This is a genomic window from Geitlerinema calcuttense NRMC-F 0142, assembly GCF_030285425.1.
In genome coordinates this window covers 1-55,304 of sequence record NZ_JASVEJ010000015.1, presented here as the reverse complement: position 1 = coordinate 55,304, position 55,304 = coordinate 1, and the positions used below count along the sequence as shown (strand labels likewise).

Annotated in this window: 56 protein-coding genes, 2 tRNA genes and 3 pseudogenes; 27 read left to right on the top strand and 34 right to left on the bottom strand. The window is 53.4% G+C overall.

Annotation, left to right across the window (positions count from 1 at the left end):
- The 5 genes from QQ055_RS04040 to QQ055_RS04020 form a co-directional block, all read left to right on the top strand.
- A partial coding sequence (locus QQ055_RS04040) for a thiamine phosphate synthase (RefSeq protein WP_286004262.1) occupies nt 1-273 on the top strand: 273 nt, incomplete at its 5' end.
- Nucleotides 274-416: 143 nt separating this feature from the next.
- Entirely contained in the window at nt 417-1,187 is a 771-nt protein-coding gene (locus QQ055_RS04035) for a PfkB family carbohydrate kinase (RefSeq protein WP_286004261.1), read from the top strand.
- A gap of 106 nt (nt 1,188-1,293) precedes the next feature.
- On the top strand, nt 1,294-1,983 hold the full coding sequence (locus tag QQ055_RS04030; protein WP_285964918.1) for a hypothetical protein: 690 nt from the start codon (nt 1,294-1,296) through the stop codon (nt 1,981-1,983).
- Nucleotides 1,984-2,179: 196 nt separating this feature from the next.
- On the top strand, nt 2,180-2,653 hold the full coding sequence (nrdR, locus tag QQ055_RS04025) for a transcriptional regulator NrdR (RefSeq protein ID WP_284474948.1): 474 nt from the start codon (nt 2,180-2,182) through the stop codon (nt 2,651-2,653).
- Nucleotides 2,650-3,213 carry a hypothetical protein gene (locus QQ055_RS04020; protein WP_284474947.1) on the top strand — a complete coding sequence of 188 codons (564 nt, stop codon included), beginning with the start codon at nt 2,650-2,652 and terminating at the stop codon, nt 3,211-3,213. Before nrdR ends, QQ055_RS04020 begins: the two co-directional genes overlap by 4 nt.
- Here QQ055_RS04020 and QQ055_RS04015 read toward each other — a convergent pair.
- Complete coding sequence (locus QQ055_RS04015; RefSeq protein WP_284474946.1) at nt 3,210-5,573, bottom strand: glycoside hydrolase family 31 protein; 2,364 nt, start codon at nt 5,571-5,573, stop codon at nt 3,210-3,212. The genes QQ055_RS04020 and QQ055_RS04015 overlap by 4 nt on opposite strands.
- A 118-nt stretch (nt 5,574-5,691) precedes the next feature.
- On the opposite strand from QQ055_RS04015, the gene QQ055_RS04010 reads away from it, so the two are divergent.
- From QQ055_RS04010 to QQ055_RS04000, 3 genes are read left to right on the top strand one after another with little or no spacing between them, the layout of a single operon-like run.
- Entirely contained in the window at nt 5,692-6,039 is a 348-nt protein-coding gene (locus QQ055_RS04010; protein ID WP_284474945.1) for a histidine triad nucleotide-binding protein, read from the top strand.
- 3 nt (nt 6,040-6,042) lie between these two features.
- Nucleotides 6,043-6,288 carry a MoaD/ThiS family protein gene (locus QQ055_RS04005; RefSeq protein ID WP_284474944.1) on the top strand — a complete coding sequence of 82 codons (246 nt, stop codon included), beginning with the start codon at nt 6,043-6,045 and terminating at the stop codon, nt 6,286-6,288.
- Between the two features lie 8 nt (nt 6,289-6,296).
- A complete protein-coding gene (locus tag QQ055_RS04000; RefSeq protein WP_284474943.1) occupies nt 6,297-6,695 on the top strand; it encodes a molybdenum cofactor biosynthesis protein MoaE in 399 nt (132 codons plus the stop codon).
- Here QQ055_RS04000 and QQ055_RS03995 read toward each other — a convergent pair.
- The 4 genes from QQ055_RS03995 to QQ055_RS03980 form a co-directional block, all read right to left on the bottom strand.
- The gene (locus QQ055_RS03995; RefSeq protein WP_284474942.1) at nt 6,689-6,961 is read right to left on the bottom strand and encodes a hypothetical protein; all 273 of its coding nucleotides are present in this window, start codon (nt 6,959-6,961) and stop codon (nt 6,689-6,691) included. The two genes, QQ055_RS04000 and QQ055_RS03995, sit on opposite strands and share 7 nt — an antisense overlap.
- A gap of 20 nt (nt 6,962-6,981) precedes the next feature.
- A complete protein-coding gene (locus QQ055_RS03990) occupies nt 6,982-8,016 on the bottom strand; it encodes a phosphate acyltransferase (RefSeq protein ID WP_284474941.1) in 1,035 nt (344 codons plus the stop codon).
- 66 nt (nt 8,017-8,082) lie between these two features.
- A complete protein-coding gene (locus QQ055_RS03985; RefSeq protein ID WP_285963622.1) occupies nt 8,083-8,412 on the bottom strand; it encodes a rhodanese-like domain-containing protein in 330 nt (109 codons plus the stop codon).
- Between the two features lie 66 nt (nt 8,413-8,478).
- Nucleotides 8,479-8,985 (bottom strand): type II secretion system protein, encoded by a 507-nt coding sequence (locus tag QQ055_RS03980; protein WP_284474940.1) that lies wholly within the window; start codon nt 8,983-8,985, stop codon nt 8,479-8,481.
- A 157-nt stretch (nt 8,986-9,142) separates the two neighbouring features.
- Here QQ055_RS03980 and priA point away from each other — a divergent pair, with 157 nt between their 5' ends.
- From priA to QQ055_RS03960, 4 genes are all read left to right on the top strand, one after another.
- A complete protein-coding gene (priA, locus tag QQ055_RS03975) occupies nt 9,143-11,365 on the top strand; it encodes a replication restart helicase PriA (protein WP_286004260.1) in 2,223 nt (740 codons plus the stop codon).
- A 520-nt stretch (nt 11,366-11,885) separates the two neighbouring features.
- Complete coding sequence (mpl, locus tag QQ055_RS03970; RefSeq protein ID WP_284474938.1) at nt 11,886-13,277, top strand: UDP-N-acetylmuramate:L-alanyl-gamma-D-glutamyl-meso-diaminopimelate ligase; 1,392 nt, start codon at nt 11,886-11,888, stop codon at nt 13,275-13,277.
- A gap of 45 nt (nt 13,278-13,322) precedes the next feature.
- Nucleotides 13,323-13,553, top strand: a complete 231-nt coding sequence (locus QQ055_RS03965) for a type II toxin-antitoxin system Phd/YefM family antitoxin (protein ID WP_284474937.1) — start codon at nt 13,323-13,325, stop codon at nt 13,551-13,553.
- Between the two features lie 25 nt (nt 13,554-13,578).
- Nucleotides 13,579-13,965, top strand: coding sequence for a type II toxin-antitoxin system VapC family toxin (locus QQ055_RS03960; RefSeq protein WP_284474936.1), 387 nt, complete (start codon nt 13,579-13,581; stop codon nt 13,963-13,965).
- A gap of 51 nt (nt 13,966-14,016) precedes the next feature.
- Here QQ055_RS03960 and bioD read toward each other — a convergent pair whose 3' ends face one another.
- Nucleotides 14,017-14,676 carry a dethiobiotin synthase gene (gene bioD / locus QQ055_RS03955; protein WP_284474935.1) on the bottom strand — a complete coding sequence of 220 codons (660 nt, stop codon included), beginning with the start codon at nt 14,674-14,676 and terminating at the stop codon, nt 14,017-14,019.
- Nucleotides 14,677-14,774: 98 nt separating this feature from the next.
- Here bioD and QQ055_RS03950 point away from each other — a divergent pair, with 98 nt between their 5' ends.
- On the top strand, nt 14,775-15,638 hold the full coding sequence (locus QQ055_RS03950) for a carotenoid biosynthesis protein (RefSeq protein WP_285963621.1): 864 nt from the start codon (nt 14,775-14,777) through the stop codon (nt 15,636-15,638).
- Here the strand turns inward: QQ055_RS03950 and QQ055_RS03945 are convergent.
- The 7 genes and pseudogenes from QQ055_RS03945 to gltB all read right to left on the bottom strand — a co-directional run bounded on the left by QQ055_RS03945 (nt 15,573) and on the right by gltB (nt 24,847).
- On the bottom strand, nt 15,573-16,748 hold the full coding sequence (locus QQ055_RS03945) for a glycosyltransferase (RefSeq protein ID WP_284474933.1): 1,176 nt from the start codon (nt 16,746-16,748) through the stop codon (nt 15,573-15,575). The two genes, QQ055_RS03950 and QQ055_RS03945, sit on opposite strands and share 66 nt — an antisense overlap.
- Nucleotides 16,745-17,065 carry a hypothetical protein gene (locus tag QQ055_RS03940; RefSeq protein WP_286004259.1) on the bottom strand — a complete coding sequence of 107 codons (321 nt, stop codon included), beginning with the start codon at nt 17,063-17,065 and terminating at the stop codon, nt 16,745-16,747. Before QQ055_RS03940 ends, QQ055_RS03945 begins: the two co-directional genes overlap by 4 nt.
- A gap of 46 nt (nt 17,066-17,111) precedes the next feature.
- Nucleotides 17,112-17,420 carry a hypothetical protein gene (locus QQ055_RS03935; protein ID WP_286004258.1) on the bottom strand — a complete coding sequence of 103 codons (309 nt, stop codon included), beginning with the start codon at nt 17,418-17,420 and terminating at the stop codon, nt 17,112-17,114.
- A 19-nt stretch (nt 17,421-17,439) separates the two neighbouring features.
- Nucleotides 17,440-18,378 carry a phytoene/squalene synthase family protein gene (locus QQ055_RS03930; RefSeq protein ID WP_284474931.1) on the bottom strand — a complete coding sequence of 313 codons (939 nt, stop codon included), beginning with the start codon at nt 18,376-18,378 and terminating at the stop codon, nt 17,440-17,442.
- Between the two features lie 14 nt (nt 18,379-18,392).
- Entirely contained in the window at nt 18,393-20,243 is a 1,851-nt protein-coding gene (locus QQ055_RS03925) for an ArnT family glycosyltransferase (protein ID WP_285963620.1), read from the bottom strand.
- 104 nt (nt 20,244-20,347) lie between these two features.
- Entirely contained in the window at nt 20,348-21,079 is a 732-nt protein-coding gene (locus QQ055_RS03920) for a GltB/FmdC/FwdC-like GXGXG domain-containing protein (RefSeq protein WP_490722104.1), read from the bottom strand.
- Between the two features lie 29 nt (nt 21,080-21,108).
- Nucleotides 21,109-24,847 (bottom strand): annotated as a pseudogene (gltB, locus tag QQ055_RS03915) (glutamate synthase large subunit).
- A gap of 102 nt (nt 24,848-24,949) precedes the next feature.
- Here gltB and QQ055_RS03910 point away from each other — a divergent pair.
- Nucleotides 24,950-25,750 carry a tetratricopeptide repeat protein gene (locus tag QQ055_RS03910; protein ID WP_284474927.1) on the top strand — a complete coding sequence of 267 codons (801 nt, stop codon included), beginning with the start codon at nt 24,950-24,952 and terminating at the stop codon, nt 25,748-25,750.
- Between the two features lie 109 nt (nt 25,751-25,859).
- On the opposite strand, the gene aroF is transcribed toward QQ055_RS03910, so the two are convergent.
- The 8 genes and pseudogenes from aroF to galE all read right to left on the bottom strand — a co-directional run bounded on the left by aroF (nt 25,860) and on the right by galE (nt 31,698).
- Nucleotides 25,860-26,882, bottom strand: coding sequence for a 3-deoxy-7-phosphoheptulonate synthase (aroF, locus tag QQ055_RS03905; RefSeq protein ID WP_285963617.1), 1,023 nt, complete (start codon nt 26,880-26,882; stop codon nt 25,860-25,862).
- Nucleotides 26,883-26,968: 86 nt separating this feature from the next.
- Nucleotides 26,969-27,403: an SET domain-containing protein gene (locus tag QQ055_RS03900; protein ID WP_284474926.1), complete on the bottom strand. Its 435-nt coding sequence runs from the start codon at nt 27,401-27,403 to the stop codon at nt 26,969-26,971.
- Nucleotides 27,404-27,451: 48 nt separating this feature from the next.
- The gene (locus tag QQ055_RS03895) at nt 27,452-28,084 is read right to left on the bottom strand and encodes an HAD family hydrolase (RefSeq protein WP_284474925.1); all 633 of its coding nucleotides are present in this window, start codon (nt 28,082-28,084) and stop codon (nt 27,452-27,454) included.
- A 49-nt stretch (nt 28,085-28,133) separates the two neighbouring features.
- Entirely contained in the window at nt 28,134-28,667 is a 534-nt protein-coding gene (locus tag QQ055_RS03890) for a D-glycero-alpha-D-manno-heptose-1,7-bisphosphate 7-phosphatase (protein ID WP_284474924.1), read from the bottom strand.
- Nucleotides 28,660-29,727: a bifunctional heptose 7-phosphate kinase/heptose 1-phosphate adenyltransferase gene (locus QQ055_RS03885; protein ID WP_286004257.1), complete on the bottom strand. Its 1,068-nt coding sequence runs from the start codon at nt 29,725-29,727 to the stop codon at nt 28,660-28,662. Before QQ055_RS03885 ends, QQ055_RS03890 begins: the two co-directional genes overlap by 8 nt.
- A 43-nt stretch (nt 29,728-29,770) precedes the next feature.
- The gene (locus QQ055_RS03880; RefSeq protein WP_284474922.1) at nt 29,771-30,451 is read right to left on the bottom strand and encodes a site-2 protease family protein; all 681 of its coding nucleotides are present in this window, start codon (nt 30,449-30,451) and stop codon (nt 29,771-29,773) included.
- A 45-nt stretch (nt 30,452-30,496) separates the two neighbouring features.
- Nucleotides 30,497-30,586, bottom strand: a tRNA-Ser gene (locus tag QQ055_RS03875).
- A gap of 138 nt (nt 30,587-30,724) precedes the next feature.
- Nucleotides 30,725-31,698, bottom strand: a pseudogene (galE, locus tag QQ055_RS03870) (UDP-glucose 4-epimerase GalE).
- Nucleotides 31,699-31,874: 176 nt separating this feature from the next.
- Between galE and QQ055_RS03865 the strand changes: the two are divergent.
- The 4 genes and pseudogenes from QQ055_RS03865 to QQ055_RS03850 all read left to right on the top strand — a co-directional run bounded on the left by QQ055_RS03865 (nt 31,875) and on the right by QQ055_RS03850 (nt 33,748).
- Nucleotides 31,875-32,120, top strand: a complete 246-nt coding sequence (locus QQ055_RS03865; protein WP_286004256.1) for a hypothetical protein — start codon at nt 31,875-31,877, stop codon at nt 32,118-32,120.
- Entirely contained in the window at nt 32,107-32,502 is a 396-nt protein-coding gene (locus tag QQ055_RS03860; protein WP_284474920.1) for a PIN domain-containing protein, read from the top strand. The genes QQ055_RS03865 and QQ055_RS03860 overlap by 14 nt, the downstream gene beginning before the upstream one ends.
- Before the next feature lie 99 nt (nt 32,503-32,601).
- Entirely contained in the window at nt 32,602-33,012 is a 411-nt protein-coding gene (locus QQ055_RS03855) for a M20/M25/M40 family metallo-hydrolase (RefSeq protein ID WP_286004255.1), read from the top strand.
- A gap of 26 nt (nt 33,013-33,038) precedes the next feature.
- Nucleotides 33,039-33,748, top strand: a pseudogene (locus QQ055_RS03850) (M20 family metallopeptidase).
- Between the two features lie 2 nt (nt 33,749-33,750).
- Here the strand turns inward: QQ055_RS03850 and QQ055_RS03845 are convergent.
- Nucleotides 33,751-36,081 carry a glycosyl hydrolase family 95 catalytic domain-containing protein gene (locus QQ055_RS03845; protein WP_286004254.1) on the bottom strand — a complete coding sequence of 777 codons (2,331 nt, stop codon included), beginning with the start codon at nt 36,079-36,081 and terminating at the stop codon, nt 33,751-33,753.
- 67 nt (nt 36,082-36,148) lie between these two features.
- Nucleotides 36,149-37,276, bottom strand: coding sequence for a GntR family transcriptional regulator (locus tag QQ055_RS03840; protein ID WP_284474916.1), 1,128 nt, complete (start codon nt 37,274-37,276; stop codon nt 36,149-36,151).
- A gap of 157 nt (nt 37,277-37,433) precedes the next feature.
- Here QQ055_RS03840 and QQ055_RS03835 point away from each other — a divergent pair, with 157 nt between their 5' ends.
- Nucleotides 37,434-39,473, top strand: coding sequence for a hypothetical protein (locus QQ055_RS03835; protein ID WP_286004253.1), 2,040 nt, complete (start codon nt 37,434-37,436; stop codon nt 39,471-39,473).
- 22 nt (nt 39,474-39,495) lie between these two features.
- Here the strand turns inward: QQ055_RS03835 and QQ055_RS03830 are convergent.
- Together QQ055_RS03830 and QQ055_RS03825 are read right to left on the bottom strand one after the other, a co-directional pair.
- Nucleotides 39,496-39,571: transfer RNA gene (locus QQ055_RS03830), tRNA-Phe, on the bottom strand.
- A gap of 230 nt (nt 39,572-39,801) precedes the next feature.
- Entirely contained in the window at nt 39,802-40,557 is a 756-nt protein-coding gene (locus tag QQ055_RS03825; protein ID WP_284474913.1) for a phytanoyl-CoA dioxygenase family protein, read from the bottom strand.
- A 121-nt stretch (nt 40,558-40,678) separates the two neighbouring features.
- Here QQ055_RS03825 and QQ055_RS03820 point away from each other — a divergent pair, with 121 nt between their 5' ends.
- The gene (locus tag QQ055_RS03820; RefSeq protein ID WP_285963613.1) at nt 40,679-41,557 is read left to right on the top strand and encodes a helix-turn-helix transcriptional regulator; all 879 of its coding nucleotides are present in this window, start codon (nt 40,679-40,681) and stop codon (nt 41,555-41,557) included.
- Here QQ055_RS03820 and QQ055_RS03815 read toward each other — a convergent pair.
- Nucleotides 41,554-42,069 carry a protease inhibitor I42 family protein gene (locus QQ055_RS03815; RefSeq protein WP_286004252.1) on the bottom strand — a complete coding sequence of 172 codons (516 nt, stop codon included), beginning with the start codon at nt 42,067-42,069 and terminating at the stop codon, nt 41,554-41,556. The two genes, QQ055_RS03820 and QQ055_RS03815, sit on opposite strands and share 4 nt — an antisense overlap.
- An 18-nt stretch (nt 42,070-42,087) precedes the next feature.
- Nucleotides 42,088-42,540 carry a protease inhibitor I42 family protein gene (locus QQ055_RS03810; protein ID WP_284474909.1) on the bottom strand — a complete coding sequence of 151 codons (453 nt, stop codon included), beginning with the start codon at nt 42,538-42,540 and terminating at the stop codon, nt 42,088-42,090.
- A gap of 133 nt (nt 42,541-42,673) precedes the next feature.
- On the opposite strand from QQ055_RS03810, the gene QQ055_RS03805 reads away from it, so the two are divergent.
- On the top strand, nt 42,674-43,018 hold the full coding sequence (locus tag QQ055_RS03805) for a DMT family protein (protein ID WP_284474908.1): 345 nt from the start codon (nt 42,674-42,676) through the stop codon (nt 43,016-43,018).
- On the opposite strand, the gene QQ055_RS03800 is transcribed toward QQ055_RS03805, so the two are convergent.
- The 3 genes from QQ055_RS03800 to QQ055_RS03790 are packed head-to-tail and all read right to left on the bottom strand — an operon-like array spanning nt 42,994 to nt 45,843.
- A complete protein-coding gene (locus QQ055_RS03800; protein WP_284474907.1) occupies nt 42,994-44,259 on the bottom strand; it encodes a glycosyltransferase family 87 protein in 1,266 nt (421 codons plus the stop codon). The genes QQ055_RS03805 and QQ055_RS03800 overlap by 25 nt on opposite strands.
- Nucleotides 44,256-45,044, bottom strand: a complete 789-nt coding sequence (locus QQ055_RS03795) for a polysaccharide deacetylase family protein (RefSeq protein WP_284474906.1) — start codon at nt 45,042-45,044, stop codon at nt 44,256-44,258. Before QQ055_RS03795 ends, QQ055_RS03800 begins: the two co-directional genes overlap by 4 nt.
- 16 nt (nt 45,045-45,060) lie before the next feature.
- Nucleotides 45,061-45,843 carry a glycosyltransferase gene (locus QQ055_RS03790; RefSeq protein ID WP_284474905.1) on the bottom strand — a complete coding sequence of 261 codons (783 nt, stop codon included), beginning with the start codon at nt 45,841-45,843 and terminating at the stop codon, nt 45,061-45,063.
- Between the two features lie 176 nt (nt 45,844-46,019).
- Between QQ055_RS03790 and QQ055_RS03785 the strand changes: the two genes are divergently transcribed.
- Nucleotides 46,020-46,241 carry a rhodanese-like domain-containing protein gene (locus QQ055_RS03785; protein ID WP_286004251.1) on the top strand — a complete coding sequence of 74 codons (222 nt, stop codon included), beginning with the start codon at nt 46,020-46,022 and terminating at the stop codon, nt 46,239-46,241.
- 32 nt (nt 46,242-46,273) lie between these two features.
- Here QQ055_RS03785 and QQ055_RS03780 read toward each other — a convergent pair whose 3' ends face one another.
- The 3 genes from QQ055_RS03780 to QQ055_RS03770 form a co-directional block, all read right to left on the bottom strand.
- On the bottom strand, nt 46,274-47,125 hold the full coding sequence (locus QQ055_RS03780) for a GIY-YIG nuclease family protein (protein WP_284474903.1): 852 nt from the start codon (nt 47,123-47,125) through the stop codon (nt 46,274-46,276).
- Nucleotides 47,126-47,545: 420 nt separating this feature from the next.
- The gene (locus QQ055_RS03775; protein ID WP_284474902.1) at nt 47,546-48,436 is read right to left on the bottom strand and encodes a carbon-nitrogen hydrolase; all 891 of its coding nucleotides are present in this window, start codon (nt 48,434-48,436) and stop codon (nt 47,546-47,548) included.
- A 50-nt stretch (nt 48,437-48,486) separates the two neighbouring features.
- Nucleotides 48,487-49,521 carry a cyclic nucleotide-binding domain-containing protein gene (locus tag QQ055_RS03770; protein ID WP_286004250.1) on the bottom strand — a complete coding sequence of 345 codons (1,035 nt, stop codon included), beginning with the start codon at nt 49,519-49,521 and terminating at the stop codon, nt 48,487-48,489.
- Between the two features lie 59 nt (nt 49,522-49,580).
- Between QQ055_RS03770 and QQ055_RS03765 the strand changes: the two genes are divergently transcribed.
- Entirely contained in the window at nt 49,581-51,314 is a 1,734-nt protein-coding gene (locus QQ055_RS03765; protein ID WP_285963611.1) for a putative ABC transporter permease subunit, read from the top strand.
- Nucleotides 51,315-51,492: 178 nt separating this feature from the next.
- Here the strand turns inward: QQ055_RS03765 and QQ055_RS03760 are convergent, their stop codons facing one another.
- On the bottom strand, nt 51,493-51,816 hold the full coding sequence (locus tag QQ055_RS03760) for a HesB/IscA family protein (RefSeq protein WP_284474899.1): 324 nt from the start codon (nt 51,814-51,816) through the stop codon (nt 51,493-51,495).
- 110 nt (nt 51,817-51,926) lie between these two features.
- Here QQ055_RS03760 and hpnD point away from each other — a divergent pair, with 110 nt between their 5' ends.
- The 4 genes from hpnD (at nt 51,927) to QQ055_RS03740 (ending at nt 55,220) form a co-directional block, all read left to right on the top strand.
- Nucleotides 51,927-52,772, top strand: coding sequence for a presqualene diphosphate synthase HpnD (gene hpnD / locus QQ055_RS03755; RefSeq protein WP_284474898.1), 846 nt, complete (start codon nt 51,927-51,929; stop codon nt 52,770-52,772).
- A 66-nt stretch (nt 52,773-52,838) separates the two neighbouring features.
- Nucleotides 52,839-54,179: a S41 family peptidase gene (locus tag QQ055_RS03750; RefSeq protein ID WP_284474897.1), complete on the top strand. Its 1,341-nt coding sequence runs from the start codon at nt 52,839-52,841 to the stop codon at nt 54,177-54,179.
- A 26-nt stretch (nt 54,180-54,205) separates the two neighbouring features.
- Nucleotides 54,206-54,742: a tRNA (adenosine(37)-N6)-threonylcarbamoyltransferase complex transferase subunit TsaD gene (locus QQ055_RS03745; protein WP_286004249.1), complete on the top strand. Its 537-nt coding sequence runs from the start codon at nt 54,206-54,208 to the stop codon at nt 54,740-54,742.
- Nucleotides 54,690-55,220: a tRNA (adenosine(37)-N6)-threonylcarbamoyltransferase complex transferase subunit TsaD gene (locus QQ055_RS03740; protein ID WP_286004248.1), complete on the top strand. Its 531-nt coding sequence runs from the start codon at nt 54,690-54,692 to the stop codon at nt 55,218-55,220. Before QQ055_RS03745 ends, QQ055_RS03740 begins: the two co-directional genes overlap by 53 nt.
- Nucleotides 55,221-55,304 lie beyond the last annotated feature (84 nt).

The window sequence follows — 55,304 nt, the reverse complement described above, 5'->3', positions numbered from 1 at the left end:
CCCGATTATATCGGGTTCGGCCCTCTCTTTGCCACACCGACAAAACCCGATTACATCCCCATCGGCCTCGCGCAAATTGCGCAGGTGCGCCAGGAGGCAACGCTTCCATTCTTCTGCATCGGCGGAATCAAGCGCGACAATGTGGACACCGTCATCGCCCATGGCGCGGTCGGTGTCGTGGTCGTCTCGGAGATTTTGCAGGCTCCCGACATTCGCGCAATTTGCGCGTGGTATCGTGAAAAACTGCTGGCGGCCAATCCTGTTTCACACTAAAAGCTTGTCATTATGTCATCCGTCCTTGTTGTTGGTTCCGTCGCGCTCGACAATATTAAAACCCCCAAAGAAGAGCATAAAAACCTGCTCGGTGGCTCGGCCTCCTACGCCTCTGTCGCCGCCGGTTTTTTGCCCCCGCGAAAATGGTCGGGGTCGTCGGGGAGGATTTTCCGAAAGAATATGTGGAGCTTTTCCGCTCCAAAAATGTCGATGTCGAGGGCTTGAAAACCGAGGCGGGGAAAACATTTGCCTGGCACGGGGAGTATGAGCTGAATATGAACAACCGCCGCACGTTGTCGGTGGAACTCAACGTTTTCGAGACTTTCCAGCCCGAGCTTCCCGCTTCCTACCGTTCGACCCCCTACGTTCTTCTGGCCAATATCGCTCCATCCCTCCAGAGTCATGTGCTCTCGCAGATTGAATCACCCCGCTTCATCATCGCCGACACGATGGATCTCTGGATTCAAATCGCCAATGAAGATCTGCGCAAATTGATCAAGCAGGTGGACATGCTCATTCTCAATGACAGCGAGGCAAGGGATTTTACCGGACAGGACAATGTGATCCGGGCCGGACATGAGATTTTGAAGATGGGCCCCCGTTACGTTGTCATCAAAAAAGGGGAACATGGAGCCATCCTCTTCGGACAGGAAGGTTATTTTCTTGCCCCGGCATTTCCGCTGGATGATGTGAAAGACCCGACGGGCGCGGGAGACTGTTTCGCCGGAGGCTTGATCGGAACACTTGCAGCGGAAAATCGCCATGATTTCGACACGCTCAAAAAAGCCGTGATCCACGGCACCGTGGTGGCCTCATTTAATGTGGAGGCCTTTAGCATGGGAAAATTGAAGGCAATTAATTCTGAGCAAATTGCCGGGCGCACCGGCAAAATGCGCGAATATGCCTCATTTTAAAAATTGAATATTCTCGAATAACTGACCGTCTATCCCTTTAAAGAAATCATTTTTTAAGGATTTTTGATTGCCAAACCACACAAATGCATCATAGGTTATGAACATTATGAATTCAAAACTGCATATATTCAAATTGATCACCTGCCTTGCTTGTCTCAATTTTGCTGCGTTGACAGCTCAAGCCAAAGACACTCCTTTGACATATCTGGAACCCGCTGAAGTCGAATGGGGTTCATTTGAGCATGACGCATCCGTTGCACGCACGGGGCAAAAACTGCCCAATCATGTTTATGAGTGGGGTTGGGGATCGAATTATCCTTGGCCTGAGGGACGGAAAATCGTCAAAAAAATTCCAGACGGATACACACTTCCCGAGGGGCAAAGTTATAATGTCGGCATTTTGGACGTATTTGTCGTTGGTGGTGATTTCCAGACCGGGGTCGGACTTTTGACCCGGCATTTTAATATGTATCACCAGATTGATTACGACATTCCCGCCGGCTCCAAAACCTTCTCAGCCAAAATCATGATCGGTGATGACGCCCATTTTGTTGATTGGCGTGATAATAACACCAACCAGCAGGGTGAATTCGTCATTTTTATCGATGAAAAGGAAGTCTATCGACAAGCAATCGGACGTTTGGGTATTCCCCGTGGCTCCGGGGAAACCTTGGATGAGGTCTCCATCAAAATTCCCGATGGCGCAAAAAAAATTCGCTTCACTCTTGAAAGTTCGGCTTGGGGCGATCAGGGTGCCACCGAAATTATTATCAACGACGGAAAATTCTCGGAATAGTCAGACAGCACCCAAACAATCTCTTTTGAAAAATGGCTCTTCCTCCACGAAGAGCCATTTTTTTGTCTTAACCACACTGTTCTGTTGATCCACATCCTCATATTTTCTTTGCAACCCAAATTCCAAGATCATCATTGACAATCCTATCCCTTGTGCTATTCGTCATCTCGTAACCCTAAATATTGTAGGTTCTTAAATGAAGTGCCCGAAATGCGGTTGCCAAGACGATAAAGTCATTGATTCAAGAACATCCCGGGAAGGTGATGTCATTCGGCGTCGGCGGGAATGTCTCAACTGCGCTCACCGTTACACCACTTACGAACAAGTCGAAAAGGACGCCCTTTTTGTCATGAAACGTGATGGCCGCCGGGAAAAATTCGACCGGAGCAAATTGCTCAAGGGGATCGAAATCGCCTGCCAGAAACGTCCGGTGTCCACCGACCAGATCGAGCGTCTCGTCGATGAGATTCACGACGTGATCAATAACGAGCACGAACGGGAGGTTCCCTCGACGGAGGTGGGTGAACTCCTCATGGCCAAGCTGCGGGAGATCGACGAGGTGGCCTACGTGCGTTTTGCCAGTGTCTATCGGAGTTTCCGCGACATCAATGAATTTATCAGTGAGGTCAACAACCTCTCTCAGCCCGCCACGGGCGCATCCCGATCATGAGAGTCATCGACGAATCCAGCATCATTATCGAGTTCCCGGACACCGGGCACAAGGCGCTGGTCAATTACGGGTCGCTGGTGGTTTCCCTGCGCCAAGCCTCCGAGACGGCCACGGGCGAAAACTGGATTCATGCCGAGAGTTTTGCCCGTGCGCTCTTGGAGCATTTCATCTCGAATGTGCAGGAGAATATGATGACGCTGGAGACATTCGAGGAGATCATCCGTTTCGTCCTGAGAAAGCTCAACCTTGAAAAAGTCGCCGACCATTTCCATTACATCCCGGCCCAGTCGATCATCGACCTCGACTCATTGACCGCCAAAAGCGGGGTTCCCATGGAGATCGAATTCTACGACAAATTGCGCCGCCAAGTCGCCGAAGCTTTGGCCACCCACCCGCAGGCGCTGCACATTCGCAATATCCGCAAATGCGTGAAAACCCTCCGTGGCGCAAAACGCTGGCGCAAAAAATGCCACCGCCAGCATGATGAACTGGTGGAATTCATCCGCCAAGCCATCGCCGCCTACTGCGAGGAGAAAAAACTCGCCGTTCTGATCAATTAAAACCTCAACGGCGCTGTCGTCCACACGGGCAATTTGCTCCCGGCAAATTCATGGACGCCTTTTTTGAGTGTGAGGGGGTGAACCTGCGGATCAACTCCATTAACCACGATTGTTTTGAATCCGTCATACAGGACAAAGGACACCTCCAACGCCCCGCAATTTGCGCGGAGTTTGTCCACCTTGACCTGCAATTTTCCGCTGGAAACTTTTGCTTCGATGAAATATTCGGACTCACCGCCCTTGCGGTATTGAAAGCTTTCCCCGTCGTCAAAAATGTAACGGCATGTGGCGGTGCCCTTTGAATCTTTTCGCAGGAAAATGTGGAGTTCGATTTTGCCCAAATCATTCTTTTGATCTTTTCTCGCTCCGACCTGCATCGGAACGATTCCCCCCTCCCGGAAATACAGCGGCGTGGTTCGGGCCTTTTGCTTCACACGCAATTTGCGCCCGCCCCGGATCCATTTTGCGTCCAGGCAGGAGAACCAGTGAGCTTCGGGCAGAGTCACCTCGCGCGCGTCGGAGGAACTGGACAGCACAGGCGCCTGCATGATGGCGGGGCCGGCCATGAATTGGTCGCCGACATGACCGAGGGGCAGTTTTCCCGTGTCCTCGAAATCATAGATCAAGGGCCGCAGAATCGCCTCGCCGGTTTGCTCATGCCGGATGTAGAGATTATAGAGATACGGGAGCAATTTGTATCGGAGCCTGATGTATTCCCGCAAAATGCCGAGGGTTTTTGTGCCAAACGCCCAGGGTTCCTGGGCCCGGCATCCCTGATGGGTGTGATTGCGGAAAAAGGGAAAGAGGAACTGCATTTTAAACCACGCGATCATCAGCTCCGCTGTGGTGTGACCGCCAAAGCCCCCAGCGTCCGGCCCATTGAAGGGAATCCCCGACAATGCGAGATTCAATGACATGGGAACAGCATTTTTGAGGTGATGATCGTTGGAGAAATTGTCGCCGGTCCAAATCGCCGCATATTTGGACATGCCCGTGAATCCGCTGCGACTCAGGAGAAAGGGACGCTTGTCGGGATGCGCCTTGAGGAATCCCTCACGGCTCGCCATGGCCATGCCGAGGGCGTATTGATTATGGTAGGAGGAATGATCCCATTTGCCGCCGTTGAAAAGCATAGGGTCCAATTCTGAAGCGCCCACAGCGGGATCATTCATGTCGAGCCAAGCGCCTTGGATGCCGGAGCCTGAAGCAAATTGCGCGACTTGTCCCACCCACCAAGCCCGCGCTTTGGGCGAGGCGAAATCGGGAAAAACCGTCGCCCCCGGCCAGACGAATCCGACAAAATCCTTGCCCGCCGGGGTTTTGCAATAGGCTTTGGATTTCAGGCCTGAATCATACACATGATAGCCGGGGTCGATTTTCACGCCGGGGTCAATAATCGGCACCACCTTGCGCCCGCGTTTTTGAATCCGCGCAATTTGCGCGGAAGGGGCGGAGAAATGCTTTTGCTCAAAAGTGAACACCCGGTAGCCGCGCATGTAATCGATGTCCAACCACAATCCGTCGCAGGGAATCCCGTGCTTTGAGAAATTTTTGTCGAGATTGTCCAGACATTGATAGCTCTGGTAACCCCAGCGGCATTGTTGATACCCCAGCGACCACAGCGGCGGGCGCGGCGTGACACCGACGAGCCGCTGGAATTTGCAGGTCAGATCGTGCAGTGTCGGCCCGACAATGACATACATCCTCGCGGTTCCGTCACTCGACCCGATGAAAAATGGCTGGCGCAACTCGGTCTTGAGTTGTTCCCCTCCGATGCTCACCTGCGGTGAGATTCCCATATAAACCGCGTGGGGATTGTCCACCAGGAGCCCGAGATAGGTGTTCCCTTTTTTAATAATCAAGTAAGGCACCGACAGATACATCGGGTCGGTCGTGCCATTGATAAAGGCGTCGGCATGAAAATCCGCCCACACATCGGTATTCCAGAATTTTGTGCGAACCCCGCTTTTCTCGAATCCATTGTTCTTCTCGCCCATGCCGTAGAATTGTTGGCCGGACTCCGGAGCAAATTGCACCATCCAGCTTTGTCCGCAAACTCCAAAAGCTTCCTGCGGCAGAGTCGCGAGCAAATTGCTCCGCCCGGAGCGGATCGCAAACCCTCCATGCGGCGCAATTTGCAATTCCGCCCGGCTGGGTGACTTGAATGCGTTCAAGTCCAGTCCGCTGTGACTGCGATATTCCCACGCGGGGGACTCATACGAAATTTCAAAAACGTCCTCGCCCAGGTCGGCGGTTCGCAGGACGATCTTGTGGCCGGGGAGCGTGGCCCTGTTTTTTTTGAGTCCGTGGGGAGGGATGAATGCAAAATTCGGCGGGTTCTGAATTTTATTAAAATACATGGCTGTGAATTCCGATTGTGGGGTTTGTGCCTGATGAAAGCCAAAATCAGTGCCGGTGCAAGCGCATCTTTGTTTTCATTGCAGGAATCCGGACATCTCTGATATTCTCCCCACAACCATGACCGACTCCATTTTCACCAAAATCATCAAACGCGAAATCCCCGCCGACATCCTGCACGAGGACGGGCATTGCGTCGCCATCCGCGACATTCATCCGCAGGCGAAAGCGCATTTCCTCGTGATCCCCAAAAAGCAAATTGCGCGGCTGGCGGCGGCGGGAGACGAGGATCACACCCTGCTCGGGCATTTGCTCCAGACAGCGCGGCGTGTTGCGGAAAAACAAGGCTTGAGCGCGGACGGCTACCGCGTCGTGATCAATTCTGGCGCAAATGCCGGGGAAACGGTTCCCCATCTGCATCTCCATGTGCTGGGCGGGGAACGTCTCAAAGATCAATTCGGGGCGTAACCCATGACCGTCACACTCCGTTTCTGGGCCAATCTCAAGGACATCACCGGGGAGGCTGAGCTCACCCGCAGTTATCCCGAGGGTTCGAATGTGCAATTTGCACTGGATGAGATTTACCAGACTTATCCCCGGCTTAAGGAATGGGACAGGTCTTTGCTCCTGTCCATCGGCCATGAATACACCTCCCGCAGCCAAATCCTCCAGGACGGAGACGAACTCTCACTGATGCCACCCGTGCAGGGAGGTTAATCCAAGCCATGCCTGAATCCCCCACCCTTCCCGCAAATTGCTCGCTGGTCATCTCGGAGAAACCCATCACTCGGGAGGTGTCCCAATTCCGCGAAGATCAAGGCGCGGTGGTGGAGTTCCACGGTGTGGTGCGCTCCGGTGAAGCCGGAAAAATCATCGAAGGAATCGAATACGAGGCGTTTGAGGGCATGGCCCGCGCACAATTTGCGCGGCTGATGCGGGAGGCTTTTTCAAAATGGCCGATTCATCAGATCCACATTCATCACCGAATCGGTCGGGTCAAAGCGGCTGAACCCTCCCTGTATCTGCGGGTCTGCGCCGGACATCGGGCGGAAGCCTTTGCCGCCGCGCAATGGATCATCGACGAGATGAAACGTGTCGTGCCGATCTGGAAAAAGCCCTACTGAGCCGCCCGTTGCTCGGCTCGCAATTTTGCAATCATGCCTTTGACGTGGGCCAGCTCCATGTCAGTGGCTTGTTTGCGGGAGTAACGGCGCTCCAGCGCATCGAGCAAATTCTCCCAGTCATGAAGTTCGGGCACACGCTCGTAGTCCCACTGGTTCCCGCCTTTTTCGCGGAATTGGAATTTTAATTCCTTCCCCCAGCGCGCCACACGCACCTCGTAAGAGCTTCGATCCGGGCGGCGGGTTCGCCAGTTAATTTCTTGTCGCATGACCTTGCGCCTCCGTTCCCTTAGTAGAGGTCTTCGTAGAGCTTGTGATATTCGACAGCCCGGAGGCCCACCAATGCGGCCAATCCCAGAATGTCCTCTGAGGTCGAACCCCGTGTGATGTCGGCGGCGGGACGATCCAGCCCGAGAATCAAGTGGCCGTAGCAATCCGCACCGGAAACAATTTTGAGAAGTTTCGAGGCGATATTGCCGGCATTCAAATCAGGGAAAATCAGGACATTGGCTTGGCCAGCCACAGAACTGTCCGGCGCTTTTTCCTGACCAGTTTCCCAATCCAAGGCGGCGTCAATCTGGAGCTCCCCATCGACTTCGATCTTGAATGCAAGCTCATCGGCCTTTTTGCGGCATAGCGCGGCGGCGGCGGCCATTTTTTCGGTAATCTTGTGTTTGGCGCTGCCTTTCGTGCCGAATCCCAGATAAGCCACACGCGGCACCAGCCCGGACATCTGACGCGCCAGCTTGGCGGTTTCCAACCCAATGTCGGCGAGTTCCTCGACGGTGGGTTCAGGAATGATTCCACAGTCAGCAAAATACATCACGCCATTGTCCCCGATTTTTTTGTCCGATGTGGCGAAGATCATGCAGCTGGACAGGATTTTGACCTCGGGAAGCGGTTTAATGAGCGCCATCAACGGGCGCAGGAATGAGGCTGTCGTGCAGGCATTTCCTCCGACGATTCCGTCGGCGTGGGAATACTGCACCATCATCGCGGCAAAATAATTTGGATTCACGATGAGTTTCTCGACTTCCTCGGTTTTCATCGCCTGATAACGGGTCGTCTTTTTCATCCGTTCAGTGAAAAGGGGCAATTCCGTCGATGTGGCCGGGTCGATGATGCGAACATGATTCAAGGCCAGTCCGAGTTCGGCGGCCTTGGCTCTGATGACCTCGCGGTTGCCCAAAAGAATCGGGGCACCGAGCTTGAGGCGCGCAAACTCCTCCGCCGCCTTCATGACGACAGGGTCGTCCCCTTCTGGAAACACAATCCGTTTCGGATGTCTTTTGAGCAAATCGTATATTTTTTCAATAAAAGTCATGGGTGTGAGAACAGGATATTGCCAAAGCCCCCTAAAAAGGGAAGCATTGAATTTCCTCCGTCAGTCTCAATAACGGGGAACCTTTGGATCAATTTCCATTGCCCATTGCTCGATGCCGCCCGCCACATTCGTCAGGTCGTTGTAGCCCTGTTTTGACAACCATAGGCAAGCCTGCATGGAGCGGCCCCCATGATGGCAATGAATGACGATTTTCTCGTCGGGTTTTAACTCCTGCAAGGCGCGCTTGGCAAAGGCGCTCAAAGGAATCAGTTCCGCGCCCGGAATCCGGGCAAGGGCGTATTCATCCTCCTCGCGAACATCGATCAAACGGATGGGAGACTGGGAGTCCAGCAGTGACTTCAGTTCCCCGACAGACATGGATTTCACAGATGACATAATCCCCACAACCTGATGATCCCCCGCGCAATTTGCAAGGATGAATCTGACTTTTCCCCCAGACTCTCAATGCCTTTCCAAGACATAAATGAAACCGGTATTGTTGTTGCGCCGGATAAATTTGCCGGTGGCGAAATCACCGTCATCAAACTTCCGGTCGATTTCAAGCAACGTCTGACGCCCGGAGCCGGATGTCACAGGAGGGCTGTGCACGGTGATGCCCGTCACACGCGTCCCTCCAGGGCCAAAGGCTTGGTTATTATCCCAGTCCCAGAATCCGCCAATGGGGGTTTGTTCTGTCCATTTGACACGGCTCAGATAGGTGCGCATTCCATTGAGATTATTCCATGAACGCGGCAACCCATCGGGTGGATATCCGCCATAATCGGCGGCATACATGTCAAAAGCGTCTCCTATGATGCGCAGGTTGTTAATGAATCGATTCTCATTGCTGACTTCCCTTGCCCGAATGAAATTCGGAAGAGCCAATACTGCCAATAACGCGATAATCGCCACTACGACCATAATTTCGATGAGGGTAAAACCCTCGTCGGAGTCTCTTAAGGTTTTCATTTTTTATCCTTATGTATGGGTTATTTATGACTATCATTATGAAAAATATAATAATATTACACTTATCTAACATCAAGATTTAAATGTTAAATTTATCCATTTTTTTCTTTTCTTCTTTCTCACAAATATAATCCACGTTACCTTTCTCACCCACATCATGGCGCAATTTGCAAAAGTCGTTCTGGAACGGAATCTCGACAAGGAATTCGACTACCTCATTCCTGACTCATTGCTGGGAGTCGTTCAAGTCGGCAGCAAAGTGCGGGTTCCTTTCGGTCGCCAAATTCTGATGGGGTTTGTCTCCTCGGTGATGTCGCACCCCGATTACCCGGATTGCAAACCCATCACGGAGGTCATCGGCAAAAAACCATTCCTCGACCATCACCTGCTGGAGCTGGCCCGCTGGATGGCCGGATACTACTCTTGCCCCTACGAAACCGCCCTGCGCAGCGTGATGCCGGAAGCGGTTCGCAAAGCCGATGCGGCGCACAAGGAAAAGCTATTTGTCACACTCAAAAAACCGCTCACCCCGGAGGCGGCAGAGGCTTTTCCAAAACGCTCCCGCAAACAATTGATGGTTCTCCAATATCTGCAATCACACGGGGGCCGATTTCTCCGTGATCTCATGGAGGAAACCTCGACAGGGCGATCCTCTCTGGATGCGCTGGAGGATGCGGGGTGGATCATCATCTCTCCTGAAGCGGTGGACCGTGACCCTTTTGAGAATGAAACCTTCCTGCCCTCCTCCCCTCTTCTGCTCAATGACGAACAAAAACAGGCATTTTTGACCATTACCCAAGCAATCACGGCCAGCTCGCCGGGGGTGATCCTCCTGCACGGGGTCACGGGCAGCGGAAAAACCGAGGTCTATCTGCAGGCGATGGATTATTGCCTGCGTCCACGGCAAAGGCGCGATTGTCATGGTTCCGGAAATTCGCCCTTGACCCCGCAGACGGTGGAACGCTTCAAATCACGCTTTGCCGAGAGCGGCACGCAGGTGGCAGTGCTTCACAGTCATCTCTCCGCCGGGGAACGTCACGATCAATGGCATAAAATTCACGAGGGCCGCGCCCGGATCGTCATCGGGGCGCGTTCGGCGGTTTTTGCTCCGGTGCGTGAACTGGGCCTGATCATCGTCGATGAGGAGCATGAGAGCACCTACAAGCAGGAGGAGGCTCCGCGTTACAATGCCCGCGACGTGGCGGTGATGCGGGGCAAATTGCTCGGGGCGGCGGTGGTGCTGGGGTCGGCGACTCCGAGTCTGGAGTCATTCCACAATGCAGCGAAAGGCAAATACACCCTCCGCTCGATGCCCAAAAGAATCGATGACAAAAAAATGCCCCTGATGCGAATCATCGACATGCGGCAAGAGGCGCTCAGACAAAAAGGCGTTCACATCTTTTCAGGGCGTTTGCGCGATGCGATTCAGGAGCGACTGGACAAATCCGAGCAAACGATTCTTTTCCTCAACCGCCGGGGATTCGCCACGTCCATGGTGTGCCCGAAATGCGGGCATGTCGAGATGTGCCCGCATTGCAGTGTCGCGCTGACTTATCACCGGGGCAAAAACCTGCTCGCCTGCCATGTCTGCGGGCACAAGGCGGCTCCGCCGCAGGATTGCCCGGCCTGTCATGCGCCGGACATTCGTTACACGGGGCTGGGAACGGAAAAAGTCGAGGACACTTTGGCCAAGCTTTTTCCAAAGGCGCGCATTCGGCGCATGGACTCGGACACCATGACGCGCAAGGATTCATACCGCGAAACTCTGGGCGCTTTCCGCACGGGCAAAATCGACATTCTTCTGGGCACGCAAATGATCGCCAAGGGGCTGGACTTTCCAAATGTGACATTGGTGGGAATTCTCAATGCCGACCTGGGCCTGCACCTGCCGGATTTCCGGGCGGGGGAACGCACCTTTCAACTGCTCACACAGGTCGCGGGCCGGGCGGGACGCGGCGAGGTCGAGGGCGAGGTCATTGTGCAGACTTTCACACCTTTCCATCCGGCGGTGCAATTTGCGCGGCATCATGACTATCAGGGGTTTTACGAACAGGAGATCGGATTCCGGCAGGAACTCAAGTATCCCCCGCTGAGTCATGTCATCCTGATCACCATTCGGGGAACCAATGACGACAAAGCCGCATTTGTCGCGCAATCTTTGCGCAAATTGCTCGCGCAAAATGCCCCGGCGGGCGCGATTCTGGGCGATGCCGCGCCCGCGCCCATGGCCAAGATGAAAACCTATTTCCGTTACCAGATCATGCTCCGCGCCTCCTCCGTTCTCAAGCTCATCGGCCACGTCGAGGCGGTTCTCAAAAGCTTCACCCCCCCGGAGGATGTCCTCCTCACCGTCGATGTCGATCCCCTTTTCCTGATGTGAATGCACCTCAGCTTGTCCCGGTTCAGGGTAAAGATCACGATAATGAGAAAAGAACATTTTCAGAGAAAAACCGCAGATCAACGCAGATTTACACAGATCGGTTTTTCAAGCGGAGATTCCGTATATATTTAAGAAATACTCGATTGCCTAGATCGTGCACTTACAGCGTGTTTATATCCTATGGCTGTCAAAACGATTACGATCGATATGGATTCGTATAACCTACTTTCTTCAATGAAAGCTGAGAATGAATCGTTGAGCACACTGATTAAGGGGAGGTTGAAACCATATTCTACGGCCAGTTTGCTTTTGTCAAAATTGCCAGAGTTAACATTGGAATCCTCTTCACTGGACGGAATAGAGCAAATTGTTTCCTCCCGGCGTTAATTCCTTGTCCGTGACGCTCCAGAACGGATATCGATCATAATTTTTTCAATCCTCTATCCTTTATTCGCCATTCAATAGATAGCAGCCCTCTTCTCTGCTTGCCTTCACGGCTGAAGGGATTAGATAACGATTCATGCAAAATCCTTTTCGTTCGATCCATTTCATCGGCATTTGCGGAACCGCCATGGGGGCTGTCGCCGCCGCGCTGAAAGACGCGGGTTACGAGGTGACGGGTTCCGATGAGAATGTCTATCCGCCGATGTCCACATTCCTGGAGTCCAAAGGAATTCGCATCATGCAGGGGTTCAAGCCCGAAAATCTCGCTCACAAGCCCGATCTGATCGTGGTGGGCAATGCCATCAAACGCGGCACCGAGGAACTCGAAGCGGTGCTGGAACAGAAACTTTATTATCTCTCGCTTCCCGAGGTGTTGAAACAGTTTTTCCTGCGCGGTCGGCATAACCTCGTTGTCACGGGCACTCACGGAAAAACCACGACCACCTCGATTCTCGCGTGGATTTTCGAATACGCCGGGAAAGCCCCCAGCTACATGATCGGTGGAATCCCGAAAAACCTTTCCCAAGGTTGCGTGATTCGCGACAGCAAACATTTCATCCTTGAAGGGGACGAATACGACACGGCCTTTTTCGACAAACGCTCGAAATTCCTTCATTACCTGCCCGAGCTGGTGATTATGAATAATGTGGAGTTCGACCATGCGGACATTTTCGCCTCACTCGATGATGTGAAAACCACTTTCAAGCGACTGGTCAATATCGTGCCGCGCAACGGGATGATCATCTACAATGAGGACGATGCGAATATCCGTGAGATCATTGGAGGCGCTTTATCTCATCTCGTGAGCGTGGGAACCTCCGATAATTCCGCGCTCCAGATTCAGAACACAAAATACTTTAATGACCGGTCTGAATGGACTCTCAAAGGGCTTGGAGACTTCAAATTCCACATGATCGGCGAGATCAATGTCCGCAATGCCTCCATGGCCATTGCCGCAGCCCATTTCTATCAGATTCCCCTCGAAACCATCCGTGAAGCGGTGGCGCAATTTGCGGGGATTAAACGCCGCCAGGAGGTTCGCGGCGAGGTCAACGGCATCACGGTCATCGATGATTTCGGACATCACCCCACCGCGATGAAACAAACCTTTTTTGCCCTGCACCACCGTTACCCCGGTCGCAAGGTGTGGGCGATTTTCGAGCCGCGGTCAAATACCACCCGCCGGAATATCTTTCAGAAGGAACTCCCCGAAGCCCTCGGCATGGCCGATGGCGTCTTTGTCGCCCAAGTGCATCTTCTCGAAAAAATCCCGCCTGCGGAACGTCTCAATCCCGAAAAGGTCATGGCAGACATTCGTGCCATGGGCAAACCCGCCTTTTATGAACCAGACGCAGACACCATCGTCGCCAAGGCCAAAGACCATGTCAAACCCGGCGACGTGGTCGTCGTTTTCTCCAACGGCGGATTCGGCGGCATCCATCAGAAATTGCTTGATGCGCTGAAATAGTTTTTATTAAGTTGACTAAATAACTTAGTCCATTATCTTATTTTGATGTCCACACTCAGTGTTCATGAGGCAAAAACTCACTTTTCAAAACTGATCAACCGCGCTTTGGCCGGGGAGGAAATCATTGTGGCAAAAGGCAAAAAGCCTGTCGTCAGAATTGTTCCCATGGAAGGAGCAAAAACATCTAGGATTCCCGGTCGCTCCAAAGGGTTGGTCAAATGGATTTCAAAGGATTTCGACAAACCATTGTCTGAATTTGAGGATTTTATGAAATAGCCCGGTTATCGCCATAATCATAAAGATGAAATACCTTCTCGATACGCACACCTTCCTTTGGTTTGTTCAAGAGCCTTCCTTGCTGAGCAAAAAAGCGTTGGAAACAATGACAAACACCGAAAACATCATTTATTGGAGCGCGGCAAGTTTTTGGGAATTAACAGTGAAAATTTCCCTTGGAAAAATCAAAATGCATGACGAATGGCAAGCCTCCTTGAAAGAAGAGAAACGCATCAACAGAATTTTGGATCTTCCCATCACTTCGGAACATTGTGAACCGAACTTGACTCTTCCTTGGCATCATCGCGATCCCTTTGACAGACTGCTGATTAATCAAGCGATCACCGAAAATTTCACCATTATTACAAAGGACTCTTTTATCAAAAAGTATAAAGTCAAAACCCTTTGGTGACACATGCCTTCGTGTTTTTCGCGCGCTTCGTGGCGCTGTCATTCCTCTTTCTTAACCCAAGCACGCATCGAGCAATTTGCTTAAGTTCGGCTCGGTTTCCCCGTGGGCGATGCGGGCGAGGATGGGCAATTTGCTCAGCTCCTCCAGCATGGGGGGATTTGTGTGGGCGGAGATCATGTCCACCTCGGGGGAGGATTGATTGATGACCAACCCCGCGAGGGGCAATTTGCCCCGTGCCCGGATGGATTCCACCGTCAGCAATGTGTGATTGAGCGTGCCGAGATTCGGACGGGTCACCAGGATGACAGGCAGTGCAAATTGCTCCGCGAGATCACTGACAAAATAATCCGACCGCACCGGCACACGCCAGCCCCCCGCCCCTTCGACCAGAACACAATCATAAATCCCGCGCAATTTGTCGAACCGCTCAAACACCGCATCCAGATCAATGACCCGTTCCTCGATCACACTGGCGGTGTAAGGCGCCGCCGGAGGCCGCAACCAGACGGGGTTGACATCATCGATCGTCACATCAGCGTGGGGTGAACTGGCATTGAACAGCGCCACCGCGTCGGTGCGTTCCCCGCAAAGGAGCGGTTTATAGCCACAGGCATTCACTCCCCTTTTGCGGAGAGCGTGAAGAATTCGGCATGTCACGAATGTTTTTCCGACATCCGTGTCTGTGCCTGTGATGAAGAATCCTGTTTTCATATGAGGCCGGGCATTTTGCACGAAAAAGGGGAAGTGAGGCAATCCCGCACTTTGAAGAAAAGCGGGCGATGCTTGATGATTAAAAAAAACGGGGTAGTATGCAATGCGTGCAAAAACAAACCCCTCTCATCCAAAAAATCACCACTTTTTTTTGGCTCTTTTTCATTGTCTGGATTTCTGTCGGCATCGCGGCGGCTTTGGCGGGACAAACCATGCCGCGCTGGATGCATTGGGCTGACGCATGGACCATGATTCTGGCCACGATCATCACCTACCTTTGGATGATTGACCTTCATGGGGTGCGAAAAACCCGGATCTGTTTTGCCATCATTCTGATCGCCTCCGGCCTAATTGAATTCATCGGCACAAATACCGGGTTCCCCTTTGGCCACTTCAAATACACGGAACGCTTCAGCGCGACCATCAACCTGCCCTTTGCCCCGAACGGTCTGGCCATCATCATTCCTTTCGCATGGGCGGTGCTGTGCCTGAATGCCTGGTTCCTCGCCGGTCAAATCCTCAAATGGCGAAACCGCTGGGCCATTTGTGCGCTCGCCGGGGTCATCACGATGTTGACCGATGTCAATCTCGAGGCGGTGGCATGGTATATGCGCGGATTCGACGAGGCTTACTGGCGCTGGTATGCCGACGGCACATTCACGCAAATTGCGCAGACGGTTCCGGTTCAAAATTACATCGCGTGGTTTGTGCTGACCGTGATTTTTCTGGCCCTGTGCCCGTTGCAAATGGCCGCCCCCGCAAAAACGAACTGGAAACCGCTGGTCATTCTGGCCGCCTTCAATCTCCTCTTCCTCGCGCACCGCATTCACTACACTTGGCTCATGGAAGATGATCCGGTTCCCACGGAGATTGAATTCTCAGGACGGGCAATGCCCTCAGACCTCCGGCTTGTAAATGCGGCCCTTCCATTTGACTCCGCCGGTGGCCGTTTGAACCCATGAATTCAGCGCAATGACCAAGGCCAGCGTTTGCCCGATCGGATGCGCAAATGCCCACAGAACCGATTGCTTGAACCTGACGGCAAAGACCACGCGCATCAGCCAGATGAGCGCAATTTGCGCAAGCAAAAGAATGCCCGGCAGCGTCAAAAGCCATTCCCCGCCCTTGATGATCAGCAGAATCGGCACGAGATAAAACGCCCCAAGCAACACCGTTGCCTGCAAAACTCCGAAAAAGACAAATGCCCCGGCATTTTTTTCGAAGGCCGCCCGGAGATTTTTGGTGAATCCCTCCCACAAATCGGCAAACCGGTGATACATGCGGCAGGAAACCAGTTCTGTGCCGTCCACATTGAGCAATTTGCGTCCGGCAGCCAAGGTGGCACGGGCCAGAGCGACATCCTCAACGAGATGATTCCTCACAGCCTCATGCCCGCCGAGCGCATCGTAGTCGCTTCGCCGGAAAAGGACAAATTGCCCATTGGCCGCGCCCAGCCCGGCGTGAGAAATTCGATTCACCAGCGCGTGCGGCAGAAAAACCAACAGAAGCTGATAAACAAAGGGAATGATGAGTTTTTCACTCCAAGTCCCGGCCACTTGCCGCGGCCACAGACTCGTCAGGGCGGCATCATGCGCTTGCGCAAATTGCACCGCCGAGGAGAGGCATTGCGGATGGAGAATGGTGTCCGCATCAGTAAAAAGGATGTAATGCCCCCTCGCCTCTCTGGACAACTGATGGCAGGCCCAGCATTTGCCGACCCAGCCACGAGGAAGCGATTCCCCGGCCATCACCCTCATCCGGGGAATGTCATTTTGCCAAGCCTGCAAAACCGCCGTTGTGTCATCCTCGGAACGGTCATTAAGAATGATCACCTCGAAATCCGGGTAATCCTGCGCCGCCAAAGACCGAAGCAAATTGCCGATGCGCAAAGCCTCATTGCGCGCGGGCACACACACCGACACCAAGGGCGCGGGAGAACCCAGCACTGACGCGGAAACCACGGGCGGGCGGCGGAAAATGAAAAGATTCACAAGCAAATTGCCCCAGAGCATAAGCAAGGCCGCCATGGTGACTCCGGCATAAACAATCAAAATCCAGTCAGTCGTGCTCATGTGTTTTTCGGGGTGAAAGGTTTTCCGGTGAGCAAACAGACAAAGCGTTCCCACTTTTTATTGATCGAAAGCCCTGACTCCATCAGGGTTTCATAGGAGGAAAAATTTTGTGTCTGAATATCCCGATCAATTTGCCCCATCAGAATCTCCAATCTCGCCCGCGCATCCTCCGCCGTTGAGCCAGCGGGCAAAAGGGCCGCATTGAGAAAAATCTGCGGGCGACTCTCCCAGAGCTGTTCATAGCGCACCGCCAGACAACACACACGGGTGCCGGGCGATTTGTGCAAGACCCATTCGAGACCGGGTTTGAACTCCACCGGACGAACCCCAAATGCACATGCCGACCTTGGGGAAACAGAAAGATCACCGCGCCGCCAGCGAGCAAATCAAGAGTCGCCGCAGTCCGCCCGCCGCACTGCGGGGCGAGGACAAATCAATGCCATAAACTCCGACATGGCGCAAAAAGGACGCGGTGCGGAGGTTTTGTCCTCCATCATCCCATAGGCCGGCAGAGCAAATGTCCTTTTCAAAAAAACACAGGTGAATGTGTCCCACCACCCGGAGTGATTTGCGCAAATGACCGTTCCTCCGGGCAAATGGCGCAGGGCTTCCGCCCCGCGCATGTGAATCGAGAAAAAGTTTTTCCTCATCGCGCGGGCGATCCAGAACCACAGGAAATCCTCAATCATCTTCATGCCCGGCCTTTCCGTTGCCGCCGCCAACTCCACCACGCCTTCACCAGCAAGAGCAGTTTGCGCGGGGTGGACACATGGACTCGGCCCTGGAAACAATTTGCCCCGCGTTTGTCGAGTTCATCCAGAATCCCGGCATAAACCGTGGACATGATCCAGACGGTCAGTTGCGAGCCGTCATCGGCGAGCTTGGCGATTCCCGGCACGGCGCGGGCGTAATACTCCCGCGCACGGGCGATTTGAAACTCCATTAACCGCCGGAAATTCGCGTCAAACCGCCCCTGCGCAATTTGCCCCTCGGTGCAGCTGTATTCCGCCAGTTCCGTCGCGGGTAGGTAAATGCGGTTATTGGCATAATCCTCTTTGACATCGCGGAGGATATTGGTCAGTTGCATCGCCACACCCATCTCAATGGCCTGCTCTTGGGCCGCCGGGTCGGAGAGTTCAAAAATTTTCGACATCATCAGCCCCACCACGGAGGCGACATGGTAACAGTAACGATGGAGCCCCTCCCAATCGGCAATTCGCACCGGCCCGCGATCCATGAGCACACCCCGGATCAAATCGGTGAAATAATCACGAGGAATGGCAAATTGCTCCACCGTAAGCCAGAAAGCCGGAGACCAAGGCTGGCGGGCATCTCCCGCATAGAGTTCGTCGAGCAATTTGCCCAGTTGCTCCTCGGCATGAGTCAGGTCGCGCCCCTCCGCCACCGCCCGGTCGATCAGGTCGTCCGCATAACGGCAGAATGCATAAATCGCGTAAGCCGCCCGTTTCTTGTATTCGGGCAGGGCAATGGAGGAAAAATAAAAACTCTTTGCATGATGGCGCGTGATCGTCCGCGCCTCCGCGAATGAGGCGGAAAATTCATCCGGCTCCTTGGCGGCTTGAATCCGCGCGGCGGCGATGAGTCGATTTTCCCGGTCGGTCAAGGACATGGTCCGGCTCACTCTCAAAGTCTTTCGGGTTTTGTCTCAATGACATGGGGGGCGGCGACAAATTTGGCTGATTCATTCATCAGCGCGACGCGGGTGCCACTGCGGCTGTAGATTTTAATCGAGTCGAGCCCGAGTTTCTCCTGCCACGAAGGAAGGTTGGACTCCTCGGTGATCAGGATGACCGGACGGTCGGAATTCCAAAGCTTGGCGAGTTTTTCCTCAGAAATAAAATCCCTGTCGGCGATCTTCAGTTCACGGGCGACGAACTCATCTTTCAGGGGGGAATTCACCCAATGAATTTTTCGGTCACAATAGAAGAAAAGACTCGCGGCGACATGATGTCGTCCCTCACAGACCACAAACAAATCCTGCCGCGGGTGGTGATTAATGTCGATGGCGACTTGTTTCAGGGTGAAATATTGTTCAATCAGGGCCATGCTCCACATGGCCATAAAAATATTCACAATGACCATGCAGGCGATGGCGTTAAAGGCCGTGTGAATCCGGTGACGGAAAACCCAGTAACCGGCCAGAATGCCCCCCACCAAAAAGCTGAAGCTGGCGATTTGAATGACGGTGATCTGGCTCTGCCAGAAATCCGCGCTCAGTCCGCTCAATGTGCTGAATATCCGGTCACGTTCCTCCGTGGGAATGGTTCTGCCCCCGGTTCCAGCGGCGGCATGAATCAGGGGCAATGTGCAAAAACCCGCGACACCAGCCAGAGCAATCAGGACACAGGGAACCATGAACCAGACACGTTTGACCCGCTCTGGATGCCACCACGGCAGAGCCAGAAAAATCGCAACCACACCCCAAGCCGTCATGGTGTAATAATCCTGACGGCTCGAAAAAACCACGGACAGAAAAGTCACCCCGGCCCACGCCCCCAAAATCGTCAGAATCACAGGGTCGAATTTTACTTTCGCACGGTTGGTTCTCCACCACACAATCGCCGCCGGGATAAAAAGACTCCACGGCAACCAAAGCACAAGATGTTGGGGCCAGAAAATCGTGTGTGGAACCTGATTGGCGCTCGGAGGCCAGCGTTTATGGAACATGTGTCCGATTTGCTCATTGACGATGTGATTCCACAAGAAACCATGAAAGCGATACTCCACATAGGCATACCACGGAACGACAATCAGCAGAAACAAAGCGGCTCCTTGGAGAGAAAAAAGCCCCTTCCAGAAGCTCCGCGAGCCGGGCTTCAGCCACGCCACCACCCCCGCCACCGCCAAAGGATACAACATCGCATGCAGTCCCTTGCACATGGTTCCCAACCCCATCGCAGCCCAGGCCAGCAGGAACCATTTGTGGGATTGCCCTGGGGTTTTCCAACCTCGAATGAATGCGTAAAACGTCACCGCCAGAAAAAATCCGAGCATGGGTTCTGGCATGACAATATGCGTAAAAATGAAAAATCCGGTCATGGTGGACAAAAGCGCCGCCGCTTTCAGCGCCAGACGACTCCCGGCCAATTCCCGAATGATCAAATACATCATGAGCACCCAACCAATGGTCGCCAAGTCCAACGGAAGCCGGGCCGCGAATTCATTGATGCCAAAAACCCGCATCGAGGCAATTTGTGTCCAGTAAACCAGAGGAGGCTTGTGCAGGCGGGGAACCTGATTATTTGTCGGGATCAACCAATCGCCGCTTTGAATCATTTCCTTGGCCGCGCCGGAATACTGGCTGTCGGTCTCGTCATAAAGCGCCGGGAAAAAACTCGTTACGATAAAGGCGGCAAAGGCGAGTGAAAGAATGGCCCAGAGCGCACCCAGCCGGGTCAGCAACACAGAGCGGGAAAGCGTCTGTCCGAGTGGCTCTTTTTGAGAGGAATCAATGATGGCCGTTGATGGGTCCATAGGGGCAATTTGCCCATCAAACTAAATCAAAAAAAAGGGGTGGCAAGAGCGAATTGCCCCGCCACCCCATTCAAGGAACAAGAAATGATTGACTCTTTTTCTTCTTATACCTTGGCCGGCTCCGCGCTTGTTTTCTGCGCAATTTGCCCAGTCACCAGTGGGATAACCGGAGCGGGCGCGTGAGGAACAACCTTTTTGAATTTCGGGGCGAAAGCCGCCCAATCGGCCAGAATCGTCTGGGCCTTGAAACTTGTCGTTTTCTCAAAATGCTGGGTGATGAGCGATTTCAAAAACTCCAGATCGCCGGCATCAGTGACATTCTGAATGGTGACCATCTCCTGATTGACCCGGGTCTCGAAAAGCCCGTCCTCGTCCAGCACATAAGCAAATCCACCGCTCATGCCCGCCGCGAAATTTTTACCCGTGAGGCCAAGCACCAACACAATTCCATTGGTCATGTACTCACAGCAGTGATCCCCCGTGCCTTCGACCACGGCGGTCGCTCCACTATTCCGAACAGCGAAACGTTCCCCCGCCCGGCCCAGTGCATGGAGAGTTCCTCCGGTCGCCCCGTAAAGAACCGTGTTTCCAATGATCACATTTTGATTCACAACGTAACGGGCATTCGGCGGAGGAGTCACAATAATTTCCCCACCACACATGCCTTTGCCGACATAGTCATTGGCCTCGCCGCTGAGAATGATTTTGACCCCCTGGGCCAAAAATGCGCCGAGACTTTGCCCCGCGCTGCCTTTGAGCCGAAGCTCGATCAATCCCGCGGGCAAACCGTAATCGCCAAAACGGTATCCAATCTCTCCGGACAAACGTGTGCCCACGGAGCGGTTGGTGTTCTTGACCTTGTAACTCAGGACAATGTGGTTTTGTCGCGAAGCGCGTCCTTGGCGTCCTGGAGAATCACCTCGTCGAGCGGACGATCCGGGCGGTCATTGCTCTCCAGCACATGATGCCGGGGAGAACCCTCCTCATACGGCGGCATAAAAAGCAATTTGCCCAGATCAAGCTTGTCGGCTTTCGGATGATCGGGACAGGACAGACGTTCGATCAGGTCCGTGCGTCCGATGATGTCATTAATGCTCCGCGCTCCCAAGGAGGCGAGAATCTCACGGACTTCCTGGGAAACCCCATTGAAAAAGTTAATGACCATCTCGGGGGAACCCTTGAATTTTGAACGATACTTCTCATCCTGGGTCGCCACGCCGACAGGACAATTATTCAAATGACACTGCCGCACATAGACGCACCCCATGGCGATCATGGCCGCCGTGCCAAAGTTGTATTCCTCCGCCCCGAGCAGGGCCGCCATCACGATGTCACGCCCGGTTTTCATTCCGCCATCCGTGCGCAGGACGATTCTTCCGCGCAATCCATTCATCACGAGCACCTGTTGGGTCTCGGCCACGCCGAGCTCCCACGGGCCACCCGCATTTTTGATGGAGCTCAAAGGCGATGCGCCCGTGCCCCCGTCATGTCCGCTGATGAGAATCACGTCGGCATAGGCTTTTGCCACGCCAGCGGCAATTGTTCCCACCCCCGCCTCTGACACGAGTTTCACGCAGACTTTGGCACGGGGATTGACTTCCTTGAGGTCATAGATCAACTGGGCCAAGTCCTCGATGCTGTAAATGTCGTGGTGTGGCGGCGGCGAGATCAGCATGATGCCGGGCATGCTCCGGCGCAACTTGGCAATCATAGAGGAGACTTTCATCCCGGGAATCTGCCCGCCTTCGCCCGGCTTGGCTCCTTGGGCCATTTTGATTTCGATTTCGCTCGCGCTGGCGAGGTATTCTGCTGTGACGCCAAAACGCCCTGAGGCGACCTGTTTGATCGCGCTATTGGCCCAATCACCATTGGGCAGACGATGGAAACGGGTTTGATCCTCGCCCCCTTCGCCGCTGTTGGATTTTCCACCGATCCGATTCATCGCGATGGCCAATGTCTCATGAGCCTCGGGCGACAATGCTCCCAGCGACATGCCCGCGGTGGTGAACCGTTTGCGAATGTCCTCAATCGGCTCCACCTCATCCAGAGGCACAGGCGTCTGTTTTTTAAACCCGAGCAAATGGCGCAAGGCCAGCGGCGACTGCCTCAGCGCGGACTCCGCGTAAGCCTTGTATTCCTCCGGCGTGCCGGTTTTGACAAAGGAATGGAAACTTTTGATCACCGGCCCAGTCCATGCGTGCATCTCACCATTCTGGCGGTTTCGATAAAATCCAATGTCAACAAGCTTGACCTCTTCGACAGGCTGTTTGTAGGCGATGTCATGACGCTCAATGGATTCAGCGGCGATTTCCTCGAACCCGATCCCGCCCATCTGCGATTCCGTGGTGGCGAAACATTCGCCAATGACATGATCCCCGATTCCGAGCGCCTCAAAAATTTGCGCGCCCCGGTAGCTGGAAATGCAGGAGATGCCCATTTTGGACATGATTTTGAGCACACCTTTTTCGATGCCTTTGCGGTAATTTTTCAATGCCTCGGCGTAGGTTTTGCCCTCAATGCCCTCTTTGCCGCCCCGGAAAATCATCTCCCGGAAAGTTTCAAAGACCAGATAAGGATTCACCACGCTGGCTCCGTAACCGATCAGGCAGGCCACTTGATGAACGTCGCGCACGTCGCCACCCTGCACAATCAAACTGCAACGCATTCTTTTGCCCACCCGAATCAGGTGATGATGAACCGCCCCGACCGCGAGCAACATCGGCACCGGCACATGGGCATGGTCGGTTTTCAGATCGGAAAGAATCACCAAGGCCGCCCCATCGTCGACCGCCTTCTCAGCGGCGGCGCAAATGGTGCGCAGGGCGGGTTCGAGGCCTTTTGCCCCCGATTCCCGAGGGAACACACAATCCACAACGGCGGACTTGAATCCTTTGGGCTCCAGCTGGCACAAGGCGTCCAATTCATGATTGAAAATCACCGGACTGGACAGGCGCAGGAGATGCGCGTGTTTTTCACTTTCACTCAGGAGATTCGGGCGATGTCCGAGGTAACAGTCCAGACTCATCACCAACCGTTCCCGGATCGGGTCAATCGGGGGATTGGTCACCTGCGCAAACTTTTGTTTGAAATAACCGTAGAGCAGGCGCGGCATCCGGGACAGAACCGCCAGCGGCGTGTCATCGCCCATGGATCCCAGTGGCTCCTCCCCTTTTTCGGCCATGGGTTTGAGAACAAAGGACAATTCCTCCGTGCTGTAACCATGGGCCAATTGCAATTGCGTATTCGTCAGAATATCGACATCGCCCTCAGGCTCCGTCACCGAAGCTTTTGCAAATTGCTCGTCGAGACGAATCAGCTTTTCCTTCACCCATTTGGCGTAAGGCTTGCCTTGGGCAAATTGCTTGCGCACCTCGTCACTTTTGAGGAACACCCCTTTGGCCGTGTCAATGGCGATGGTTTCACCGGGGCCGAGACGGCCTTTTTCGACAACGATTTTGTCATCGACATCGACCAGCCCGACTTCCGAACCCATGACCACCATTCCGTCGCTGGTGACTTTGTAACGCGCCGGACGCAGTCCATTCCGATCCAAAGTCGCCCCGATGGTGATGCCGTCACTGTAAACCAATGCGGCAGGCCCATCCCAGGGTTCATTCAGACAGCATGAAAATCAAAGAATCCGCGCACATCCTCGTCTGCGCCGTCAAGCTCTGTCGAGGCTGGCGGCACGAGCATCATCATGGCGTGAAGCACCGGACGCCCGGACATCACGAGCACTTCCAGCGCATTGTCCAAGCTCGCTGAATCACTCAGCGAAGGCTGAATGATGGGTTTGAGCAAATCAATGTCCGGCCCCCAAAAATCGGCTTGCAGCTCCGCCTCGCGGGCTTTCATCCAGAGGCGGTTGCCATTGATGGTGTTGATCTCGCCATTGTGGGCGAGCATCCGGAATGCTTGGGCCAAGGACCAAGTGGGAAATGTATTCGTGCTGAAACGCTGGTGAAAAATCGCCAACGCAGTCTCGTAGTCGGGATTTTGAAGGTCACGGTAAAATTTCTCCAGTTGATTCGACGCCAAAAGCCCCTTGTAAACGATGACCCGGTGGGACATGCTGCAAATGTAGAAATCCTGGATATTGAGAGCGGAAACGCGTTTCTCAATTTCATTGCGCGCAAGGAAAAGGGCGCGTTCGTATTCATCATCGGTCATTTTCTCACGACGACCGACGAAAACCTGTTGAATGTGGGGCAATGTGGACTTTGCCTTGTCACCCAGCACCCGCTTATTGACCGGCACCTCACGCCAGCCGAGGTGGTGGAGCTGCCGTTTTTTGAGGGTTTCCTCAATGATATTCCGGCAAGTGGCCTGATGATAACCGTCGGTGGGCAGGAAAATCATGCCGATGCCGAGGTCTTCAGGGCGGTAGAGGCTGTGGCCGAGCCGTTGCACCTCCGGCGCGAAAAGTTTGTGCGGAATCTGGGTGAGCACCCCCGCCCCGTCACCGGTTTTTTGATCAGCATCAATCGCGCACGATGGGTGAGATTGATCACGGACTGAATGGCCTTGCGGAGGATCAGATTCGATTTTCGCCCATCGATATTGGCGACGAATCCCACCCCGCAATTGTCATGTTCAGACTCCATCCGGTGGAGGGAATTTCTCCACACCGGCATTGTTTCCGTGATCTTTCCGTAATGCATCTATTTTGTTCTCCTCTGCTGACATTGGATTAGCCCGACAAAAATATGGCAGCCATCATCAAATGCAAGCGCAAATCATGCCACGATCAGATTTTTAGCCGACTTTTCACGGCCTGCCCCCGAAAAACCCCGCAATTCCTCCACACAAAAGACATCATTTCCCTCACGCAAAGAGACAAAGACGCAAAGGGACAAAAATCAGAATCCTCCCGCTTCATGACTCATTCGTGTCCTGGATGTCTGGAGCAAAGCGGATGTGAGCCTGACTGGCTCAGGCAGAATATAGGCCGAGCAAACGGTTCCGAGCATGTTCAAAAACCCAACGGTGGACAGCGGGAGGGAAAATCGCTAGAGCATGTTTCTGGATTCCCCATGTCTTTGGAACATGACATACGCTCGATTGAGGGTTATTACGAACTGGGCATGTATGATGATGCCTTAAACGAGATTGCATCCCTGTCCGCAGGGCATCAAATGAACCCGGCCATTGTGTCCATCTCCGGGCATTGCCACATTGGCCGGAAAGATTGGGGCAAGGGCTTGGACGCATTCATCAAACTCATCGCCATCGCACCGAAAAACCCCGATGGTTTTCTCCATGCGGCATTTTGCCTGCATGAGCTCGGACGCACCGCCGAAGCCAAGAGCCTCCTGCTGGGCGGGGCGGATTACCTGAAAGGGAATCCTGTTTTCTACTACAATCTCGCCTGTTACGAATGTCGGCTCGGAGAACTTGATTATGCCGGGGAATTGCTCGAACAGGCGATGAGCATGGATCCAAAATTCAAAACCATGTGGCCCAACGACCCTGATCTGGCCCCCTTGCGGGACAAATTGCGCGGGTAAAAAAGGCTCTGATCAACTCAGGAAGAACTCCCGAGCCCGCGAGAATATCCATCCCTCATCAGGACAGGCTGCAAACATTCCAGCGATTATTCAGCCACCCCTCCGGATTTCACAAACTGCGATCCACAGCCGCCAGCAGGGGTTCGATGGCCTTCATCAATCCCCCGAAAATCTCCGGAGTCACTTGTTGGGCGCCGTCGCTCATGGCCTCGGCGGGATTTGGATGCACCTCGACGATTAACCCATCCGCGCCCATGGCCACCGCGCCTTTGCAAAGAGCGACAACCAAGTCCGCCCGTCCACACCCCTGACTCGGGTCAATAATCACGGGCAGGTGTGTCTCCTGCTTGGCGATGGCCACTGCGGACAAGTCCAGAGTGTTGCGCGTGTAGGTTTCGAAGGTGCGAATGCCGCGTTCACACAGCATCACATGAGGATTTCCCTCATTGAGGATGTATTCCGCCGCCAGCAGCCATTCCTCAATTCTCATGGACAGGCCCCGTTTCAGCAGAATGGGTTTTCCTGTCTGGGCGGCGGCGACCAGCAGGGCAAAATTCTGCGCGTTGCGCGCCCCGATCTGAAGGATGTCGGCATAACGCGCGACCAATGCGACATCTTTCTCGGCCAGCACCTCGGTAATAATCGGCAGCCCCGTCTCCGCCTTTGCGGCGGCCAGCATTTCGAGCCCTTCCTCCTTCAGCCCCTGAAATTCATAGGGTGAAGTCCGCGGTTTGAATGCGCCGCCCCGGAGAATGGTCGCACCCCGCGCTTTCACCTCGCGGGCCGTGGACAGAATCTGTTCCTGACTCTCCACGGAGCACGGCCCGGCCATGACATGAAATTTCCGGCCACCGATCTTGAGCTTTCCCCCATCCACCGGCACCACTGTTCCAGAGGAACGCCCCTCGCGGCTGACGAGCTTGTAACGCTTCTGCACGCGCATAACCTGTTCCACACCCGGAAAAACAGTCAATGTCTCAAGCGTGTGTTGGCTGCGTTCATCCCCTATACAGGCGCAGATTGATTGTTCCACTCCGGTAATCAGCCGGGGTTCATATCCAAGTTTGCGAACCTCGTCGGCGACAGCGTCGATTTGCTCTTTGGGGGCGTGGGGCTTAAAAACAATAATCATGGGAGAAACTTAGCCCTGAAAAGTCCGTGCCTCAACTCTGAATTTTCGACTGGGAAAAGCATATTCTCTTCCCACAAAAAAGCGGCCTACGCTGGCGACGCGATTTTGCGATTATGCCGCATGGCTTTCCAGTAATCGGCGCTGTAATCGACAAAAACCTCTTCCCCGGCACGGATTCGGCGTGTGGAAACGATATACACCCGCCCCCGGATCACCTTGTAAACAGCATTATTCCGGCATCCTTTCATCCGGGAAAACCCCCGCGCGTCATTGGCGTAACGCCCCAATGCCCCGGGGGTGTGGAAAGCGTCGATGCATTTTTTCCAGTTGATAAAAAAGAGGTATCCGTCCTGGTCTTTTTCGACACGCTCCTTGTATTCCTGCCAGTCGATCTCCTCGCCCTGGTATTCCACGACGATTTCATCCCTCCCGATGTCCTCCAAGGTGAAAAGCCCCTTGCCCGCGCCGGGCAATGTCGATTTTTTCACGCGAAGTTTTCTTTGTTTGATCAATTCCATCATGATTCACCTGACGCAAATTGCGTGCCTGTCATCCGAGCAAAATGCCCCTTAATTCACCCGTGTCCCTGACCACAAAATCCGCATCCTTGATCTCCTCGTGCCCACCGTAACCCCATGCCACCCCGCAGGTTTTGATTCCGCAATTCCGGGCGCCTTGATGTCATTGTGCCCATCCCCGACATGAATGACCCCGTGCCGGTCCGCGCCGGAGATTTTCAAGGCCATCTCGAACATTTCCGGGTGCGGTTTGCGCGTCGGGGTCGAGTCGCCTCCGACCACGGCGGTGAAAAGCCCGCGCACACCGAACCCATCCAAAATAATCTCGGTGGGACGATGGGGTTTATTCGTCAAAAGGGACAGACATGCACCGGAGGCAGCCAGATCACGGAGCAAATCGGCGATGCCGGGATAGAAATCCGTGTGAACCATGCAGCTATTCTCATAATGCGGCCGCCAAAGGGTGATCGCCCGGTGAATCAAGGCGGGATCATCCGAGCCGAGCGCGCGATGAAAAAGCTTCTCCACTCCGTCACCGATGTAGCTCTGAATCAGGGGTTCAGGCAATGTCTCCATTTCCATTTCCTGACGAACGTGATTGACGGACACGGCAATGTCGCGGCTGGAATCCACGAGGGTGCCATCCAGATCAAAAAACACGTGGGAATAACGCGGAGTCATCATTCATTCCAATCTGTGTCTGGAGGGGTGGCTGACCAAATCAGGCACGGCGCTATCCTTTGAGAATCAATGAAACGGCCTCACTGAAAGTTTTGGCCGCCTGATATTTCTGCCCCTTCAAACTTTTGTGCGAGTCGGCGGAGTATTTCCCGTCGAGCAAAATGCTCCGGCATCCGCCATTGATTCCGCAAAGCACGTCGATGTCCTTGTCCCCGACAAACCAGGACTTCCGGAGATTGACATGGTAATTCTGCTCGGCCAGAAAAAGAAATTTCGGAGAGGGCTTGCGCGAATTGCTTTTCGGATCATCGGGATGATCAGGACAGAAATACATGTGGGTGAATTTGACTCCCGGCAAGAGGGAAAGCATGCGGTCATTGACCGCGTGCATTTGTTCCTCGGTGAAAAGCCCCCGTCCGATTCCTGACTGGTTGGACACAATGAAAAGCATGTATCCGGCCTCTTGAAGGTCGAGCAACCCTTTGGCCACCCCCGGCAAAAGCTCCACTCCAGCGGGGTTGGAAAGGTATTCCTTGTCCACGATCAATGTGCCGTCACGGTCGAGGAAAACTGCGTGGTTAGCCATTTTTTTTGAAGCTTTCGAGAATTTCCGTTTGGTTGGTCACCGCTGTGCCGAGTTTGCCGACGACCAAGCCTGCGGCGTGGTTGGCGATCTCAGCGGCATCTGGAGGAGTCGCACCGGCGGAAAGGGCCAGAGTGTAGGCCGAAATCGCTGTGTCCCCCGCCCCGGTCACGTCAAAAACCTCCTGGGCTTTGGTCGGTGTGTGATACAGGGGTTTATTCCTCTGGAAAAGCGCCATTCCTTGGTCTCCCAATGTGATCAACAAATGTTGTGGCCGCCATTTTTCAAGCAGGATTTTGCCGACACGATCCAGGGCAGTGTCCTTTTCGACAGGATTGACCGGCTCACTGTAAACAATGCCGGAAGCGGCGAAGGCCTCCAGACGGTTTGGCTTCACCACGGTGGGTTCATGCCAGTGCAGAGGATTGTAGGGATTTGGATCGACAGCCAGAATTTTTTTCTGCGTGGAAACGAGATTGGAAACGCGGTCCACAAGCATCTGGGTCACGAAACCCTTCCCATAATCCTCAATAATGACAGCGTGAGCTTCCTTGATCTTGGACTTGAATTCCGCAATTGCCTTGTCGGCAATTTGCACTTGGAGCCGTTCACGATATTCCCGATCGACCCGAACCATTTGTTGGTGGCGGGCGATGACGCGGGTTTTGACAACCGTGCGGGTGTTGGGGTTTGTAATGACTCCAGAGATGCCGATGCCGTCGGCTTGCAGCAGCTCTTGCAACTGCGACGCATAGGAGTCCTTGCCCACTTGGCCAATGATATCGACTTGGCAACCCATGGCGCGCAAATTGCGGGCGACATTGGAGGCGCCACCGGGATAACGCTCCTCCTTGGTCACCTCGACAACAGGAACCGGCGCCTCGGGGGAAATTCGGATCACCCGCCCATAGATAAATTCATCCAGCATGAGGTCACCGATGACGATGATTTTCTGGTTTTTGAATTTTGAAAGAATTTCTTTGACGCGTTCAGGTTTCATCTTCATGGCCTTGTAAGTTAACTCCTGTTGTGAAGGCTCCAATAAAATCGTGTGCTTCCACATTGGTCAACGGTAAAACGAGTCAAGGAAAAGATTTTTTGGCCTGTTAACCCGGTTCTCCACCATTCGACTTTGCCGATTTGTAAATCTGCCACGCATAACTCGCCAGCCACAACATCATCAGCATCAGAAGATAATTCTGACGCAATAATCCCCAGAATACAGCGACGGCGACGGCAACGGTTATTCCGATCATCGAAGAAACCATGAGGGAACGCCGGTAACCCAGTATCGGCCACAAAATCGACTGCAAAATCCGGCCTCCATCCATGGGGAATGCCGGAATCAGATTAAAAACCATCAGAAGAAAATTAATCCAAATGAAAAACTCAAGCAGCTCCAGACTCTCCGCCCCGCTCACCAGCCCGGCATATGCGATGCCATATCCCAACGCCAATAGAATCAAATTCACCAATGGCCCGCACACTGTCACGATGAAATTGGCCAGTGGTCTCGGGGGAACCCACGTGTAAGCGAGTCCTCCAAAGGGCCATAACACGACCATATCCGAATGTCCCCCCACCGCCCGGGTCGCGAAGATGTGCCCAAACTCATGCATCAACACCGAACCAAAAATCATCACAAACGCAATCAGCCCCATTTTGATGCCGCCAAAGCTGTAGGCATACAGCCCTCCAATAATCACCAGAGTGATGTCGGCGCGTATCTGCACACCGAATATTCGGCAGATCGGAAAATCCATTCCCAACGGACTGGCTTTGCTCATGAATCAAAATCCTTCGTTCCAAAAAAATGTTTTTGACAGAAAAAATGGCGGACAGGGTGAGATTCGAACTCACGTTAGCCTTTCGGCTAAAGCGGTTTTCAAGACCGCCGCATTCAACCACTCTGCCACCTGTCCGGCTTTGAAGGAGTATGATCTAACCCTTCCTCAACGAAAAATCTAATACAAAATTCCCCGAAATCCAAGTTTTCCCGCGATGCCTCACAACAACCCGGCAAATCACGCCCATTTCCTGATGCAATCACGAACCCCTTTCTACTGCTTGGAATAACCGTGTGGATTTTTCACATGCCATTTCCAAGCGCTGCCGATGATCGCGTCGAGGTTGTCAAATTTCGGTTTCCACCCCAGTTTCTCCCGCGCCTTGTCCGCACTGGCCACCAATCGGGGCGGATCTCCCGGACGACGGGGGCTTCCTTGACCGGAATGGCGTGCCCGGTGATCCGGCGGCAGGTGTCAATGACTTCACGAACGCTGTTTCCCTGGCCTGTGCCGAGGTTAAAAAAATCACTCTCGGGGTAATCAAGCGCCAGTCGATGCGCCTGATACAGATCCACGATATGAATGTAGTCACGAATGCAGGTGCCATCGGGCGTTTCGTAATCTGTTCCGAAAATTTCAACATGCTCTTTTTGTCCGAGCGCGACTTTGAGAACGTTGGGAATCAAATGGGTCTCGATCCGGTGATCCTCGCCGAATTTCTCCGTGGCCCCGGCGGCATTAAAATAACGCAGGTTCACATGCTTGATCCCGTGCAACTTGCTGAACCACGCGAGGATTTTCTCGAACATCAGCTTCGACTCACCGTAGGGATTGATCGGACGCTGGGGCAGACTCTCGTCCATGGGCACGCGCTCGGGAATCCCGTAGGTCGCGCAGGTCGAGGAAAAGACGAATTTCTCCACGCCGACATGAACCGCCGCCTCCAGCAGATTGACCGCATTGCCGACATTGTTGCGGAAATATTTCGCCGGGTTGGTCATGGATTCACCGACGAGGGCATTCGCCGCAAAGTGCATGATCGCCGTCGGTTTGAATTCCCGCAAGGCCCGCGCAATTTGCGCCGCGTCGCCAAAATCCCCCTCATAAAACCGCGCGCGGGGATCGACCGCCGCACGGTGTCCCTCCGAGAGATTGTCGAAAACAGCGACTTCAAGCCCCTCATCGAGCATTTGCTCGACGCAAATGCTCCCGATATAACCCGCCCCACCTGTGACAAATACTTTCATCATGGCCCCCGATTGCACCCGATCACACCCCCTTTGCCAAGCAATTTGCTCTGTGAAAAAATCATTGTCACCCGTTTTTGTCATTTATCCAAAAAAAAGTCATTTCATGATTTTGGATTGTTTTTTCATGAGTTCCATGCCATCTTGCATCCATGTCGAACCTACAGGTCAAAGGAATGGATCCGCGGCTCTATCAGGCTCTCGGAGCCAGAGCCAAGGCAAGGAACCGCTCCATCAGCCATGAGGTGATCCACATGATTCAATCCCACCTGTCGGACACTCATCCTGATCAAGCCCGCGCTGACGACGCCTTTCTGCGGCTGACAGGCGCATGGCAGGACAAAAGGAGCGCGGCGCAAATTGCCTCATCCATCCGTTCCTCACGAAAAAACCGGACACCTTCCAAACATGTTTTTGATTGATACGGACATCCTGATTTTCGCCCTGAAAGGCTTCCCTCCCGTCGTCGAGAATTTCCGGCGGCATCATTCCCTCCCCAAAAGCCTGTCGGTCATCAGCCTTGGGGAATTGCTCCATGGAGCCAGAAAATCCTCCGCCCCCATCAAAAACCTCGCACTCGTGCGCGAGATGACGGACATTTACCCGGTTCATCCCCTGACCCCGCCTGTGATGGAAACATTCGCTGAGTTAAAATCCTCCCTCGAAAAATCGGGGGAAAAGCTTGATGATTTCGACCTTCTGATCGCTGCGACGGCATTGAACCATCATTTGACTCTGGTCACAAACAACACCCGGCACTTCAAAAGAATCCGGGAATTGTCCCTGGAAAATTGGGCCGAGTGATCCACCCCCGGCAGAGCAGCCGAGCCACGGCCCGGTTGTCGCGCAGGAAAATGTTTTTATTCGTCAACCCGCGCAATTTGCACTAGGGTGTGCCCCGCCATGAAAAAACCTGCCTCCGTCATTCATTTGCTGCAAGACCTCGTCTCCATTTGTTCGGTGAATCCGGACGGGGAACCCGGTGTCCCCCGCGCCCAGGCCAACGAGGCGCAAATTGCGCGGTATCTGTCAGACTACTTTTCCTCCATCGGGCTGGACACCAAACTCCAGACAGTTTATCCGAACCGCCCCAATGTGATCGGCTCCACAAAAAGCGCGCGGGGCAAATTGCCCCGGATCATTCTCTGCCCGCACATTGACACCGTCAGCGTCGGGGGCATGACCATTTCGCCTTTTGACCCGAAAATCAAAGCGGGAAAACTCTATGGACGGGGTTCCTCCGACACCAAAGGCCCGCTGGCGGCGATGCTCTGGGCATTGACTGAAATCCTGAAAAAAATCCCGCCGCGCTGAAATACGAGGTCGTCTTCGCCGCGGTCATGGGCGAGGAGGCGGGCAATGACGGCATTCGCCACCTCATGAAATCCGGGATCAAAGCCGACTTTGCCATTGCGGGTGAACCCACGGACATGAACCCCGTTTACACCCATAAAGGCGCGCTCTGGGCGAAGCTCACCGCCAAAGGCAAGGCGGTTCACAGCTCCCAGCCGCACAATGGCAAAACGCGATTTACGAACTGGCCCGCGCAGTGACCCACTTTGAGACAGACCTCTTCCCCCGCCTGCAAAAAATCAAAAACCGAACCCTCGGCGCACCCACCTGTTCGGTCGGCACGATCACCGGGGGCAGCAAGGTCAATATCGTTCCCGACCACGCCGAGGCCTGGGTGGATTTCCGCCTCGTCCCGGAGCAAAATGCCCGGCAACTCCCCGCGCAAATTGCGCGGGAACTCAAAAACAAAAAAATCGATGTCCGCATCGATGCGCCACGTCTGTGCGCCCCACTTTACACGAATCCCGACAATGCCCATGTCCAACGTCTCGCCACCGTGAGCCGCCGGATCGCCCGGCGCGGCAAACTCGTCGGCGCTCCGTGGTTCTGCGATGCGGCCATTTGCTCCGAATACGGCATTCCCGCGGTGGCCTGGGGGCCGGGGTCGGTCAATCAAGCCCACACCAAAGATGAATTCATCGAGATCAAGGAACTCGAAAAAGGCGTCGAGGTATTCAAGTCATTCCTGACAGAATAACCTCACCCCCGCGTCATTTTCACAGACTCCCCAGCCTGAAATTTCAGATTGATCCAGTGGGGGTCCTGTCGAATGCAAGATGGTGAACCGGACAGGTTGCGGGCATGAAACTCTCCGTCGGCAAATGAATTGGCCATTCTCAGCTCCCCGCTCCTGAGCGCATGGAGAGTCACTTCACGCAATTCCACTCCGTCATGACGGGCGGACACCAAAAGCCCCCCGGAGGTGCGAAGCTGATGGAATGCGGCCCTCCGGCCCGGTGGCAAACAGGGGAATACGCGCAATTGCCCCTGCGCAAATTGCAGAAAAGCCTCATTTAATGCCGCCGGAGCGCCCATCAATGCCTCAATTTGAAACAAGGGGCCCCACTGGCTGCGCATGCTGTTGTGACTGGTGAGCATTCCCTTGAATGAAAAGTCATCAATCAAAATCCTCAATGCCCCCTCCCATTCCTGATGCATCCCCAGCCGGGCCGCCAGACAGGCTTGAAACGTGTAGGACCAGCCTGAAAAATCTGAGTCTCCATAGGATTGAAATTCCTTCAAGGAACGCCTCCCCATCTCCAAGCGCTCCGGGGCGGAATGCAACCCGATCTGGCCACAGGGGAAAATCGCCGACAAGCGGCTCGGATGACGATGACAATGGGACAAATGTCCCGGACGATGGCCGTCGAGAAAATAGCCAATCTCATACTCAATGATGTGTCCATTCAGAGTCGGAATCTCCGGCCAATTTTGCAGGTGCGCACGGGCTTGCCGAACCCGTTCATCCGCCACCCCAAGACATTCACTCAGCTTCAGAAAACCAGAGAGAAATTCCCCCACGAAAGCCACATCGATGGCTGGATTTTTTCCGAAAATAAAATAGGTGCTTTGATCATCACGATACCAATTTTGTTCCGGGGAATGGGACAATTCGAGCATGCTTTTGCCATTTTCATCGCGCCCGATGTGATGCAGATAAAAATCGGCCACCTCTTGCAGGAAAGGATAGGCTTTTTCGCTTAAGAATCGGTTGTCCCCTGTAAACTCGCAGTGATCAATGACATGTTTGGCCAGCCAAGCCGTTGTGGAAAATTCCGCATCAAAAGCCCATCCCCCCAAACTGCGGCCCAGACGGTCTGAACACAAAGGAATCATGAGGCCGGGAGACTCAAAGTTTTCCCGCGCAAAATGCCTGAAATGGTCTCTCCACAAACCCGTCAAGCTCTCCATCAAGGCCCGCTCACACTCGGGATGGTTGGATGAAGCCGCCGGCCAATGGCACTCCTGCACATTGACATTAAAATGATAATCGGTGTGCCAAGGTGGAATCGTGTAGTGATTCCAAATGCCCTGCAAATGCGGGGGTGCGGTGTGCGGGCGGGTCGAGGATGCGAGGGCATACAACCCCATATACCAGAGGCGGGCAATCTCCGGATCATCATATTCAACCGCAGACTTCATCCAAAAATTTTTCCACCACTCCAGATGGCTCGCCAGCCATTCTCCATTCCATTCGGCGGGGGTGAGAGTGGCAAATCTTCGTGTTGCCTTTTCGGTGGCGCCCTCCGCTGTCCGGTCAGATTCACAGGTCAAAAAGAGAAAACAATCGCCGGCCTCCGCTCCGAATGAAATCTCTCCCATTGCGGCTCCGGGATGAATGGTCAAAGTCTTTTGCGCGCTCATGACCCGCAATCCAATGGCATACGAGCCTGACGAATGATACTGCTGAGTCAGCACAGCGCCATCCTGACCGTATGGCATCCATGCAACAGCGGAGGGCCATTGCGCCAAGTGATTGGACAGCGAAAAGCGAATGGTTCGAGCCACCCCGCTGCTCAATCGAACACACAGGAGATTCCGAGCCGCATGAATAATGGTTTCACACCGGACAGGCTGATAATCCTGACCCCACATGAATCCGCAGGTCGTGGGAATCGCCTCAAAAACACTCGTTGCCTTTGCAAAATCCAAAGTCTGTCGCATGGCCTTGAGCGGTTGACCTTTGAGCAGTTCGATCTGCAATATCCCGGCGCTTTGTTGAAAAACCTGATGGGCGTGGGCATAAAGAGTCTTTCCTGCGCTGATGAAATCCGGATTCCCTTTTCGGAATTCCTCCAAGATTTTCGGGAAAGCAACCGTGACCTGATTGCCATGCTCGGGATACGGATGATCCAGATTCCAAACATCGAACTTATTGATTCCTATGTTCAAACTCTCGGGAGTTCCCCAAACGACTCCCCCGATATCGCCATTGCCCAAGATATGTCCATCGACCCAATCCAATGCGGGACTCGTCATGACATGGGATTGCTGATGAACCGGATGATCGTGAAAACTGGAAATTTGCATATATGTATGAATATTTTTTGCGTGATATGCTTGATTGGTGTGTTTTTGTAAAAGCCTTTTACCGCACTTATTTTTTCACAGCGCGATCGATTTTATATTCGTAGATATGTCCCCGGTCATCCTGACGACCATTCATGCGTTCTTCCAGTGCCCTCACCATTTGTTGGGCAATCTCAAAAGGGTCGATCTCCATGCGCACCATGTTGTCTTCGAATCCCATCAGGGTCGGCGAACCTTTATTCACCAGGCTGGCAATATGAATATTTTTCCCCGGCCACAACTGGTAGTCTCCCAAAAGCGGCATGATGCCCCTCGTCGTCATGTCGTCGGTGACCACAATGCCGTCAGGATACTCCTCAGGCGTGAATCGCTCCAGCATCAAACGAAAAACCTCCGCTCCCGTCTCCTGATGTGTCCGCCGTATGACACGTGAGGCCTCGAAACAGGAAAAATAGCGTTCATCGGAGGCGCACCCCTTTTGGGACAAATAGTTTTGAATGGGGGATAACATCTCCGCTGTCAAAGGTGATCCCGTCCAGAAGAAATCATGGGCGATCACGGCGATACGGCGCGCCCCGAGCCCTGCCAACTCATCAATGCCCTGATAGATCATTTTTCCCAACTCAATGGAAAAGCAATCAGCTCCTGCCATGCGCACAAACAAACTCACCGCCGGTTTGCGGGTGCGTTCGACAGCCTCCGACAGAAACTGATGATAAACACCCGGCTGACCGATGATCACGCCCTTGAGGCGTCCGCTTTCAATATCAGAAACCAACTCGCGGGCCGCCATACGGGCATCCTTGTATCCCAGCAGGTCATTGTTTTCGATATAGATTTTCGCCTCATATCCGCGTTGCAACAGCGCTGTGCGCAGGCTCAACATGAGCAAATTCCAAAAAGGCGACGCGATAGGCTCCATGATGCCATAGCCAAAGACCACTCCGATGTATGATTTTTTGGCCTGTTCGGACACGTAAATGCCGCGGCGCGGATTGCGGTCAATCAACCCTTGATAACTCAACTCCTGCAAGACCCTCTCCACCGCCGATTGTTTCGCCCCCAACACCTGATTTAACTCCATATACGTCGGCAACTTCGATCCGGCCGGATTTTTGGAAATGAAAGCTTGGAGATAAGCGCGAACTTTCTCATAAACTTTTTCACCTTTGGAGGGTAAGGAATGGTTCATCATGCGTTTGGGGAATTCGTATGTGTAACAACATCTGGCGGCCAAGCCGAGAAGAAATTTGATCTCAACGATAAACCTCTTCTCCAGCAGTCGATTAAGCGTATAAATTATTTCTTGATCTTGCCCGCGCGGATATTAATGCTGGATGAAATTTTTCCCCATGTCCACATCCACTCCCCTCATTCGTTTCGATCATCTGAGCATCACCCCTGTGATTGAGGATTCATTTCTCAAAAGCATCGGCCAAGTCACCATCTGTGACATCCCCTTGCGAAATCCCCAAAACCGTTTCCTCCCATGGTTTGACACTTACGAGGGGGAAGTCTTCCGGTCATTCCGATTCGATGGAATCGACCAGTCCGAAAAACGCATCACACTCAAAACCACCGCCATCAGCGACCCGGACACCATCTTTCGCGAACGCCGGGACTCATCGGGCGATCTGGTTTTCAAGGACAAATCATGGGACAGCGATCCTCTGGAGATTCCCTTGCATCTTGTTTTTGAAGCTGTCGATCCGGTGGTGTTTGAAGGGCACACGTTTCACGGATTCAAATACCATTTCGAGTTTCTCAGTCCTCATGTCAAAATTCACCGTTTTCTTGATCGTCAGACTTGGGAAATCGGGGGCAATCTCGACGATCTGAGTATCTGCATTCGCAATTGGTCTCATCCCCCGCGTGTGAAACTCTCCAAAGACGGGGTCTTTTCCACCGGCGGACTCGTGGAGCAATTTGCCGTGGCATTCCCGGGAAATTTATGGGGCCGCTGGTCGCTCCTGCCGGCATACGATTTTCAGTACGGCTCCAAAGGCTGTCTGCTGGCATGGTTCGACCATGTCTCCCTCATTCGCTCGCTGGTGGAGAGCAACAAGGGTGAAGACTGGGTGCGACATCTCGACTTTCATTTTTTCAAACAAACCACCACCCACGCCACCAACCCCAAAACGATCCTTTTCTGCGCCGACGATCTGGACGACGTGACGGCGGCGAATGTCTGGACCCGTGTTTTTGACCAGGAAAAAACCAAGGCCCGCGCTCAATTCGGCATGAAGGAGGAGGAGGATGTAAAGGTGAATTTCGACCAGAATAACTGGGTCGGATTCCACTTCGACACCTCCTATGAGAAACTCCTGGAAACGGCGGCGGAATTTGACGCGGAATACATCTTTATCGACCCGGTCTGGGAAAACGAACAATCCATCCAGGAGGAACTCAACAAACTCATCCCCGAGGAAACACAGCGGGACGCGGGCCTGAAAAATTTTCAGTTTGGCAATATGTGCAGCACGACCGAGTGGCGCGTTCCCGCCATTCGCGGGGGGGAGGAAGCGCTCAAAGGCCTCTGTGACCGGGCCTCCGCCAAAGGCGTGCGTGTAATCAGCTGGATCGGCTCGCATTTTACGACGCGCGGCACCTATGAGCGCGACCAGAAAATGGGCAAAGGTTATGGGGGCATTTACGCTGTGAAAGAATCCGGACGCCGCGCCGCCTATGACACCGGTTACTTTGAGTGCGCTCCCCTGAATTGGAACACACCGATGTATGAATACAGCCGGGAGAAAATCCTGGGCATCTGCCGTCGAACCGGCTTGGGCGGATTCCTCTGGGACAGTTACAGCAATCTCGGCTGGTGGCATGTGGATTACGGAAATGATCTCGATGTGCAATTCGACAAACACGCCCAGCTCTACGCCGATTTCTCCAATGAAGGCCTCTACCTGCGCCCCGAGGCGATTGTGGCATTCTCCAACCACTCTTCCCTGTGCATGATCGGCGATTACTATCAACCGGGACTGGAATCCACCTACGGATATCAATCCTGCATCGGACTGCATGAAAAGGAGGAGTTCGAGATTCTCCGGGGCCAAAAAAGTGTGGATAAACTTTTCGACTGGGTCGCGAATAAACACATCCCGCCCTTGCATTTTCAGTTGGTTCCACGGGAGGAGTGGAATGCCGACAATGTCGCCCTGATCAAACAGCTATTCAAAGCCTACCGCGAAAATGTTGTCTTCATGAAAAAACGCACCATTCTGCCTGATATCCGTGGCATTCAATGGGATGCGCCCTGCAGCACACGCTTGGTTTTTGCCCTCCAAGACTTTGAAGCGGCGGGCGCTGGCTGGACGGACGTTTTTTCAGGGGAGCAATGCGGGACGAGTTTCCAAAAGAATCGCCTTTATAAAAGCAAAGCCTGATTCAATCCGAGAGGGGAAAAAGTGGTGGCACCGGCCGGGATCGAACCGGCGACACGCGGATTTTCAGTCCGCTGCTCTACCAACTGAGCTACAGTGCCTTGCGCTCTTGCGAGCCACCTATCAAAGCAAAAGCACGTCGGGACGCAAGGACAAATATCAGCTTTGTCCAATTTCAGATTCGTTTGATGTGTGGAGGCGTTTTTCTCCAGCAACGAAAACACCCGAACAGTTTTCCAATGCGCCCCCCCCAAAAAAACATCCCCACGCCCGGAGCAAATTGTCCGGATGGGGGGAGAATGATAAAAGGGTAAAAACGAATGCTTTTTGTTTATGCTTTGGCCGTGCGCAGCACTTCGTAACGGGCGTTCTCGTCCTTGTGCGTGCGGGTCACGCTGTAAGCGACCGTGTTGAACCGGGCGGGTTCAGGCGTGCGGTTGGGTTCCGATCCGTGAATGACCAAGGAACCGAAGATGCAAATGTCCCCGGCCTCATATTCCACCGGAATCGCATTGAACTGATCAAAGTCCTTTGACAATCCCCAGGCGAAAGACTCGCCCCCAAAATTCAAATGGTTGAGCAATCCGATCTTGTGACTGCCGGGCACATAGTTGAGACATCCATTGGCGATGGTCTGCCGTTCGATGGCAAAAGCGATATTGACCTGCGCGGGCATTTTTTCTCCGAAATGCCAGTAGCCGTAATCCTGATGCCAGGGGAAGAATCCCGGAACACCGGGCGCCTTGCGCAGGAGCTTCGAGTGGTAAAGCTCGATCTCCGGCCCGAGAATCTGCTCAACCATGTCCACGATATCCCTTCTCCGAATCAGGGAGTGCAACGTGGGGGAGATATTGTCACTGCCCATGAGCTGCTGAATGACTTTCGGATGCCCTTCGGGCAAATCCGGCTCCCATGAAGCAATCACTCCCATTTTTGCATGCTCCTCAAGACTCATCACCGCGATTTTCCCATCGATCCCTTGAAATTCAGACCGGATTTTCTCAACCGTGGCCTTGTCAAAAACATCTTTGACAACGACCCAGCCGAGTTCGTGATAGGAGAAGAGTTGATTTTTTGACAGGGGCATAGGGGACTTCCGTGTGTGGGGTTATTTTTGTCAATTTGTATTTTTCAAATTTCTTATGGAATAAAACACACTGCATTTTTGATTGAAATTGAGAAAACAGACATTTATTTGTATTTTTCTGATGAATTCCATTCATTACAATACAGCTTATTCCGATCCGCCGGAGAATGCTTGGTTATGGTTCCATTGCGCGGGTCATTTTCATGTGGATGAAAAATACGGAATCACTGTTCCGAATGGATATTTTGCCAGCACGATATTCCTGACAGTCAACGGCTCCGGAAGATACAGTTGGAACAAGACCGAACACGACGACCAGCCCCACAGCATCACGATTCTGCCCGAGGGAAAAATCCGCAATGGTTGGCGAACCGCCGTCAAACCCTGGGACTTCTACTGGGCTCTCTATCGGGGGGAAGGGTTCCGCTCCTTCGCGGCGCAATTCGGAATCACCCTGCCTGTCTTCAATGTCCCCGTGCCCCAAAAATGGACGGGCATCTTGTGCGAACGTTATGAATCCCTTTTTCGGGCCATGGGCGAAACCGGCTCCAGAGCGTTTCTCAAACAGCAACGCGAGGGCATGGCTCTTTTCCAATTCGTCGTGGATGTCATCCACAAACATCAGGAGTCGGACACCCGACCAGTCATCTACGGCAAAGACCTCATTGATGAATTGGACCGTTATCTGGCCTCAAACCGCACGGGCGGGGATCGGGTGGATGAATTCGCCCGCATGGCGGGGGTCAGTCCTGAGCACATGACACGCACCTTGAGGCGGCACACCGGATTGACTCCGAAAAAATATTTTCTCAGGCACAGAATCGGCCAGGCGCGGGAACTCCTCATCACCTCGGCCTTGAGCATTGGGGAAATCGGCTCGCGATGCGGGTTCCCCGACCCCTACCACTTTTCAAAAGTCTTTAAGCAGCAAACCGGCATGTCCCCGATGGCATTCCGCATGCACAACCCCATGGCCATCGGACAAAAGTCAACACTCTAGGGTGATGCCTCCTCCACTGTGACAGTCAACTCCGCCACACGGGCAGGCTCCACATCCTTTTCCCATGGGCGCTCATAACGGAAAATCAATTTCTTGCTTCCCGGCCCCACCGTTTTGAATGGGAACTCAAAATGTCCGGGCGCTCCGACACGCCCATCCGCTGTTTCCTCCGCCGGGACAAATTGCTCCGCCCCGTCAGGAATCGCCACGCGGAAATCCCGTGTCGCGGGATGCACCCATGAATATCCCGTTGTCGGATTTCCTTCGATACGAACGACGAATTTCTCATCAGACTTTAACGTGATTTCTTTGCTCCCCTCCCCGGCGCCGAGATCAATCACGATCTGGGCGTCCGGCGCCACTTCGGGGGCCGGTGTCGGAGGGGCGGATTCCTCGAGAGCAAGCGGTTTTTCCTCTGTGCATGCGGCAAGCAAACACAAGGCCATGAAACAACAGAATGAAGTCAGGATTTTTTGGTTCATCGATTTTTCTTTCGAAGCAAATGGCTCCATGGTTGGGGTGAATGAGGCTTAATTTGTGACAATGATATTGACCACAGCGGTTCGTGTCGGGCTCTGCGCGCCAATACCTGGGCGTATCAGGTCAAACACAAAGGTTTGCTGCCCGCGGGCCACGGCCACAAATGGAAAATCATAATAGGCCGGAACCATCAAGTCCGCCGACGGCTCGACAAACGTTCTCTCGCCGTTGCGCCGAACCACGCCAAAGTCCTCCTTGTCGCGCAAAATCCATTCAAATCCTCCATACCCTTCCGCCTCTCCACCGGGCAAGGTCACTGAAAAGGACTGGCCCTGGCGGACATTGGAGTGGAATGCCCCGCTGGAACCGTCCAACTGCACGGCAGGCCGTCCGGTGACGGCGGGAGCCAAATCCGTGCGTCTGGATCCCTGCGGCAGATGCGCGGACTGGCATCCGGCAAAAATCAGCGTCCCGATCAAAAAAACGAATAAAATGCGATTCATGGAATGATTCTGTAACCCGAAACCAAAAAAAATTCAAGGCCACCGGAGCAATTTGCCCCCATGTGACATTTTCAATGGGAATCCCTTTTCCCTCTTGTCACGATGGGGAAAAAGCCCTTTAACCCCAAGAAATATGAACGCCACATTCTCCACGGTCATCCTCTTGGTTTTGTCGAATATTTTCATGACATTTGCCTGGTATGGGCACCTGAAGCACATGGGCAACAAACCTCTGTGGACAGCCATCATGGTCAGTTGGTTCATTGCCTTTTTTGAATACTGCCTGCAAGTGCCCGGCAACCGTATCGGGGCAACAGTTTTCACCCTGCCCCAGCTCAAAATCCTGCAGGAGGTTATCACGCTGAGTGTGTTTGTTCCTTTTGCGGTTTTCCACATGCATCAACCCGTAAAACTCGACTATGTCTGGGCGGGGCTGTGCCTGATGGGCGCGGTTTATTTTATTTTCCGCTCAGCGTAGTCACTGGCGGGAGCGGATTTTGCAGCGAAAAGAATCTCCTGACGACGAATGGCCCAGGAGGTCAACACACCGAAAAAGACACAGGCCAGAAGGGGTTTGAACCAAATCTTGGTCACTTTGTAAATGTCCCCGTAAGTGTCCGAGCCGAATCCGATGCAGAGAAAAGCCAGCAGCCAGAAAAGTCGGCCCCGGCCTTTCTCCCGACAAATCACCGCCGCAAAAAGGGCGATGTAAGGTGACAGAATCAAAAAGGAATTCGTCTCATTCCTCGGATTAAACAGCATGAGATAAACCGCCGCCGCTGCGGCCACCAGAAAAGCCGCCATGCGCGGGGGATAAATGCGGGTCAGCCGCCATGCCAGCAGGAGGGTCAGCGGTGCAAAAAGCGCGCGCACAGGGAACCACGCCGCATCGGGAAAATTCAGCCCAAACGTGCGGAACATCGCCGCGATGTCGTCGAAATGGTTGCTCGGTGGCAGACTTGCCGTGCGAACCTGTTCAATGCACATCTCCCATTGCCGCACGACATAGGCCGGATCATAGTGAACAAAGGACAGGGCAAAAAACGCGGCGAACCCGACGGGTAACCGCCACCACAGCGGCCGATAAAGCGCGCCGAAAAGCAGGAGCGGCACCATGCCGAGGGGTTTGATCATCACGCCCAAAATCAGCCATGCGGTGGCCAGCCACCATCGTCGGTCGGAGATTTCAACAGCGGCCAGAATCATCGACGCGGACAAGAGCATGTTGAATTGCCCATTCCTCCCCGCCGTCGTGGAGGCGGGAATCGTCAGCACGGTCACCAGCGCAAAGAGGCTCAATGTCCGCGCGTCGGGCTTGAACCGCTCGCACATGCGCCAGATGGCCCACGCAAAAAGCCCCAAGGCAAAAGCCCGGTAGAGCGTTTCCGCAATTCGCAGCGGAAGAGTCGGCAGAAGCGTTTCGGACAAAGGCTGCCGGTTAAACTCCTCCCGATCCTCGGGAAAATCCTGCCATGCAAAGGGCGTGTAAACGAGCACCGACTGGGGAAAATAGAGGAACCCCGCGCCTTTGAGCGAATACATGTCCTCGCCCTTCCACCAGTCACGGGCGGCTTGATTATAGTGATGAGTGATATTCCGTTTCGCCGGCTGGAAAAAGGCCAGAAATGCGATCACCGCAAAAAAGAGCAACCACAACCGCCACGCGTAAGTGTCGGCTTTCTCCCCCCAGAAAAATCGGTAAACTCTCTCCTTGCTCATACAGGAACTGGCTTGGCAAATTGCTCCAGATGCTTGTCCAGCCGGGCAAATTGCCCGTGGGGACGGAGTGATGCGATGAGGGACTCAAGCCTCGCCAGCAGGGCGTCGCCATGAATGCGTTTCACATACCAAGGCAGGCGGCGGTTCGTCAGATCGGAAAATTCCCACGGGTGAAAAACAAGATTGAGAAAACCGTAATGGCGCAAATTGCGCAGGCACATCGAAGTGTAGAGTCCCAGCGGGAGGTTTTTGAATGACAACCAGAAAAGCGGAAAACGCAGCATCGGCGTCACCGAGGCGGGAATCTCGATGGTCTGCCCATGCTCAAAGGGAGTCTTCGGCCATGTGGAGTAATTGTATCGGCCCGGCAGCCAGGTCGGATTGATGCTGGAGTCGTAAGCGTAGCCTGCCTGCGCAATTTGCGCGGGCGCCACTGCGGCAAAACGCGGGGCGCGGAAGCCTTGGAGCTTGATTCCCAAGAGCGACTCGATTTTTTCTTTTGACGCGGCGAGGTCACCCTCATCCAGCCGGGAGTGTTTGAGTCCGTGGGAGGCGATCTCGTGCCCCGCTTCGAGCGCCCGCGCCATTTGCGCGGTCTGATTTTCGACATAGGCCGCCGTGCAAAAAAGGGTGGCGGGGATTTTCTCCCGTTCGAGCAACGGGAGCAATTTGTCCAAGCCCAGTCGGCTGGGCAAATAGAATTCATCAGCGGGGATGGATCCGCCGAATTCCTCAATGACGTCGAATTCCTCGACATCGAAGGTCAAACTGATCAGGGGTTCCATAAATGTGTGGGGGGGGTTAACTGTTTCTCCTGCGCCGGGTGCGATAATTCCCGAGCAGGTGATTGACAAAAATCAGCATGACTTCCAGCAAAGTCTGCACGCCGTCCTTCAGGATTTTGACTTTGGACATTTTGTAATTGTGATTCGCGCTGACTGTCACTGGAATTTGAGTCACGGTATAGCCACGTTTGGCGGCAATGAAAAGGATTTCCGCGTCGAATCCGAATCCATGCACTTGGCGCGCCGAAAAAAGGTCCACTGCCACATCCCGCCGAAAAGCCTTGATGCCCGCCTGCGTGTCGGGATATCCCAGGCCCAGAACCATTCGGGACAGGAGATTAAAAGCCCTTCCCACGATCCTGCGTCGCAAGGCGGGCGCTCCCGGAGGCAAGGCCCGCCCTTCCCGGCGGGCCTGAGCATACGCGAGATCACGGGAACCGATCACAATCTCATGGGTGAGCAGTCCCCGGACAAATTCCGGAATCAAATCAAGCGAATACGCCAGATCCCCGTCGGTAAAAACAATTATGTCTTCCGTTGCCCCCTCGATTCCCCGCTCAATCGCCTGCCCTTTGCCGTAATTTTCGCCCAAAGCAAGGAGTTTCACCCGGCTCGTGGGTTCTGCGGCCAGAGAGTCCGCCAGGATTGCGGCGGTTCCATCCGTCGAACCGTCATCGACAAAGACAAAATGCCAGTCATTGCCCATACCCCGCGCAAAGGCCACCACCTCTGCGGCGACTCGGGCGGCAATGGCGGCTTCATTGTAAACGGGGAGGATCACCCGGACAGTTTGTGGCATATCCTTTTTCTCTTACTGGAAACCTCCCCGGACGGGAAACATTTTTCTTTTGAAGATCATGGTCACTGAAGAGAAAAAACGAATCAGGGATGTTCAATGCGAAATTTCCCCAATCATCCTTGCATCAGGCATCCCTCATGCTCTCATCACATATCCTCAAAGCATGAATACGGTACTTGCCCGATTCTGAACTCCGTCCAAATTCCCTTGGGCGCCCTCCCAAACGCATGCACGAACACGACAGAACCGATGAAATCTACGCCTATTGTAAAAATGGCCAGCGTAGCGCCCAAGGCGTGAAAATGCTCCAGGACGCCGGATTCAAAAAATCGCGGAATATCCACAACGGCATCTGGGCCTGGGCCTCCAAGATCGACCCCACCATGCCGGTGCATTGAGGACATTATCATTAAGAACTGGGTAACAAAGCTTAACTGACACTCTGTAAATTTTTGAGTGAAACACCTTCATTGTTTGTCCAAGATATTAATCCATTGGCACTGCCACCGTGAATTACGGCGGCGGCAGTGCTAGAACTGGAAAATTCGACATCTTTCACAAACACATAAGAATTCTCTTTCTCCACAAGAGCATTTTCCTCAATAAGCTTATTTCTTTGAGTTAGTACGCTCGGCCACTTATGAGCAGAATCTCTCTCCTTTAAGACCGCCTGAGAACCCTTTAAAACAACAATCCCATTCGGAGTCAAATAGCCTGTTGCAATTAATCCCTTTATCTTGCAATAGAGTAGCTCTCTTTCATGTTGATTATTTAACACCATTGAAGATTTATCAATAAAAGCATCCACACCAAGCACTGGGAGTACTTGCTGAATTTTTTCAAGAAAAACCTCCATATCTTCACGGTCTGACTCAGGCAGCTTTGCTCCACTACTCTGATTATTAATGACAATTGCTCGTTCAGATGACCGTGCGATTTCAATTAATCTACCTTCAAGATATTTAACATGAGCCTTGGTCAAATTTTCATCTTTTGTGACAAAAAATGTAATGTTATTCCAAAAGTCTTTTGAAAGATGTGACTTTATACGTTCTCTTATACACTCAGCTTCACCAATATATATCGCGCTTTTATTCGTCTCTGGATCAATGCCTGACAGAAAGTAAACACCTGAGCCTCGCGACTCATCACGCTCAATAATCTTTTCAAATTCACTCCTCGGTCCGGATACAGCTTTCCCATTCCAATTCGATAATTCTGCGGTCCTTAATCTCTTAGGGTCGCCGTAGGAAAGAAATATTTTCAGAGTGGCCGTTGGCATATATTCTCATTTTTTCAGGTTTAGTCTTTTTTCAATTTTTACAAGTCATATCCTCAATAGTCAAAAGCTGTTTCCAACAATCATTATCCTGATTTTTCATCTTACGACTTGAAACTTTCGCCTTTTTCCCTCTCCCCTATCCCAACGGGATTCCATCCTATAGCCCAATGGTTGCCCCGGTGTTTCCGGGGCTACCTTGGGTTACATTCCCCCATTTATCATCAACCCTGAAGGGGTTGAATATTGGACGTTCCAGAGCAAATTGCGCACCCTTGGATGCAACCCCTTCAGGGTGGATCGTTCGCTTGGGGTTTACCCTGGGGTAGATTCGTGATGAACACGAGCAACCCCGGGCTATAAGATCAAAATCCCTTCAGGATACAGCGTATGTCAGTATGGGAACCGATCTAATTCGCTGTCTTAATCAATGAGCCTTTTGGTCAGGTCTCCATAGGCGTCGATGCGGCGGTCGCGGAGGAATGGCCAGTGGGTGCGAACGGTGTCCACGGTGTCGAGGTCGAGCTCCTGAATGAGAATCTCCTCCTTGTCCACACTTGCCTTTTGAAGAATCTGACCGCTGGTGTCCGTGACAAAGCTCTGACCCCAGAATTCCAGCCCGTCCCCGCCCACGCCGTCGAGAATCTCGTGACCGATGCGATTTGCCACGGCGACATAACAGCCATTGGCCACCGCGTGGGAGCGCTGAATGGTTTCCCACGAAGAGTGATGGGCGCGTCCGTATTGGGCTTTTTCGGAGGGATGCCAGCCGATGGCGGTGGGGTAAAAAAGAATCTCCGCCCCCTGCATCGCCGTCAGGCGCGCCGCCTCGGGATACCATTGATCCCAGCAGATGAGCACACCGATCTTCCCGAATTTCGTTTGCCACGCCCTAAACCCCAGATCACCAGGGGTGAAATAAAATTTCTCATAAAAAAGCGGATCGTCGGGAATGTGCATCTTGCGATATTTCCCCAGATAAGCGCCGTCCGCATCGATAATGGAGGCGGTATTGTGATAAACTCCCGGAGCGCGTTTCTCAAAAAGGGACGCCACGATGACCACCCCATGTTTTTTGGCCAGCTCACAAAAACCCCGGGTGCTCGGACCGTCGGGAATCGCTTCCGCAAAATCGAAATACTTGTGATTCTCCTCCTGACAAAAATACTGGGTCGTGAACATCTCCTGCGTGCAGATGATCTGGGCTCCCACCTCGGCGGCTTTTTGCGCCAACGCCAAGTGGCGTTGCAAATTGTCCTTCAGTGAGACAGAGGCATGCGTCTGCATGACGGCGATTTTCACTTTGCGGGACATACGAAAAAAACCTTTCTCCTTTGAAAGCATCTCAGGCGATGGGTGAATGCTTACTTGATTTGCCCGGTTTCTACCAGACGTTGCACAGCCGAGTAAACATCATATTCGCAGTAGGGCAATTCTTCACAGAGTTGTTTCACTGTTTTGGGAGAGATTTTCAAGGAGGCAAAAACGGATTCCTGAACCGCCCCGTATTTATTGTCCACCACACTGAGACTCTCACCCAGCGGTATGAAAGGCTGCATGGAGTCCTCGTCCAGAGCGCTCATTTCCTGAAATTCATCCCGCATCTGAAGCGCATTCATCAGGATTTCTGTCGTGCTGTATTGGCTCTCCAGCTCCGTGTCCATTTCTGAGGCTGTGTCAGTCACGTAAAAGGCGAAATTCCCCTCCAAATCCGGCACCAGGAAAAACTGCCACACAGCCTGAACCCCCTTCAACCGCCCGAAACGGGCATGGGTCGGCGTGCCTTTGTTAAAAAAGAATTTCCCCATCTCATTGGAGTTCGCGTCGAAAATCTTCAGTTCCCCAGTCTTGGAACTGTGTTCAATCGTCTGGAAAAGGGTCACCAGATCAAAATTCGCCAAGTTCCCGCTCAGCTCCAGACAGTTGCTGTTCATGAGCGCCATGTGCGAGGTCTTGCGGAGGCGTTCCGCCAGCAATGTGGAAAGGTAATGGAAAAAGCTGGGGACGACCTCAATCATCTTGTAGAAATTCTCCTCCGAGAAATACTGGAGACTGCACGCCTCGCAGGTGCGGGCGTTGCCAGAACGCGGAGCGCCGGTGAGAATACCGATCTCACCGAGACAATCACCACGGGAGAGATACCCCAGGGATTGTTTGCGTTTGCCATCCTGACTCTCGATGTAAACTTCGACAACCCCTTTATTAATGATGTAGAGCGCGTCACTCGGCTCACCCTGCTTGAAAATCAGAACATTCGGGGGGAAATGAATGACTTTGGACAACTGCCCGAGCATCCGCCGCTTGTTCAAATCCAGCGATGTGCAGAAAGAAAAAAAGTCGCGTCTGTTCGTATAACTGACATACCCCGCAAAACTAAGCAAAAATCCCCGCTCTGCCAAAGATTTTTAATTCTTTTTGAAAAAGTTTTTCATTTCGGCATTCTGGAAGCGGACACGCCATGGAAACCCTTCGTTTTTTTCATCTCGCCACCCGCACCAGCCATCTGTTGATGAAGCGCAAAATGAGCGAATTGCTCCGCGCCTCAAAACTCATGGCATCAGTCATCGCCGGTTTTTGCCTCTGTTACCTCGGGGGAGCCTATTACATGAGCTACCGCGCTCTGGATTATGTTTACAAGCAATTCCCCCTGGTGGGCACGATCGTGCTGGAGCGAATGGTTTTTGTGACTTTCGGCATTCTGATGGTCATGCTCATGATCAGCACAGCGGTGATCGGATATACCACCCTTTTCAAAAACAAGGAAACCATTTGGCTTTTCCCCCATCCCCTGTCGCATGAGACGCTTTTCCGTTGGAAATCCATTGAGGCCATCACCCTTTCCTCGTGGGCCTTTGTGTTTCTCCTTATTCCATTGGCCATCGCCTACGGGCATGTCTATCAGGCGCCGTGGGGGTATTATCTCTGGCTCCCCTTTCTCTTGGCGGCTTTTGTGGCATTCTGCGGGGTGTTTGGTCTCTGCCTGCTTTTCTTTTTCATCTGGTTGTCCCGTTATCCGGTTGTGCTCGCGATTCTTTTGTCTGCTTGGATTGGTCTCATGCTTGCTTTGGGCATCTCACTTTTCACCAGCCCCCCCCCGGATGTGGACGCGCTCAAAACCACCAATATCATGAGCCAATTGCTCAACAATACCCGGTTCCTCACCCACCCTCTTTGGCCGGGTTACTGGCTCTCCCGTGGTCTGCTGTCTGCCCTGGACGGGGCTCACTCGAATACCCTCTACTACTTTCTTTTGCTGACCAGCAATGCGCTTTTTTTCAACATGCTGTCATTCACCTGCCTGTCCCGGGCGTATGCCATCGCATGGAATAGCGTTCACACCCGCTCACAGCGTTTTCGCCTGCCGTGGACGACCAATCAAACCGCCAACCGACATCCCGATTGGTCCATTCTCGACCTGCTCCATCCCCTGCTCCGTCCATTCATGGGAGGACCAGCGGCAGCGCTTGCATGGAAAGATGCCAAAACGTTTTTCCGCGACCCGCAACAATGGCTGCAATTTGCGGTCTTTTTCGGGATTATGGGCATCTATGTTCTCAATTTGCAAAAAATGCGGATCGACGTGCAAACCGGATTCTGGAGTCATTTCATCGCGCATATGAATCTCGCCGCCTGCTCCATGACCTTGGGCACGCTCACGACCCGGTTTGTCTTTCCCCAGTTCAGTCTGGAAGGCCGCCGTCTCTGGCTGGTGGGGCTGTCCCCGGTCGGGCTCAAGGGGGTGATCTGGCAGAAATTCTGGACGAGCATGGTTTTCAGCACGGTCATCGTGGCTGGCCTCACTCTGATCTCCTGCCTGGTGCTGTCCCTTCCTCTATGGCAAACCGCCCAATTTCTTCTGGTGATCATTCTCATGGCGGCAGCCCTGTCGAGCCTGTCGGTGGGTCTGGGAGTCCTTTACCCGAATTTCAAGGAGGATAATCCCGCAAAAATCGTTTCAGGCTTCGGTGGCACATTGTGTCTGGTGCTGACTTTTCTTTACGTGGCCATCTGCATCGCTTGTCTGGCCCTGCCCTCACAGGTCACCATCGCCGGGCGTCTGGCGGAAGTCGGCGCTGGATGGCCGGGCATTCTTCAATTCGCCGGACTGGGCATCGTGTTGCTTTTAAGCCTGCTTTGCATCGCTCTTCCCCTGTGGCTGGCCTTCCAAAAAGCCTCCCGTCTGGAGCTTTGAAGACAGCCACGCAATTTGCCTCATGCAAAGACACGAAGAGCGCATTTCATCGTGCGGAGTTTTTACAAGTGGGCCGGACAGGAGCCCAGCCCACCAATCAGGGAAAATCCGGGGGGGTTCATTTCCTCCAGTGATTTTTGCGCCTTTTCGTGGCGCAAATTGCTCCGGCTGACCCGACTTACACTTCGAAAGATTTGCCACAGCCGCAACTGCGCTTGGCCAGAGGATTGCGAATTTTGAAACCGGTGTCCGAGAGCGTGTCCACATAATCAATTTCACAGTCCTTGATCAACTCGTGGCTGACCGGATCAACGATGATTCGTGTGGCCAAATCGTCACCCACCACAATGTCGTCATCCTTCATGTCGTCGAACTTGATCACGTATTGCCTGCCACTGCACCCCCCGTCCTCCACGGCGATGCGCAAAGCTTTCTCGGGGGGCATCCCTTGCTCGGACTTCATGGCTTGAATCTGGTCAAACGCTTGTTGTGTGGCTTGCATAGGTGGATAGAGTTATGAGATTGCGTTTCATTAAACAAGATTAAATTACTCCTGTTACAAGATTTTTCAATTCATTCCTGCCATGGTTTTGTCTACCCTCGGCTGACCCTGTGAATTATCTTGAACTCAGCTCCACCGAAATTACCAGAAAAAGCGGCTCCAATCTCGCTTTTTGTTTCGCCTTTCTCCCACCCCCGCGTAAACGGGGGATGACGGTTTATTACGCATTTTGCCGTGTGGTCGATGACATCGCCGATGACACGGCCACAAGTCTGGATGAGAAAAAGGCGCAACTGGAAGAATGCCGCATCGAGATTGACCGGTGTTATGAGGGACGCGCCACCACCGCTCTCGGGCGTGACATCCAGTTGCTTCTGCATGAATTTCCCACGATTCCAAAAGATTACTTCGACGAATTGATCAAGGGTGTCGAGATGGACCTGACGATCAAGCGTTATGGGACATTTGAGGATCTGCGCCAATATTGTTACCGCGTGGCCTCAGTGGTGGGGTTGACGAGCATTGAAATTTTCGGTTACCGCAATCACAGCGCAAAACAATATGCCATCGACCTCGGGCTGGCCTTTCAACTCACCAATATCCTTCGTGATATCAAAAAAGACGCCCTCAATGACCGCATTTACATCCCGCAAGAGGAGTTAACCCGTTTCAACTATCCTGAGTCCGACCTGATGGCTTTCAAGGAAACCCCCGCTTTTCTGGAATTGGCCCGGTTCCAATGCCAGCGCGCCGAGGAATACTACGCGAAGGCAAAATCCCATCTGGCACCGGAAGATCGCCGGGCCATGGTGGCGGCGGAGTCCATGCGCGCGGTTTATCACAAAATCCTTGAAAAACTGGCCACCGAAAATTTTCCAGTCATGCGCAAGGATGTCTCCCTGTGCAAATGGCACAAGCTGTGGCTGATCACACGCACTTTTCTCTTCTGTCGCTGAACCGCCCTTTTCCCGTGAATTCGACTGGATTAAATCGAATCTTCGGCTAAGATACGTTGTTATATCATGATGAAATGGACGCGCATCACCTTTGCGATCGTTGCCCTGACGGCTGTGAATCTCTTTTTGGGCTTCAAGCTCAATCTGATCAGCGCCGTGGAGGATTCGTCCGCCCAAAAAGATGACAGTTACGCCAATATCCGGCTTTTCACCCGCGTGCTGGAAACAGTTCGTCAGGGATATGTCGATGGGAATAAAGTCACCTATCAAGACCTGATCTACTCGGCCCTGCAAGGGATGCTTTCGTCCCTTGATCCGCACAGTCAATTCATGGCGCCGGAAACCTTCAGTGACATGCGTGACTCGGTTCAAGGGGAATTCGGCGGAGTCGGAATCGTCATCAGTGTGCGGGACAACGCCATCGTCATCGTTAGTCCCATGGAGGACTCCCCTGGGTCGCGCGCCGGGCTGATGCCGGGGGATCGCATTGTGAAAATCGACGGAAAAACAACCGAAAACATGCAGCTGGGCGATGTGGTCAAAAAACTCCGGGGCAATCCGGGTGAAAAAGTCTCCATCACGGTCTTTCACCCAAAGTCCAAGGAGATGCAAGAATACGACCTGACCCGCGAGATTATCAAAGTCGACAGTGTCAAGGACATGAATGGCAAAAAGGAATTTCCCCTCACGGAGGATAAAATCGGTTACATCCGGGTGACCCAATTCAACGATCCGACCGACAAGGAATTCTCCACCGCTTTGGACAAACTCGAAAAGCAGGGGATGCAAGGACTCATTATCGACCTGCGCAACAATCCCGGTGGTCTGCTGGATAAAGCCGTGGACATTTGCAGCGCATTCATCCCGGCGGAACAAACGGTCGTCTCCACGGAGGGACGTGACGGATCCAATCGCCAGGTTTACAAATCCAAGGGTGGCAAAAAACGCGCGGACTATCCGGTGGCTGTGCTGATCAATGGGGGCAGCGCGAGCGCCAGCGAGATTGTGGCCGGATGCCTCCAAGACCTCAAACGCGCGATTGTCGTCGGCGAGACCAGTTTCGGCAAAGGCTCGGTGCAGAGTGTCCTGCCCAATGAGGATGGTTCCGCCATTCGCCTGACCACGGCAAAATATTACACCCCGAATCGCCGGGTCATTCATGAAAACGGAGTGACTCCGGACATCATCGTTCCTGTCACCGAGCAGGAAGAGCGCGAGTTGATCCTCTCCCGGATGCCGTCATTTGAGGAGAATGCCCCCGCCTCTCCACGCAAAAAACCCACTGACACACAGTTGGAACGGGCCAAAGATGTCATTCGCGGGATTCAAATTTTTGCCAATCGCGCCAATGCCCATGCCCCCGTGGCGGGTTCCCCTTCCTCTCCGCCACCCACGGCCAATAAATAACCCACCCGTGGGAGAAGTTTTTCCGAATGAACGTTCTGGGCATTGAAACCTCCTGCGACGAAACCTCCGTGGCCATCGTCGATGAATCCGGACGTGTGGCGGTCAATCTGGTGTCCTCACAAATTGCGCGGCATCAGCCCTACGGAGGTGTGGTTCCCGAGATCGCCTCCCGCGCCCATCTCGAAATCATCGACCAATTGGTCTCACAGGCTTTCGATCAAAGCGGCCTTTCCCCCGCTGACCTGTCTCTGGTGGCGGCCACCCGTGGGCCGGGATTGGCCAGTTCCCTCCTGATTGGACTGTCCTATGCGAAAGCCCTGAGTGTGTCCTTGGACAAACCATTCGTCGGCGTCAACCATTTGCACGGGCACTTGCTCTCGCCCATTCTCTCCGGGCAAATTGCTCCGGAGAATCTCTTCCCCAATGTCAGCCTGATCGTCAGCGGCGGCCACACCATCCTCCTTCACGCGCAATCCGCGGGCTCCCACCGCAAAATCGGAGCCACTGTCGATGATGCGGCCGGGAGAGGCTTTCGACAAAGCGGCCAAGCTCCTCGGGCTTGATTATCCGGGCGGCCCGTTGCTGGATACATACGCCCGCGATGGCCGTCCTGACGCCTATGACTTTCCGCGTGGGCTCTCAAAAAACGCGAATTTCGACTTTAGCTTCAGTGGACTCAAAACCGCGGTTCGTTACTTTCTGGCGAAACAACCGGAGGGTTTTGCCGCCGAACACCGCGCCGATCTCTGCGCCTCAATTCAAGAGGCCATTTGCACGGTTCTGGTGGACAAAACGATTCGGGCGGCCCTGATGACAGGGGTAAAAACCGTCACCGTCTCCGGCGGAGTGTCGTGCAACTCCCGTTTGCGCGAGCTTTTCACAGGTCAATGCGCGCGCGCGGGGTTGTTGCTTCACCTTTGCCCGCCGCATTTTTCCACAGACAATGCGGCCATGATCGCACTGGTGGCGGCGTGGGAATCCACTCATGAAGGCTTGTCCGACGGCATCCATGACGACATCGCGCCAAACTTGGGCTTTTGAATTTTCCTTCTCACTTTTCCGCCGGTGAGGAAAGAACGTTTTCCGCCTGGCGCAAATTGCGCGAGCGCCCGGGCAATTTGCGCG

What these genes read in the sequence shown, in the direction of transcription:
- QQ055_RS04035 (WP_286004261.1), top strand. Translation starts at nt 417, where the DNA reads ATGGTCGGGGTCGTCGGGGAGGATTTTCCGAAAGAATATGTGGAGCTT.
- QQ055_RS04030 (WP_285964918.1), top strand. Translation starts at nt 1,294, where the DNA reads ATGAATTCAAAACTGCATATATTCAAATTGATCACCTGCCTTGCTTGT.
- nrdR (WP_284474948.1), top strand. Translation starts at nt 2,180, where the DNA reads ATGAAGTGCCCGAAATGCGGTTGCCAAGACGATAAAGTCATTGATTCA.
- QQ055_RS04020 (WP_284474947.1), top strand. Translation starts at nt 2,650, where the DNA reads ATGAGAGTCATCGACGAATCCAGCATCATTATCGAGTTCCCGGACACC.
- QQ055_RS04015 (WP_284474946.1), bottom strand. Translation starts at nt 5,573, where the DNA reads ATGTATTTTAATAAAATTCAGAACCCGCCGAATTTTGCATTCATCCCT.
- QQ055_RS04010 (WP_284474945.1), top strand. Translation starts at nt 5,692, where the DNA reads ATGACCGACTCCATTTTCACCAAAATCATCAAACGCGAAATCCCCGCC.
- QQ055_RS04005 (WP_284474944.1), top strand. Translation starts at nt 6,043, where the DNA reads ATGACCGTCACACTCCGTTTCTGGGCCAATCTCAAGGACATCACCGGG.
- QQ055_RS04000 (WP_284474943.1), top strand. Translation starts at nt 6,297, where the DNA reads ATGCCTGAATCCCCCACCCTTCCCGCAAATTGCTCGCTGGTCATCTCG.
- QQ055_RS03995 (WP_284474942.1), bottom strand. Translation starts at nt 6,961, where the DNA reads ATGCGACAAGAAATTAACTGGCGAACCCGCCGCCCGGATCGAAGCTCT.
- QQ055_RS03990 (WP_284474941.1), bottom strand. Translation starts at nt 8,016, where the DNA reads ATGACTTTTATTGAAAAAATATACGATTTGCTCAAAAGACATCCGAAA.
- QQ055_RS03985 (WP_285963622.1), bottom strand. Translation starts at nt 8,412, where the DNA reads ATGTCATCTGTGAAATCCATGTCTGTCGGGGAACTGAAGTCACTGCTG.
- QQ055_RS03980 (WP_284474940.1), bottom strand. Translation starts at nt 8,985, where the DNA reads ATGAAAACCTTAAGAGACTCCGACGAGGGTTTTACCCTCATCGAAATT.
- priA (WP_286004260.1), top strand. Translation starts at nt 9,143, where the DNA reads ATGGCGCAATTTGCAAAAGTCGTTCTGGAACGGAATCTCGACAAGGAA.
- mpl (WP_284474938.1), top strand. Translation starts at nt 11,886, where the DNA reads ATGCAAAATCCTTTTCGTTCGATCCATTTCATCGGCATTTGCGGAACC.
- QQ055_RS03965 (WP_284474937.1), top strand. Translation starts at nt 13,323, where the DNA reads ATGTCCACACTCAGTGTTCATGAGGCAAAAACTCACTTTTCAAAACTG.
- QQ055_RS03960 (WP_284474936.1), top strand. Translation starts at nt 13,579, where the DNA reads ATGAAATACCTTCTCGATACGCACACCTTCCTTTGGTTTGTTCAAGAG.
- bioD (WP_284474935.1), bottom strand. Translation starts at nt 14,676, where the DNA reads ATGAAAACAGGATTCTTCATCACAGGCACAGACACGGATGTCGGAAAA.
- QQ055_RS03950 (WP_285963621.1), top strand. Translation starts at nt 14,775, where the DNA reads ATGCAATGCGTGCAAAAACAAACCCCTCTCATCCAAAAAATCACCACT.
- QQ055_RS03945 (WP_284474933.1), bottom strand. Translation starts at nt 16,748, where the DNA reads ATGAGCACGACTGACTGGATTTTGATTGTTTATGCCGGAGTCACCATG.
- QQ055_RS03930 (WP_284474931.1), bottom strand. Translation starts at nt 18,378, where the DNA reads ATGTCCTTGACCGACCGGGAAAATCGACTCATCGCCGCCGCGCGGATT.
- QQ055_RS03925 (WP_285963620.1), bottom strand. Translation starts at nt 20,243, where the DNA reads ATGGACCCATCAACGGCCATCATTGATTCCTCTCAAAAAGAGCCACTC.
- QQ055_RS03910 (WP_284474927.1), top strand. Translation starts at nt 24,950, where the DNA reads ATGGCAGCCATCATCAAATGCAAGCGCAAATCATGCCACGATCAGATT.
- aroF (WP_285963617.1), bottom strand. Translation starts at nt 26,882, where the DNA reads ATGATTATTGTTTTTAAGCCCCACGCCCCCAAAGAGCAAATCGACGCT.
- QQ055_RS03900 (WP_284474926.1), bottom strand. Translation starts at nt 27,403, where the DNA reads ATGATGGAATTGATCAAACAAAGAAAACTTCGCGTGAAAAAATCGACA.
- QQ055_RS03895 (WP_284474925.1), bottom strand. Translation starts at nt 28,084, where the DNA reads ATGATGACTCCGCGTTATTCCCACGTGTTTTTTGATCTGGATGGCACC.
- QQ055_RS03890 (WP_284474924.1), bottom strand. Translation starts at nt 28,667, where the DNA reads ATGGCTAACCACGCAGTTTTCCTCGACCGTGACGGCACATTGATCGTG.
- QQ055_RS03885 (WP_286004257.1), bottom strand. Translation starts at nt 29,727, where the DNA reads ATGTGGAAGCACACGATTTTATTGGAGCCTTCACAACAGGAGTTAACT.
- QQ055_RS03880 (WP_284474922.1), bottom strand. Translation starts at nt 30,451, where the DNA reads ATGAGCAAAGCCAGTCCGTTGGGAATGGATTTTCCGATCTGCCGAATA.
- QQ055_RS03865 (WP_286004256.1), top strand. Translation starts at nt 31,875, where the DNA reads ATGGATCCGCGGCTCTATCAGGCTCTCGGAGCCAGAGCCAAGGCAAGG.
- QQ055_RS03860 (WP_284474920.1), top strand. Translation starts at nt 32,107, where the DNA reads ATGTTTTTGATTGATACGGACATCCTGATTTTCGCCCTGAAAGGCTTC.
- QQ055_RS03855 (WP_286004255.1), top strand. Translation starts at nt 32,602, where the DNA reads ATGAAAAAACCTGCCTCCGTCATTCATTTGCTGCAAGACCTCGTCTCC.
- QQ055_RS03845 (WP_286004254.1), bottom strand. Translation starts at nt 36,081, where the DNA reads ATGCAAATTTCCAGTTTTCACGATCATCCGGTTCATCAGCAATCCCAT.
- QQ055_RS03840 (WP_284474916.1), bottom strand. Translation starts at nt 37,276, where the DNA reads ATGATGAACCATTCCTTACCCTCCAAAGGTGAAAAAGTTTATGAGAAA.
- QQ055_RS03835 (WP_286004253.1), top strand. Translation starts at nt 37,434, where the DNA reads ATGTCCACATCCACTCCCCTCATTCGTTTCGATCATCTGAGCATCACC.
- QQ055_RS03825 (WP_284474913.1), bottom strand. Translation starts at nt 40,557, where the DNA reads ATGCCCCTGTCAAAAAATCAACTCTTCTCCTATCACGAACTCGGCTGG.
- QQ055_RS03820 (WP_285963613.1), top strand. Translation starts at nt 40,679, where the DNA reads ATGAATTCCATTCATTACAATACAGCTTATTCCGATCCGCCGGAGAAT.
- QQ055_RS03815 (WP_286004252.1), bottom strand. Translation starts at nt 42,069, where the DNA reads ATGGAGCCATTTGCTTCGAAAGAAAAATCGATGAACCAAAAAATCCTG.
- QQ055_RS03810 (WP_284474909.1), bottom strand. Translation starts at nt 42,540, where the DNA reads ATGAATCGCATTTTATTCGTTTTTTTGATCGGGACGCTGATTTTTGCC.
- QQ055_RS03805 (WP_284474908.1), top strand. Translation starts at nt 42,674, where the DNA reads ATGAACGCCACATTCTCCACGGTCATCCTCTTGGTTTTGTCGAATATT.
- QQ055_RS03800 (WP_284474907.1), bottom strand. Translation starts at nt 44,259, where the DNA reads ATGAGCAAGGAGAGAGTTTACCGATTTTTCTGGGGGGAGAAAGCCGAC.
- QQ055_RS03795 (WP_284474906.1), bottom strand. Translation starts at nt 45,044, where the DNA reads ATGGAACCCCTGATCAGTTTGACCTTCGATGTCGAGGAATTCGACGTC.
- QQ055_RS03790 (WP_284474905.1), bottom strand. Translation starts at nt 45,843, where the DNA reads ATGCCACAAACTGTCCGGGTGATCCTCCCCGTTTACAATGAAGCCGCC.
- QQ055_RS03780 (WP_284474903.1), bottom strand. Translation starts at nt 47,125, where the DNA reads ATGCCAACGGCCACTCTGAAAATATTTCTTTCCTACGGCGACCCTAAG.
- QQ055_RS03775 (WP_284474902.1), bottom strand. Translation starts at nt 48,436, where the DNA reads ATGTCCCGCAAAGTGAAAATCGCCGTCATGCAGACGCATGCCTCTGTC.
- QQ055_RS03765 (WP_285963611.1), top strand. Translation starts at nt 49,581, where the DNA reads ATGGAAACCCTTCGTTTTTTTCATCTCGCCACCCGCACCAGCCATCTG.
- QQ055_RS03760 (WP_284474899.1), bottom strand. Translation starts at nt 51,816, where the DNA reads ATGCAAGCCACACAACAAGCGTTTGACCAGATTCAAGCCATGAAGTCC.
- QQ055_RS03750 (WP_284474897.1), top strand. Translation starts at nt 52,839, where the DNA reads ATGATGAAATGGACGCGCATCACCTTTGCGATCGTTGCCCTGACGGCT.
- QQ055_RS03745 (WP_286004249.1), top strand. Translation starts at nt 54,206, where the DNA reads ATGAACGTTCTGGGCATTGAAACCTCCTGCGACGAAACCTCCGTGGCC.
- QQ055_RS03740 (WP_286004248.1), top strand. Translation starts at nt 54,690, where the DNA reads ATGATGCGGCCGGGAGAGGCTTTCGACAAAGCGGCCAAGCTCCTCGGG.